The following is a 57671-nucleotide window of genomic DNA, read 5'->3' on the forward strand; positions in this document are numbered from 1 at the left end:
AAGCCCGAAGCCCGAAGCCCGAAGCCCGAAGCTTCGAGCTTTGGTATTAATTGGGACGTTTGAGTGCGAGCTCAATGAGTAGGGGAAAGTGGTCAGAACCGAACTTGGGTAAGCGGCGCATTTCGACCAACATAAAGTGCTCACTATGAAACAAGTGATCGAGTGGCCAGCGAAGAAATGGGAGCTGGGTATGGAAGGTGTTAAAAAAGCCACGACCTTGGCGCGGATCTTGTAAGTTGCTGAGCTTGATGAACTCGCGTGTAGTGGGTGACCAAGCAACATCGTTGAGATCGCCGGCAACGATTACAGGCATGGTTTCCTGGGCGGCACGCTTGGCAATCTGAATGAGCTCGCGGTCGCGAGGTTGTGACGTTTCGTTTTCTGTGGGGCTTGGCGGCGCAGGGTGTACGCAGTGTAAACGCACGGTTTGTCCGTCCGGCATTTCGACATCAGCCTGAATTGAGGGCACACCTTCTTCAATAAGATGCTCAACGGCGACATTTTTTAGTGGCCAAACGGAATAGAGCATCATGCCGTAGAGGTTTTTTTGCGGCACTTTAACGGCATGCGGAAAGTCATCTTCAATATCGGTGAGCTGCTCTTGCCACCATGTATCGGTTTCGACAGCAATGATGATATCGGGCCGCTCGCGATTAATCATGCGCACCAGCTCAATAGCGTTACGGTTGGGTTGCAGCACATTCACCGTTAGCACTCGTAAGTGCTCTTCAATCGCTTGTTCGTCACGTGCTCGCTGATATTTTTGTACGTGGCGTTGTGCCAATGGCGTATAGGGAAAGACCCACCACAATTGCCAGGCGCAGCAGAGTAATTGCGTGGTCACTAATACCCAGCTGAGTGGCTGTGAAAACGCTAACCAATGTGCACTGGCTGCAAGTAAGGCGAGCGCCACGACGGTCAACTGTAAGCGTGGGAAGTCCCATAGACGAATGAGCCAATGGGAATTGCTGGAAAGCGGCAGCAGTGTAACCAGTGCGAGCAGTGCTGTGCAGGTACCGATAAGACTAACGGCGAGTAGCATAAAGGTAAGCGTCCTTGTTATGAACCTATTTGCGTAGCCTAACGTACTTTGAAACCCCTGAAAACTATTGTCAAAACCAGTATACTGGCGGGCATTCTTTTCGCGATGAGGCGAGACCAAGTGAAGTATCAAGATTTACGTGATTTTATTGCACTACTTGAAGAGCGCGGAGCGTTGAAGCGTATTCAAGTTGAAGTCGATCCTTACCTTGAGATTACGGAGATCGCTGATCGTACGCTCAAAGCGGGCGGTCCGGCATTGTTGTTTGAAAATGTAAAAGGGCACAGTGTGCCCGTGTTGGCGAACCTATTTGGTACGCCCGATCGGGTCGCGCTCGGCATGGGACAGGAATCTGTCACGGCCTTGCGTGATGTCGGTAAGCTATTGGCTTTTTTGAAAGAGCCAGAGCCACCGAAAGGTTTTCGTGACGCTTTGAACTTATTGCCAAAGTACAAAAAAGTACTGAGCATGGCACCGAAGAAAATCAAAAAGGCGCCGTGCCAAGAAGTCATTGAAAGCGGTGATGAGGTCGATTTGACCCGTCTCCCTATTCAGCACTGCTGGCCAGGTGACGTTGCACCTTTGATTACCTGGGGGTTGACGGTCACCAAAGGACCACACAAAGAGCGGCAGAATCTTGGCATTTATCGTCAGCAACTGCTTGGTAAGAACAAAATTATCATGCGTTGGTTGTCGCATCGTGGTGGTGCACTTGATTTCCAAGAATGGCAACGCCAGCATCCTGGTGAGCGCTTTCCAGTGGCTGTGGCACTTGGTGCTGATCCGGCGACGATATTAGGGGCGGTAACGCCAGTCCCTGATAGTTTATCGGAGTATGCTTTTGCTGGGCTGCTGCGTGACGCAAAAACTGAAGTCACTCAGTGTGTGAGTAATGACTTACAGGTTCCAGCGCATGCTGAAATTGTTCTTGAGGGCTATATTGAGCCTGGCGAAATGGCGCCTGAGGGGCCCTACGGCGACCATACGGGTTACTATAACGAAGTGGATGATTTCCCAGTGTTCACCGTGACCCATATGACGCGTCGCCGTGAGCCGATTTATCATTCGACCTATACCGGGCGTCCACCGGATGAACCCGCAGTGCTTGGCGTTGCCTTGAATGAGGTCTTCGTGCCGATTTTGCAGAAGCAATTCCCCGAGATTGTTGATTTTTACCTACCGCCAGAAGGCTGCTCATACCGTGTGGCAGTCGTCACCATGAAGAAGCAATATGCTGGGCACGCAAAGCGCGTGATGATGGGCGTTTGGTCGTTTTTACGTCAGTTTATGTACACCAAGTTCGTGATTGTCTGTGATGATGACGTTAACGCTCGTGATTGGAAAGACGTCATTTGGGCTATGACGACGCGCATGGACCCTGCACGTGATACGGTATTGGTTGAGAATACGCCAATTGACTATTTGGATTTTGCCTCGCCGGTTTCGGGGCTGGGTTCAAAAATGGGAATGGATGCCACCAATAAGTGGCCTGGTGAGACAGAACGTGAGTGGGGTGTCCCCATAGAGATGGACGAAGCGGTGAAACAACGTGTGGACGCGCTTTGGGACGAACTCGGAATTTTTGATTAGGATAAGCGAGCTTAATGAAACAATTGTTATGCCAAGTGACGGCATTGGAGTCACTTTCTCCTGCGGTGTTTCGCGTGGTTTTGACGCTGCCTGAAGCGATTGAATTTAATGGTGGACAATATGTGCAGGTTGTCATGGGGGAGCGTGATAAACGTGCTTTCTCTATTGCCTCATGCCCGTCGCAAACCACTGAAATTGAGTTGCACATTGGCGCGACGGCGGACAACCCGTATGCCATGCAGGTGATTGAGAAAGCACGCGCCGAGGGTGAGCTGGAAGTTGAGGTCCCCTTGGGGACGGCTTATTACCGTGCAGACAGCCAACGTCCGTTGGTATTGATTGCTGGTGGAACAGGCTTTTCTTATACCTGGTCGATTCTACAGGCGCATCTCAAAAGTGGCTCAACGCGTCCAGTAACCTTGTATTGGGGAGGACGCCAGGCGCAAGATTTGTATTACCATGACAAGCTGATTGCTTTAAGTGAAACCTATCCACAGGTGCATTATCGCCCAGTCATTGAGCAGGCTGATGCAAGCTGGAACGGTGCCATTGGCTTAGTTCATCATGCGGTGTTGGCGGAGCAATCAGATCTTAGCGAAGCAGATGTTTATGTTGCTGGGCGGTTTGAAATGGTGCGTGTGATCCGTGACGATTTCCATGCGCAGGGGCTACCACTCGAGCAGCTTTACGGGGATGCGCTAGCCTTCATTTAAGTGCGCTGTTATACTGCGCACGCAATTTACCAAGGGGTGTTCCTCTACGCAGCGCGTACGAGGGGCTGAGATGCACGATGCGAACCCTTTGCACCTGATCCGGTTAATACTGGCGTAGGGATGGTAACTAACACTCTTAGTCCATGTGAAATCCTGCCCGACCGGATTATTTCTGAACCTGAAGTTGAGGAAATGATCCATGTACTCTAAATCTCTTATCTGGTTTGCGTTGGCCGCTGCTGGCGTAACATCTACTGCTGCTACTGCACAAGAAACACCTGACGGTGTGGAACGCATCATCATTCAAGGTGAGTTCCGACAAATGGCTGTGCAAGAAGCCCCTACCAGCGTGACGGCTTTACTTGCGGAGCGCTTTGAGGAGCGCGGTGCGTTACATTTGGAAAACGCTTTAAACGCACTCGCCAACGTGAACTTTTCTGGTGGGACCTCGCGCACGCGATTTATTCAAATTCGTGGCGTTGGTGAGCGTAGTCAATTTGTTGATCCTATCCAGCCCTCCGTTGGCTTGTTGGTCGACGGGATTAATTACAGTGGCTTAGCGCAAGCGGCACAGCTGTTCGACATCAGCCAACTCGAAGTGTATCGCGGGCCGCAAAGCGGTCGCTTCGGTGCTGATGGTATGGCGGGAATGTTGGTCCTCGAAAGTACGCTGCCGACCTCAGAGACGAGCGGTGTGTGGGAACTTGGCGCGGCAAACTATGGTGGTTTAAGTGGTGGTTTTGCTGTGGGTGGTGAGCTGGCTGCATTGGGTCGCGCGCGTTTGAGTGTGTACCAGCAGCGTGACGATGGCTTTATTGAGAATAACTATCTACAACGCGATGACACCAATAAGCGCTCCGAGCGTAACTTCCGTTTCAACCTCTTTAGCGATATCGCCGACCATTGGCAGTTACGAACCACGCTACACGCCTTAAGCCAAGACAATGGTTACGATGCCTTCTCACTTGATAATGATCGAACCACCTTATCGGATCAGCCTGGCGAAGATGATTTACGGACGCGTGCGGCACGCTGGGCGCTAACCTATAGCGGTTGGCAGGCCGCGGAACTTGAAATGGCCTATAGCTATTTAAGCGCCGATAGCGTCTATAGTTACGATGAAGACTGGAGCTATGAAGGGATTGCTCCGGGCTGGGAATACAGCTCGTTTGATGCGTATGAAAGGGACCGTCGTGACCATGTTCTCGAAGCCCGTTTGGTGAGCGCGCAACCGGTGACTATTGCCGGTCTCAGCAGTGATTGGGTCGCAGGTATTTACCATCAACAACGTGATGAGCAACTTCGCCGAGACTTCTTTAACTGGGATCTCGACCGCGAGGATGTGTTTACCAGTGATTATGAAAACCGTCATACGGCGTTGTATGGTGAACTGTCACAACAACTGTCACCACAGTGGCGCTTAACTACCGGTGTACGCGTTGAGCGTTACGACAACAGCTACTTGGATAGCAACACTGTCGCGCAACAGCCCGAAGATACCATGTGGGGCGGCCGCATGAGCTTGAGCTATCATCCTGACGTCGACACTATGTGGTATGCCACGCTGGCGCGCGGTTACAAAGCCGGTGGGGTGAATGGCGAAGCTCTGGGTAAGGTGCAAGATGAAAGTTTGGTCGACCTACGCGATTACCTCCTCGCACGTGCAACCTTTGCGCCTGAATTATTAAGCAGTTTGGAATTAGGTCATAAACGTATCAGTGCCGATGAGCGTTTACAGTTACAAATCGCGGTATTCGCCCATCAGCGTGACGATGTGCAGTTGAAAGGCTGGGTGAACCGTGATCAAAGTTTTGTCGGTTACTTGCAAAATGCTGCTGAAGGCAAAGCCTTTGGTGCAGAGCTGGATATCACTTATGAACTCACCGATGCTTTGCAAAGTTTTGTTTCGATCGGTTGGCTTGATACTGAGATCGAAGGCTTCGTGACCGAAGATGGGGTTGATATGAGTGGCCGCGAGCAAGCGCACGCACCGACCTATCAATACAACTTAGGGGTGCGCTACAACCTCGCAGAGGCATGGAAGTTCGCGCTTGAAGTGGATGGAAAAGATGGCTTCTATTACTCTGATTCACATATGAGCCGCGCCGACAGTATGGCGGTGTTGCATGCGAGTCTGCAGTGGCAACAAGGTCCTTGGGCAGTGCGCTTGTGGGCGCGCAACCTAACTGATGAAGACTATGGCGTGCGCGGCTTCTATTTTGGTAATGACCCACGCAAAGAATACGTCACTGAAACGTACGAACAGTTTGGCGAGCCACGTCGTTTTGGTGTGACTTTTAACTATCACTTTTAAACCGAGGTAGCGCGAAGCAGATGATGACATTTCTCGTCGAACTCGGTGAGCAGGTGGCTGCAACTTCATTCCTAGAGTGGGTTGCAGTCGTTCTTGCCGTGATTTACTTGGTTTTGGCTGCACACCAATCCTTATGGTGCTGGTACGCGGCAGCGGTAAGTTGCGCGATCTATACGCACTTAATGTTCGCTGCAAACCTGTATATGGAAACGGTGCTGCAACTCATTTATATCGCCTTGGCGGTGTATGGTTGGTGGCAGTGGCGGTTTGGCCGAGGCAGTACTTTGGCAAGTGAAGTGCGGTCGTTATCGTGGCAGTGGCATCTCGCAATGTCGCTGGTCATGGCTGCGATAGCGGCAGTCATTGCCATGCTCCTGACGGCCTACACCAGTGCAGACGCCGTATGGCTAGATACCTACACCACTGTATTTTCGCTATTTGCAACGTGGTTGTTGTCGCGTAAACAGTTTGCCAACTGGTGGTATTGGTTGGTGATCGATAGTGTTTATGTGTACCTTTACGCGAGCAAAGGTTTTGTGGTCACAGGTGCACTTTATTTCGTATACCTTATACTGGTGTGCTATGCGATGTGGCAATGGCGAATCACTGAACAGGCGGACAAAGGTGCAGCAGCAGTGGCTAGATAGCTTACCGATACATGGTGTGATTAAGGCGGAGCCTTTGCTGCGCGGCGTAGCTAATAGTGTCTATAAAATTACGACCACTTCGGCAACGTACGTGTTAAAGCAGTTTCGTTTTGATCACCCCTATGGTTTGGATCGCGATCAAGAAGTAGACGTGCAACGGCAACTAGCACAACAGCAGTTGGCGCCGGAAGTACTGCACTATGATCAAGCCCAGGGGCTGTTGCTGCAAAGTTTCTTGCCCGGTCAAGACTTAGCGCATACGTCGCTGCCTATGGTTGATAAGTTACGCGAATTGGCTGAGGTATCAGCCCATATTCATCAGGTCAGTATTGTCGCGCCAGTATGGTCGTTGCGTGAGCGCTTGGTGCGCTACTGCGATGAACTGGCGCGTTTTGATGCAGAGCGCGCCAAGCAGTTTGAAAAACGCTTAATGAGTTTTCGGAAGCTATTGGATAGCTTTGCGACCCACCCTGTCTTTTGCCACAACGATCTCGGCTTCCATCATGTTTTTCTCACACCGACGCCACGTGTGATTGACTGGGAGTACTCTGGTCTGGGAGAGCGTTATTTTGACCTCGCCAATACGATTGCCGTGAACCAACTCGACTTACCTCACCGTAATGCTTTTTTAAACGCGTACGAAGCTGAGGCAGGCGTCACGTTGCAACGTGATTTGCTCGAACAATGGTTACAGCTGGTCGATGTTGTCAATCAACTTTGGTACGAACTTCATCATTATCTACAAAGGATTAGCGACTAAGGAGAAGCTATGCAGCAACGCACTTCGCAACGCGAATTAACCGAAAAGCTCTATGGTTACCTAGCGGAAGATGAAGATGCCCGGGTATGTAAAGATATTCCCGACGAAGCCTGCAATGCCCAACCGAAAGCCTTTGTGTTTCATCTTATTGCGCTGAGTATGACTAAGCTCGGTGATGCCCTAGTAAGCGCGCGTTTGGTTTTGCCTTGGATGCTCTCGGCGCTTGGTGCGCCTGCTGCGTTTATCAGTGCGCTGGTACCTTTGCGCGAGTCGCTCGCCTTGCTGCCACAGTTGGTGATTGCCCAACAACTGCGTGAGACGCCCGTACGGAAGTGGTTCTGGGTGGTCGGCAGTCTTGGTCAGGCAGTTGCCTTACTGGGGATGCTGCTGAGTGTCATTGGGTTACGTGGAAGTGCCTTAGGTTGGGCGGTTGTCTTGTTGCTAACGCTATTTAGCGTGGCGCGAGGTGTATGCTCGGTGGCGAGTAAAGATGTGCAAGGCAAGACCGTCTCGAAAACGCGTCGCGGACGCTTGTCGGGGCTGGCCGCAACGATTGCAGGTAGTCTGTCAGTGGTGACTGCGCTAGTGGTGCTCTTTGCCCCTCAGCTGATGTCGACGACCGCGAGTGAAGGTTCCACGTTGTTGTTCGCCGCATTGTTGGGATTGGGGTGTTTATTGTGGCTCGGTGCCGCGTTTGTTTACGCACAGATCCCTGAAGTGCCCGGCGCAACCAGTGGTGGCGGCAATGCCTTGGTGGAAGCACTGAAATCTCTACAACTGCTGTGGCGCGATCGTGCCTTTGGGCAATTCGTGTTAACACGCGCGTTGTTGGTGTCCTCAGCATTTGCTATCCCTTATATCGTCGTAATGATCCAGCGCAGCGGTGACTCTAGCTTAACCAGCTTAGGCGGTTTAATGTTAGCTAGCGGGCTGGCGGGCATGCTCGCCGGACGTTTTTGGGGGCGTTGGTCTGACGTTGCGAGTCATCATGTCATGGCCGCTGCTGCGGCTATTGCGGTTGTTGATATGGGCTTAGTGTTGGCACTCTTTCTTTGGGCGCCAGAGTGGTTGGCAATGCAGTGGGTCGCCGGTGGGGCTATTTTTATCGCCGCGGTTGCGCATCATGGCGCGCGGGTCGGACGCAAGACCTATTTGGTGGACATGGCCACGCAAGAGAACCGTGCGGCCTATACCGCGGTCTCCAATACGGCAATCGGTATCGTTTTGTTGTTAGGTATTGCGCTTGGTGCTGTCGATGCCTACTGGGGCGTTGAAATCGTGCTAGTGGTGTTGATGGCGCTAGGTAGTATCGCTGCGCTACGCGCTTTGGCTCTTGCGAATGTACAGAAACAGTAAAAAGCCAGCGTCGCTGCGCTGGCTTTAGTTTGAAAGGGGGAGAGCTTATTTCCCTCGAATGACACCGTAAAGGCCGACAATCACCGCGATAGCGCCGCCGATCAGGTACCACATTGCATTATCTGTTGGCTCACCAGTCACTGCATTTGAGATTTCAGATGCTGGCGAGTTGTATGCTTCATAGCCGAAATACAACAGGATAATACCAACCACAAGCAAGATAATTCCGATGACTTTATTCATGAAGTCTTCCTTTTCGTAAGTTTGTGTTGAGGTACTGCTGCATCAAGAATAGCAAAAAACCAGTGCATTACAACGCCACTGGTTTTTTGTCTTTCGGACTTAAGCGCCGAGGTAAGAGGTTAACATCCAAGCAGTTTTTTCCTGCTCTTTAATGTAGTCACTCATTAAAGCTGAGGTGCCTTCGTCACCGGCTTCGCCGGCCAGCTCTAACAGCTCACGCTGTAAACGAATGGTCACACGATAGCTGTCGAGGATTTCTCGTACACAGGCTTTACCGTCGTGAACATCTTTGATTTCTTGAATTTCACTACTGGTAATGTAAGTCGAATAGGCGTGCAAAGGACGTTGACCTAGGGTCAAAATACGCTCCGCGATTTCATCGACTTTCAGCAGTAAGTCGTTGTACGTTTCTTCGAATTTGGCATGAAGTTCAAAAAATTCTTGGCCTTTAATATTCCAGTGAAAGCCACGAACGTTCATGTAGAAAATTTGGTAGTTGGCTAGCAACGCATTAAGTTTTCCTGCGAGTTGCTCGGCGTGGTGTTGGTCAAGACCAATAACATTCAATTGTTGCATTGCAGACTCCTTGTTGGGGAACATAAAAACTTGATGTCTTTAATAATAATAGGGTCAGTATAGACCTTTTCAAGCCCCAACGAGAAGTCTGCTTTAGCGATTGGTTAAATCGATTTTTCCTCGACCTTGCCATCACGGATGTGTTGTTCACCGCGTTGCTTGGCCAATTGAATTTGCTTTTCACGCTCAGCAAAGCGTTGCTTTTGCTCTGCAGAGGTTTTGTCGAAGCAATGCGGGCAGCTCACACCTTTTTGATAGTGTTCTGACCGTTTCTCGTCCTCAGTGATCGGCATGCGACAGGCGTAACACTGGTCGTATTCACCTTGTTGCAGGCCGTGACGCACGGTCACGCGCTGGTCGAAGACAAAACAATCGCCTTGCCAAGTGGTGTCCTCTTCCGGAACTTCCTCAAGGTATTTCAGAATACCGCCTTTGAGGTGGTACACATCGTTAAAGCCGATCGACTTTAAGTAAGCCGTCGACTTCTCGCAGCGAATACCGCCGGTACAGAACATCGCTACCTTTTTGTGCTTTTCCGGATCAAGATGATCTTTTACATATTGTGGGAATTCACGGAAGGTATCGGTTTTTGGGTTGATAGCGCCCTCAAAGGTGCCGACCGCGTATTCGTAGTCGTTGCGGGTATCGATCAGTAAGACTTCAGGGTCACGAATAAGATCGTTCCAGTCTTTGGCCTCAACGTAAGTGCCGACCACGTTTTTTGGATCGACCCAGTCGATGCCCATGGTGACGATTTCTTTCTTGAGTTTTACCTTGGTACGGTAAAAAGCTTGCGTATCACTGGGGGATTCTTTGTGCTCAACGTCAGCGAGCTCTTCGCGTTGACGAATGAAGGTTAAGACGTTGTCGATACCCTCACGCGTACCACAAATGGTGCCATTGATACCTTCGCGAGCAAGCAAGAGCGTGCCTTTGACATCGTTCTCCACCATACAGGTGTAAAGTGGCTCACGAAAAGCTTCGTAGTCATTGAACTCAACAAATTTGTAGAGCGCAGCGCAAATATACATAGTGTTTTCCTTTTGGCGATTCGGAACGTAAATCCGAGGTCAAAATTTGCGCGCGCATTCTAGCATAAAATTACTCGCTGAGCAGCTGTTCGACGTGTTTACGTAAACTGCCTAAACCGTACTGCTCGCCAATGGCAAGCGCTTCCTCTTTGCTCGCACCTTGATGCCAAGCAGCGCGCAGCGCCATCATCGCTCCAACACGGTTACTGCTGGCGCAGTGCATAAAGACGTTTTGCTGCGCATTCGCCGCCAACGTTTGATGTAAGCGCGCCACGTTTTCCTCAGAAAGGTCATCGGCACCGGCGATAGGAATGTGGTAGTAAGCCATCTGTTGCGCAGTGGTCCATTGGGCTTCATGAATATCACGCATTTCCGGGTGACTGCGGAAGTTGATGACAGCGCTAACACCCGCTTCGTTGAGGGCCACAAAGTCGCTCATTTTCGGCTGCCCCCCGGCCATAAGATGCGGGCTTGGGTGGGAAAAGTTCAGAATGCTTTGCTGCAGTTCTGCGGTAACCTGTGTGGGTGCTTCGTCAGTTTTTTGCGTATTCGCAGTTGACTGGGCACAACCGACAAGCGCTGTGAACGAGAGCGCAATAAGTGACACTGTGAAGGGTTTCATATCAAGTTCCTATCGCTGAAGAATCGGGTGCGACCTACAATGCCGCACCAAGTCGCTAGCCTACCGCGGTCGCTTTGGGTAGGATGAGCGTTATGCATGGAGAGGATAGCAAATGAGTGAAAAAAACGCAGGACTAATCGTCGCACACAGCCACAGGTTAGAGGATTTAACCGCGCTCGTAGTGGAGTTGACGAAAGTCGCGCCTTTGCCACCGTTGGCGTCGGAATGTGTGTTAGTGCAGTCCAACGGTATTGCGCAGTGGTTGCAGCGTCACCTTGCTGAAGCTATAGGGATTGCCGCGATGTTGGACGTGACCTTGCCCGCACGTTTTCAGTGGCAAGCGTATCGGGCTGTGCTTGGCAATGATTTACCGCGCTATTCCCCATTTGATAAAGAACGCCTAACCTGGCGCTTGTTGCGACTCCTCCCTGAACACCTCCACGAACCTGAATTCGCAGCGCTGGCTCGGTATGTTGAAGATGACACTGAGCAACGTAAGTTATATCAACTCAGCGAACGGCTGGCCGACTTGTATGATCAATACCAAATGTATCGCGCCGATTGGTTGGCGGATTGGGCCGCTGGCGGAGCCATCATGGCTGCTGGTGAAAACGCTTGGCAGCCAAAACTGTGGCGCATTGTCTTAGCCGATGTGGGCGACCAAGGGTTAAGTGACCGAGCGGCGTTACACCGTCGCTTTGTTCAGGCGGCGCAACAACTCACGCCTTCACAACGGCCATCAGGACTCCCTCCTCGAGTGGTGGTGTTTGGTATTTCCAGTTTACCGCAGCAAATGATCGAAGTACTGGATGCGTTGTCGCATTGTTGCCAAGTGATTCTTTGTGTACACAACCCGTGCAAGCACTTTTGGATGGATAGTATTGATGGGCGTGATGTGTTGCGTGAAATCACGCGCAAACGGCAGCAACGCAAACCTGGCCAAGCAGAGCTTGTGCTGGCCAACTTACACACGGAAACCCATCCCTTATTGGCATCTTGGGGCAAGCAAGGCGGCGACTATATTCGCATGTTGGATGCGTTCGATGCCACCGAGCAGCGCGCCCGTGATTTCCCGTCGCTGCGTTTTGATCTTTTTGATGATGCTGAGGAGGCAACGACCTCGCAACTGCGTCAATTGCAAAGTGATGTCTTGCATTTACGCAGCGTGCAAGAGGCACAGCCTTACTGGGAGCAGCTTGCCGAAGATCAGTCGTTGCGCTTTATGAGTTGTCATAGTCCGCAACGCGAGGTGGAAGTGTTGCACGACCAACTGTTGGCGTTGTTTGCCCAAGACCGTGGACTCAAGCCCAGCGATATCATTGTCATGGTGCCAGATATCGACGGTTACGCACCGCACATTCATGCCGTGTTTGGCCGGTATCCACGCGAGGATAAGCGGCGTATTCCCTATACCATTGCCGACCAAGGGATGCGTCATCGCCATCCTTTATTGATGACCTTGGAATATGTGCTGCAGTTGAACGTGCAACGGCTCAAAGCCAGTGAAATGCTTGATATTTTGCAAGTCGAAGCCGTGCAGCAACGCTTTGGTCTTAGTAGTGAAGATGTGGAGCAGTTACAGCAGTGGTTGCGTGATGCTGGGGTGCGCTGGGCGCTGCATGAGCAACACCGCGAGCAGCTCGGCTTGCCGGGCGCGCAAGGGCGCAATACCTGGTGGTTTGGCTTAAGACGCATGCTGCTAGGTTATGCGGTTGGTTTTGTTGACGGGTTCGAGAGCGAATGGCAAGGTTTTGAAGCCTACCCCGAGGTAGGGGGGCTAGAAGCAAACGCTGTCGGAGCCTTGCAGCAGTTGGTGCGGGTACTTGATGATGTGTTACAGCACAGTACTGTCGCGCAAACGCCGCAGCAGTGGACACAGTATTTGCTCGATGTCATGCAGCGGTTGTTTGCCAGCGACGATGACCATGAAGCTCTGCTTTTAAGTCGCTTACGGAGTCAGCTCGAAGCTTGGTTGGATGCTGTCGATGCGGCGGAGTACGACGCACCACTACCGTTGTCCGTAGTGGTAGAAAGTTGGCTGTCAAAAGTCGATGAGCACCAATTAAATCAACGCTTTTTGGCCGGTAGTGTGAACTTTGCTACCCTCATGCCGATGCGAGCGATTCCGTTTAAAGGGGTCTTTTTATTGGGCATGAATGATGGCGAGTACCCGCGTCAGCGCAAGCCGTTTGATTTCGACTTGATGATGCATGACCACCGCCCTGGTGATCGGTCGCGACGTGAAGACGACCGTTATTTGTTTTTAGAGGCACTGTTGTCTGCGCGGCAATGGTTTTACCTCAGTTGGTGTGGCCGGAGCATCAAGGACAATACCGAAAAGCCGCCCTCGGTATTGGTTGGCCAATTGCTTGAACACTTGCAACAACTGGGACAAAAAGCTGCGATCGAACAGCACTTCTTGCAACCGTTTCATCCGCGTTATTTTAGTGACGCAGCGGATGCGCAACATTATTTTAGCTATGCCCATGAATGGCAAGCGATTCACACGACGACCTTAGCTCCGAGCAATAGCGCGACCAGCTTACCTGCGTGGTTGCCAGAAAGCCCAGTGACGATACGGCAGTTGTACCATTGCTTTATGGAGCCTGCCAAGTGGTTGATGCAGCAGCGCTTTCAGTGTTTTCTTCCGGAAGCTCGCGTGGATAGTGACGATGATGAACTTTTCCGTTTCAATGGCTTACAACGTTGGCAATTTACCCAAGCGCTCAGCGAACCTTTGTTGGAGGCCTTGCAGCGTGGTGTCGAAAGTGAGGCGTGGCAGCAACAACTCGATGCGCTCATTTTACGTTGGCAACGGCAGGGCGCGTTAAGTGTCGGGGCTGCGGGCATGGAGCAGCAGCAACAGTTACGAGAGGCCGGTCAGGCCTTTTGGGCGCAGGCACAACCTTGGGCAGCGCGTTATCCAGAATGGTTGGCACCGCAAGATGTCCTGTTTGGCAGTAATGGTCAATTACAGGTGCGAGAAACCTTTCGAGGAGTACAACGTAGCGCCACGGATAAGCTGATACGGATAAAGCTTTCGGCCTCGCGTTTAGCCGATAGTAATGGCAGTTTGCGCTTAGCTAAACTTGCGGAAACATGGTTGGAGCACCTGCTGCTCAATAGCCAGCAGCCGTGCCAAACGGTCGTACTGAGTGTGGAGAAGGAGATCGTTCTGCCAGCCCTAACACAAACAAATGCGCAAGCTGCTATGGAGCGACTAAGTCATTGGGCGAGTGTTGCCTTAACGCAGCCGTTGCCAGTGCATTTTGAACTGGTGCTGGCGGGCTGGCAGAGCCTATTAAAGAAAGGCTTAGCGGAAGTGGTCGAGGCAAGTGAGCGTCCGTATCTTAATGCGGTTGCCGAGACGCTGTACAGCCAAGGCGATCGCCATTTAAATGTTGCGCCATTAGCGGTCTCTGCGGCTTATTTGGGACGCTTTTATCCGCATTGGGAGACGCTGGTCGCTGCGGGTGAGCAGAACGATTTTATTACTGAGGTATACCTGCCAATGTTGAGCGCTTTGGCTGAAGGAGAAGCGCAATGAGTCAGCCACAGCAGTTACAGCCGTTACACTTTCCACTACGCAACAGTCATCTTATTGAGGCCAGTGCGGGTACCGGAAAAACCTATACCATTGCCGCTTTGTACCTGCGTTTAGTGCTGGGGCACGACCCTGAAGATGCACAACAGCAAGACGCCGGCGCACGTATGAAAACGCCTCGTGAGATTCTCGTGGTGACGTTCACCGACGCTGCGACCCAAGAGCTGCGAGAGCGTATTCGTGCGCGTTTGACCGAGGCTGCGGCAGTGTTTCGTCAAGAACGGGAAGTGAAGGACCCTTTTCTGTTGCAGTTGCGTGCCGCTTACGCCGAAGCACAGTGGGCGGAACAAGCTCGAGTCTTAGATCTCGCTGCACAACAAATGGACGAGGCGGCCGTATCGACCATTCACGGTTGGTGTAATCGCATGTTAAGTGAGCATGCGTTTGCCAGTGGCAGCTTGTTCTCGCAAACCTTAAATACCGACACACAAGAACTCTGGTTGCTGGCCGCGCAAGACTATTGGCGCACTTACATTGCCAAGTTGGCGACGGAGCAATACACGCACTACCAAGTATTCACTGAGATGTTTGCCTCACCAGAGGCATTGATCCAACGCTGCCGAGGCCTGCCAGCAAGTCCCCCAAATGATGACGACTTGGTGGTGGTTGAGCGCTACGTGCAAGCGCTCCAAAGCTTACGTACAACGTGGTTGGATAGTGCGCGCTGGCAACCGGCCTATACAGACTTCATGGATTGCTTCGTACACGCCTTGCCTGATCTAAAGGTCGATGGTCGCAAATTACGGCGGAATAATTTAGAGAATTGGATGCAACAGCTGCAGGAGTGGTTACAGGCTGTCGCGACATCGCCAGTGACCGCGCCTTTGACGCCACCTTTTAAGGAGGCCGCCCAGCGGCGCTTGACGCCAGATGGCTTGGCTGAAGCGTGTAAGTTTGAATTGTCCGAAGCGCAACTTGCCTTGCCGCGTCTGTTGGAGCAGCTATACGCTGCGGTGGCAGCGTTACCTGATCCGCAACGCGCCTTGCTGCAACATGCCGGAGGGTGGTTGCAGCAACGTTTTCGTTCCTTGCAGCAACAGCGTGCCGAGATCGGTTTTGATGACATGCTAACGCGGTTGCGTGATGCGTTGCGCCAGGATGTTGAAGGACGTCTTGCCAGCCAATTGCGGCGACAGTTCCCGATCGCGATGATTGATGAGTTTCAAGACACCGACCCCGTTCAGTACGAAATCTTTGATCGCATTTACCAGGTTGCCACCACCCCAGATGATGTTGGGGTGTTTCTCATCGGCGATCCTAAACAGGCGATCTATTCGTTTCGCAACGCAGATATTTACACCTATTTGAAAGCGCGTGCCGCGACCCATGGCCGGCACCATACCTTAGCCACCAATTTCCGCTCAACACAAACTGCTGTTGCGAGCGTGAATGCTTTGTTTACACAGGCTGAGGAAAGTACGCGTGGGGCGTTTCGTTTTAAAGCCGATAACGGCGACAATGCGATGCCCTTTATCCCTGTGCAAGCCAATGGTCTGTCGTCTGCGTTTACCGTCGATGGTATCGCTCAGGAAGGCCTTGGCATGCTGGTGGTTGAGCAAGAGAAGGCGACCAAAGCTCAGTTAGACCGCCTGCTAGCAGAGCAGTTTGCGGAAGCGATTGCGCAGCTTTTAAATAATCCGCAGGCGCTGTTAAGTGATAGCGATGCGAGCAAAACGCGCAAAGTGGCTCCCAAAGATATCGCTATTTTGGTCGAAAGTGGTGCGCAAGCACAGTTGATGCGACAGGCGTTACGGGCACGCCAGCTGCGTAGCGTTTACCTTTCTGAGCGCGACTCGGTGTTTGCCGGACGCATGGCGCAAGAGCTGTATACGGTCTTGCTGGCATGCGCTAGCCCCCGTGATCCTCGGCGCTTGCGAGCCGTTTTGGGCTGTGACCTGTTGGGCTATACGCTGACAGATATTGAGCACATTCACGTCGATGAGCTGGCTTGGGATGATTTTGCCGTGCGCTTTGCGGGCTATCATGAGTTGTGGCACCACCACGGTGTGTTGGCCATGGTGCAGCAGTTGCTACATGATTTTCAGGTGCCGGCGCGTCTGTTGCAGCAGCAAAGCGGTGAACGTGAACTAACCGACCTGCTGCATTTAGCGGAGCTGCTGCAGCGTCAAGCGCAGCATGTTGAGGGGCAGCATGGTTTGCTGCGTTTTATGGCGGAACACATGGTGCAGGCGCAAGAAGAGAACCAACGTGCCAACTCCGCAGAGCTGCAAGTGCGCCTTGAAAGTGATGCTGATTTGATCCAAGTGGTCACCATTCATAAGTCGAAAGGTTTGCAGTATCCACTCGTATTTTTGCCATTTATCAGCAGTGGACGTGAACCTAAAGTGCATTTGCCACAGCGTTATCATGACGCCAACGGTGATAGCGCGGTGGCCTTTGATGCAAACGATAGTGATGCCATAGCACGTATTAAGGAAGAACAGTTCGCTGAAGAGATCCGCAAACTCTATGTTGCGGTCACGCGGGCTCAGTATGCTACTTATGTTGGAGTTGGGAACTACCGTAACTTGAGCAAATCGGCATGGTATTACCTGTTTAGTGCGCGCGACAATGCCAAGCTCGCGGCGACCGATTTGGTGGTGCCGGAATTTAGTTTCCAGCTTGCCAGTGCTCAGTTGCAAGGCACTACACTTTATCAGGCGCCGCACACCGCACCTCCGCAGTTTGCCGCACGGCAGATGCCCGCAATGCATCACTTCGAGCCCTGGTGGATGGCCAGCTATAGCGCTTTGCGCTATGGCGAGTGGGTTGCAGAAGATAGTGTCCAGGTCGGACAGGTATTAGAAGCGCGGCATGAGCAAGCTGAGGTTGAACAAGCACCAACGCAGATGACGCTGCATAGCTTTCCCCGCGGCGCTGAGCCCGGTACCTTTTTACACAACTTGCTAGAGGCTGCGGCTGAAATGCCGTTCCGTGCCTTGGCGAACGATGCCGAGTTGTATCACGATTGGCTCAACGAGCAATTAAAGCATGTTGAGGATGAAGCACAGCGCCAGATCTTGCAGGACTGGTTATGGCGTTATTTGCAGCAGCCTTTTGCTTTGGACGAACATACCCCCGCCGTTACTTTAGCTGAGTTGAGTACCTACCAAGCTGAACCTGAGTTTTGGTTCCCAGCGCATCATGTGTCGGCGCAGCAATTGGATCAATGGGTGTGTCGTTATGTGTTGCCTGAAGCGCCTCGGCCGCGGGTCTTGGAACAGCAATTGAATGGTATGCTCAAAGGCTTTATCGACCTAGTGTTCGAATGGCAAGGCAAGTATTACGTGGCCGACTATAAGTCGAACTATTTGGGTGCCGATGATAGTGCCTATACCCAAGCAGCAATGACCGACAAAATGCTGGCAAGTCGTTATGATCTGCAGTTGGTTTTATATACCTTAGCCCTGCATAAATTGCTCAAAGCTCGCCTTGGTGATGTCTATGACTACGACACTCACGTCGGAGGAGGGTTATATCTCTTTTTGCGGGGCTACAATGCGGCTACCGCTGGGGCTTTTTATCATCGTCCGGAGCGAGCGTTGATTGAACAGTTAGAACGGTGTTTTGCCGGTGAGGAAGCGCCATGCAATTAATTTCTATATTACAGCAATGGCAGCAACAGCAATGGATTCGCGCGATCGACCTGAGTCTTGCGGAATTTATTGTGGAAAGCCTCGGTAGCGATCATGAAGCGGTGGCGTTTTTGGCGGCACTCACCAGTTATCAACTGGGTCGTGGTCACCCCTGCTTGGAGCTGCAAAGCTTACGGCGTGATGCCTCTGCATATCTGCAGTTACCGCCTGAACATGCGTCGTTTGAGAGTCGGCAGCAATGCAGTATGCCCACGCACGCACTGGCGTTGTTACCGGATGATTGGCAGACCTTGCTGCAGCAATCGGCTGCCTGTGAGGGAGCTGCCTCTCCGCTGGTGCTGAGTGCCGGCCAACGCTTGTACTTACGCCGCTATTGGCAGTACGAACAAGACATCAAAGCTGACTTGGCCGCACGTTGTCAGGCGCAGAGCGCGTGGACAGGTGAGCAATTGAAACCCACCCTAGATAAGTTATTTGGTGTTAGCGCTACGATCAGTTGGCAACGCGTCGCCTGTGCGATGGCAGTGCGTAGTGGGTTTACGATTATCACTGGCGGGCCGGGCACAGGGAAAACTTATACCGTGGTACGTTTGCTCGCGACCTTACAAGAGCTGCGCGAGCAAGAGGGGCCGCTCAGAATTCATTTGGCGGCGCCGACGGGGAAGGCGGCTGCACGGATGACCGCTTCAATTGGCCGTGAAGTCGGACAGTTGCCGACGCAATATGCAGCCTTGCTTGGTGAGGCGCAGGCGGTCACGCTGCATCGTTTATTAGGTACCCAGTCGCATACCCGCACCTTTCGTCATCATCGCCAACGGCCATTGTTGACCGACGTGGTGATTGTTGATGAGGCATCGATGGTAGACATTGAAATGATGGCCGCACTTACTGCGGCGTTGCCTGCTCATGCCAAACTGATCTTGTTGGGCGATAAAGACCAACTCGCCTCGGTAGAAGCTGGCGCTGTGTTAGGGCAATTGTGTGAACAAGCTGAACATGGGCATTATACGCCTGAATTGGCGCAGTGGCTGGCAGCCAGTCATGGTGTTGCGTTACCGTCCTCGATGATTGATGCTAAAGGCGCCGAGCGGTGGCCGTATCTACAGCATACGGTGATGTTGCATGAGAGTCGTCGCTTTGATGCGGAACGTGGGATTGGCAAATTGGCAGCTGAGGTGAATCACCAACAAACCCAATGGTTGCGTGAGTGGCTACCTCACTCCGCGGCATTTGCAGAAGCAGACGCCGCGATGGCGAATATTGCGGCGTTGCCAGTAACCCATAACAGTGCTCCAGCATTTCGTCAGTTAGTTGAAGAGGGCTATGCGCCGTTACGGGATCTTTTGCAGCAGGACGTTGCTGAGCTAGAGCGCGAACCATGGGGCGAAGCGGTGTTGCAGCAGTTGGAGCGATTTCAATTGCTCGCGGCGATGCGTAAAGGTGACTGGGGGGTTGAACGCTTAAACCAACTGGTAACGCTGTGGTTGTTTGGCGATGATGTTGCTGCAGACAAATGGTTTGCTGGTCGCGTCGTTATGGTCACCAAGAACGACTACAGTGTTGATTTACGTAATGGTGATATCGGCTTAGCGGTACAAACCAATGCCAATGCGCCATTGCGGGTCCTGTTTCGGGGGCCGACAGGTAAACTACGTTGGCTCTTGCCCTCGCGTCTTGCGCATGTGGAAACCGCCTTTGCCATGACCATTCATAAATCACAGGGATCGGAATTTACCCATACGGTGGTAGTGATGCCTGACCACGATGCTCCGATTCTTAGCAAAGAATTGCTTTATACTGGCATCACGCGCGCCAGTGAGCGGTTAACCCTCGTCTATGCTGATAGTCAAGGTGTGTTGCAAGCTGTGCAGCGACGGATCGAACGCGGAGGAGGTTTGCGCGATGACACCAATTAAGATTTCACAACGCGTAAGTATCAGCGAGCAAGAGGTTGAATGGCAATTTGTCCGCTCCAGTGGCGCGGGTGGGCAAAACGTCAATAAGGTGGCCACTGCGGCGCAGCTTATTTTTGATATTCAGGCTTCATCATTGCCAGATTTCTATAAGCAACGCTTGTTGGCCAAGCGCGATCACCGTATTACGCCGAGCGGAAAAATCATTATCAAGTCGCAAAGCACACGCAGCCAATTGCAGAATCGCGAACTGGCGCTGGAACAGTTGATTGAGCTTATTTTAAGTGTCAGCAAAGTTGAGAAGAAGCGCATTCCCACCAAGCCAAGCAAAGCCAGCCAAAAGCGTCGTGTTGAGAAAAAGAAACAGCGTAGCGGCGTAAAATCCATGCGACAAAAACCATTGGTCTAAATCGACTTGCTGGTTGGTTGTTGACGCGCCATACTGCCTAGTGAAAGCTACATAAAAACAACAAACAACTAGGAAGCGATAATGGCAAAACAACATTTTAAACGGAGCCTACTAGCAACGTTAGTGACCTCGAGTACGCTGGTGTTGGTTGGCTGTGGTGACGGGTATGATCCCGCTCCTGTGGATGACGTCGTCATCACCAATCCTGCGCCAACCGGTCTGATTAGTTTCGCCCCCAATGGACAATTAGCAGCGGACATCACTTGGACCGATTATGGTGTGCCGTACGTGAACGCCGAAAACCTTGAAAGCCTCGGCTACGGTGTTGGGTACGCGTTTGCTCGCGACAACATCTGTATTTTGGCCGATCAAGTAATTAAGTTTAATTCGCAACGTTCGATGTACCTTGGACCTGACCGTGTCCCAGGCAGTGGTGACTCTGACAATATTGTGAATGACTTTGGCTTTTTAGCATTAGGCATTCGTGACAACGCAGAGCAAGGCTTTGATCAGCTTAGTGAGCACTCACAAGCCCTGATTACTGGCTATGCAGCTGGCTATAACCGTTATTTGGCAGATACAGGTGTTGACCATATTGACCCACAGTGCGCGGGTCAGCCGTGGGTACAGCCAATCACTCCAATTGATCTTGTGACCTATGCGCAAGGGGTAGCTTTGTTGCCTGGTGCTGCCAACTTTACCGGTCCACTCTTTCTTGCCGTGCCCCCGAGTGAAACCAGTGGCGCGACCAATAAAGCAACAGGTGAAGGGCTTGCTTTGTCACCCATTGCCGCGCAACACGCAACGATCCCAGATACTAACCCAACTGAGTCAGGCTCGAATGGCTGGGCTATTGGTAAAGATTTAAGTGCCACAGGGCAAGGGATGCTTATCGCCAACCCTCATTTTCCGCATACCGGGAACCAACGCTTTTGGCAATTTGGCGTGGAAATTCCTGGCGAGTTGAAAGTTGTCGGAGGCTCGCTATCTGGTATGCCGGGCATCGTCAACATTGGTTTTAATGAAAATGTCGCCTGGACCCATACCTTTTCAACCGCATCACGCTTTACCTTGCATCGCTTGACGCTCGACCCAGATGTACCGCAAGGCACGTCTTATGTGCTCGACGGTGAATCGGTACCGATGACGAAAAAGTACCACGAAATTCAGGTCGCGACCGGCCCAGACAGCTTCATGACGCTACAACGCTCAAGTTATCACAGCGAGTTTGGCCCGATTATTGTGGTACCCAACACCCTAACCTGGGGCAACGACCCATTCACGGGCGGCCAAGTGGCATATGCCTTACATGATGCAAACTTGCCTAATTTTGAGTTGTTTGACCATTGGCTTGGAATGAACCGCGCCGACAGTATCGACAGCTATAAGCAAACCTTTGTCGATTACACCGGGACGGTGTTTAACAACGCCATGGCGGTCGATAAAGACGGCAATGCGTTCTTTACCGACGGATCATCGGTGCCAAATATTGTGCCTGAGGCACTGGCGGCATGGTCGCAAAATCCGTTGTACCAAGGGCTAACGCAACAAGCTGGGTTATTTATTTTCCCAGGGGATGAGCGCTTGTATCTGCCACAAGGGACGGTACCTTTTGCCCAAGCACCGCAATTAGAGCGTACCGACTTTGTGCAAAACTCGAATGATAGCTTTTGGCTCACGAACCCAGCTGCACCTATCAGTGGTGTGTCACCCTTATGGGGACCTGTTGGCAATGAACAAAGCTTCCGTTCGCGGATGGGGCAAAAGATGCTGGCACAAGGCGGTTCGGTGGATGGCAAGTTCACCCGCGAAGATTTGATGGACCGTTTGATCAACAACCGAGCGTGGCTCTCAGAGGCCGTTTTAGCTGATTTGGTTGAGCATTGCCAAGCCCGCGGTACGACACCGGTCATGAGTGCTACCGGCACCAGTGTTGATATTTCCACAGGTTGTCAGGCGTTAGCGCAGTTTGATGGACGTATGAACCTCGATAGCGTTGGTGCCATGATGTTCCGTGAGTTCGCTACCGAGTTCCGTCGTCAACCGCAATGGCAAGTGGCGTATGATCCGGCGCAACCTGTGACCACACCGCATACGCTCGCGCAAAACGCGATTGTGTTGCAGCAATTGGCAACGGCGCAAGAACGTATTGAGAACGCTGGTTTGGCGGTGGATGCACCCTTAGGTGCGGTGCAGTTTGTTGAGCGCAGTCTACCGAATGGTCAACCTTCAGGGCAGAAGCTTCCTTGGGGTGGCGCTAATAATGTTGAGGGCGGCTTTAACGTCTTCCGTAGCAACATGAGTAACGATGGTACGGCATTGCCACGGCATACCTACCCATTGTTGCCTGGTTCGGATTTGAGCGCTGCTGCTGGGGGCTATCACATTACTTATGGTTCAAGCTGGATGTTTGCGATGGAGTTTACCGATGAGGGGCCTGTAGCCAATGGGTTGCTGTCGTATTCTCAAGCATCCGACAGTCGTTCGTACCATTACCTTGATCAAACCTTGTTGTATTCAGCCGAGCCACAACTACGGACGTTGCACTTCCAGCAGGAAGATATTGCTGCCGCTGCGGTGGAACAGTTGAGCTTAACTGGGGAGAGTGTGCGCTAGCACACTACTCCGCGGTGAGGGTGTAATTACCTTCAAGGCGTTGGAGCTGATCATCAGCGCCAAAAATCTGGTAGCGGCCGTCCGTGGTTGAGCTCGGCTGCTGCCATAAGCTAATGCTTGCCGGTAGTGGTACCGGACGCTTAAACGTTACGTCAATAGCCTGCACTGGGCGTTGATGCTGGCGCTCGATTTCGGCTTGCGCACGACCCGCCATATACATCCCGTGAATGATCGGCTGTTCAAAGCCAAACCAGCGTGAGAGCAATGGGTGGATATGAATTGGGTTAAAGTCACCGGAAAGGCGTGCGTAAGAACGCCCGGCTGTGGTGTCGAGCGACCATTCACCGATAGGCTGCCAATCTTCGCCAGGGAGCTGACCTTTTTTCTTCTCGCGTGGCTTGTTGGTTTTGCCGGTAGTTTTAGGCATCACCTGATACTCACTTACACAGGTCACCACTTTGGTATCGGCTTGCCAAAACTCAACGGTAAAGAGCGGGCGCAAGCGGCGAGGTGACACTTTTGGACCACGTGCTGGAAGTTTGATATGGGCATGAATGGTAAAAGATGCGTCCAACGCGATTGCTGCATGCTGCTCTAAACGATTGCTTACGTGGACCAAGCCAGGCGCAGGCCATGGGAAGTCTTCGCCGAGCATTTGTGCGAGGTGAACCCGTTGTGCAAGGCAGTACATCAGCGTCAAAGGCACCTCACTGACGAAACCGTCAAATGCTTCTCTGTAAGCCTTCACATGCTCGGCATTTAAGGCCGCTGCCGTAAAGTTGGCTTTGAGCTCTGTCGCTGGCGCTTCATCCTGATCGTTCCGTGCCACCGTAAATAGTGAACGGAAAAACATACCCGGTAATTTCGGGAGGGGTTGTGAGCGTGCCAAGCTGGCGTGTACGTCCTGCATATCTCTTCCTCAGTTAACTGCTCGCCAGTATAACATAAATCTTACGCCCGCAAGCAGGGCAATCTGGCATCGTACTGCAACATGGAACAGCATGGAATAGTTTAGCCCAAGGAGGAGCTCGCGATAACGCAACACTTACACCCATTGTCGCTATTTCATCCGCGCTTGACGGATCTTCGTTTATCTATCATATTTTAGATAAATCTAAATTAAAGGAGCTCGAGATGACGAATATCGTGGTAGTGGGGGCTGGTCTAGGTGGTGTTTCGGTAGCGTTTGAATTACGCGAGTCGCTAGCGAAAGACGTAACAATCACTGTTGTCGGTGAAAGTGAAACGTTTAACTTTGTGCCGTCAAATCCGTGGGTAGCGTTAGGTTCGCGTACGCGTGAGCAAGTTGTGTTAGCGATGCCGCAGATTTTTGCGAAACACAACATTTGTTTCAATGCGTCGGGAGTTGGGCAAATTGATGCGAGTCAACAACAGCTTAAGTTAGGTGATGGCAGTACACTAGACTATGACTATTTGGTGCTTTGTACCGGACCTAAACTGGCTTTTGAAGCGGTGCCTGGCGCCGGTCCAGAGCAGGGCTTTACGCAATCGATTTGTACTGTTGATCATGCTGAAAAAGCGCATGACGCGTTTCAGCGTTTGCTTGAAAACCCAGGCCCGGTATTGATTGGCGCGTTACCGGGTGCAAGTTGTTTTGGGCCTGCGTATGAATACGCGCTGTCACTCGAATATGAGCTACGCAAGCGTAAACTACGGGATCGCGTTCCTATTACTTTTGTGACCCCTGAGCCCTATTTGGGACACATGGGTTTAGGTGGCGTTGGCGACTCGAAAGGACTTATGGAGCACAAATTCCGTGAGCATGGTATCAAATGGATTTGTAACGCAAAGGTGACCGAATTTACCGAGCAAGCCGCGCACTTTGTTGTGGTTGATGAAGATGGTAATGACAAAGCGCAAGAAACGCTGGCCTTTAACTTAGCGATGTTCTTACCAGCATTCAAAGGCAGTCCCGCGGTTGCGGCTGTGCCAGAGCTCTGTAATGCGAAGGGATTTGTGCAGACGGATCGCTATCAACGCTCGCCACATTATCCGCGCATTTACGCTGCTGGTGTCTGTGTCGCGCTAGCGCCGATCGAAGCGACACCTGTGCCGGTGGGAGCGCCAAAAACAGGCCTGATGATTGAATCAATGACGACGGCGATCGTGCAAAACATCAAGGCCAACCTCACTGGTCATGAGGCGCAGGTTGAACCGACGCTAAGTGCGCTTTGTCTGGCAGATATGGGCAATACCGGGGCGGCTTTTCTTGCGGTGCCACAAAATCCGCCACGTAATCGAAACTGGACAGGATCAGGGCGCTGGGTGCACTGGGCCAAAGTAGCTTTTGAAAAATACTTTTTGTTTAAAGTGCGTCACGGTACCAGTGAGCCTGTGTATGAGCGCGTGGGCATGCGCATGATGGGCCTCAAGCGTTTGAAGTAACTCGCAAACGCTTGAGGCAAAGAGCTTAGATACCGAAATCATCTAAGCGAATGCGTGCGCGCGAAATGTTTGCCGCGGCAAGCATGTCTAACGTCGCTTTTAGCATCGGTGGCGGACCACAAACGTAGACATCAAGTTGTTCAACATCTTGGTTTGCAAGCCATGCAGCAACCGTTTCGTGCACATAGCCAGTGGCACCATCCCAGTCTTCATCGGAGAGTACAGGGGTATAATCCACGTGAGCATGATCGCTAAACTCGTCGCGATAGCAGAGTTCGTTTTCATGGCGTGCACCGTAGAAAAAGACACATTTTCGCGGTTGCGCTTGCTGTAGCTCGTCTTGCAGCAGGGCTCGCAACGGAGCTATGCCTGCGCCACCACCAATGAACAGCTGCGTACGCTGGTTGTTGTCGGTGCGCAAGAAGTCGCCAAACGGACCCACTGCTTCAACACTTTGACCCGGTTCGAGCTCGGTTAGGTAACTTGAGCCAATCCCAGCAGGAAGCTCAGGCGACGGGGCTGGCATCTTACGTACCGTAAAGACTAAGTGCTCGGTATCTGCAGCTGTAGCCATGGAGTAATGGCGAGTAATTACTGCATCACTGTGTGGCACTTTGAACTGCAAAAACTGGCCTGCACGGTAGTGGAACGGCGCCGTCGAGGCAAAGCGTAACTCGACAATCGATGGCGACAACTGACGCTTGTTCACCAAGGTTAAACGATGTGTCGTGGCATCGGCATCGGCGAGTTCAATTTGGTCATGATGATTGACCCGATGCTGACAGGCCAAGCGCATACCAGCAGCCAGATCAGCATCGCTTAGCATCGCTTGCTCCGCAGCCGTAGGCTTAGGCTTCACCGCCGAGGTGTAGGTGACTTTACAAAGACCACAGGTGCCGCCACCACCACAACTACTCGCCACCGGCTGAGCTTCATTTTGCAGTTGCTCTAGCCAGGTTGGACGACGACGCGGATTGAAGTCACCTTGTGCAATATTGCGAAACAGCAAGATCAGACCCGATAACGCGAACCATAAACTGAGTAAGCCGGCAGTCCAGATGACGAGGTGGTTAAAGCTGCGGCCACCGGTGTAGTCCATAAAGTGCAAGCGAAATGCCCAATCGGCGATCACCCACGGCGTGTTCCGGTGATCAACGACGTCACCAGATGCCGCGTCAACGTAGATACGGGTGTTGAGGTCATCATCCATCGCAATACGAAACCCTGGTTGCTGCCAGTCCACGAGCTCGTCAGAGCCATCAACGGCAGTTACCATCTCGACTTGCCCAGGACCTTCATAGCTGGCGAGTGCGATCCGCTCAGCTGCGGTAATTGAGGTTTCCCAGATGTTGCCAGTTTGGGCATTGAGATAGATGGTTTGGCCATTGTTCTCAATACGATACTGCGGTACCTCAAGGACGCTAGTGAGACGCACTTGCGTCGCGTCTGGATAGGCCTGATGCACGGCTTCAATCGGCCACTTAGGGGCTAATTCACTCAGCATTTCTGGATGCGTGTGGGCTTTGTATTGGTGACCTGACATGCCATGGTGGCCCATCAAGGTGAAGACCACGGCGCTGATCAACCACAACAGCACTTGAATCACGAGAATAAGGCTTACCCAACGGTGGAGCCATTGCATAAATCGCATCATGCGCTCTCTCCTTGTTTAGGTTTGCGCTTAAAGCTAATGGTAAAGAACAGCAAGACCACTCCGGTGATCATCAATAAGAAGGTCCCGATAATGAAGCCTTGTAGCCACCAGGTTTCAATATCAACGCGGTCTTCATAATCCATAATGTGGATCATCCAGAAAATGTCGAAACCACGCCAAAAGGTGTGACGTTTGACCAGCAGTTCACCGCTCGTTTCGGACAGATAGAAACTGGTGCTGCCAAAATCATCAAAATTGACCTGCCAAATCGGCAGTAATTTCGGATTGAGCTCGCTCGGTGCTTCGTCGGTTAGATAAACAATAGAAGCAACTGCTGGATCCTCGAGGGCGTAATAGCGCACCGCCAAGGCCTCAATGTCTTGTTTGGAAAAGACAATTGGCTCGAGGGATTGCGCATCGAGTACGCGCTCACCTTGATGGCCCGTAACATGGTAGACCGGCACATTTTGGTTATTGAGCCAGCGCGTTTCGAGCTCGATGCTCTGGCTATGGGGGTACTTCGCTAACACGGCGTCGATGCTAGCGAGCTCGGTCGTAGGTGCGACAGGGCTGGCAATGTCTTTGATTAAGTGGTCACCATGGATGTAATCAATATCGAAAAACACCATATAGGCGCCGCTGATACTCCAGAGCACCATTTGTACGCCAAACACCAAAGAAAGCCAGCGGTGCCATACGCGCCAGCGACTGGAATGTTTAACCTGCGTCATGTATTACCTCAGTTCGATAAAGTGAACGTTGCCGCAGCAAGAGCTACGGCAACGAGCAGGTGTTTAGAAGCTATAACGCACTTTGAAGTACACTTGGCGACCTAAGAGATCATAGGTCATGGTATCCGTGTTCGCGTCGGTCCAGCTTTGAATGAAAGGCGCATCCTTATCAAACAGATTGTTCACGCCCGCAGAAAGGGTGAGGTTACTGTTCATGAAGTACGAACCTTGCAGGTTGTGATAGAACACACTTGGAGCTTGCGCGCCAATATCACCTTCTGAAGCATTGATGTCATCGGCGCCGCCGATGTACTGCACTGAGTAGTGCACACGCCAGTCATCTTTTGCGAAGGTCGCATTAGCATTTGAGCGCCAGTGCGTGTAGCTGCCACGACCACCGGTAATGTAACCTGCGTACTCGATTTCGTCAGCGCCTGCAAAAGGTGCGAAGGTGTATTCATCGAGGTAGCTTACATTCCAGCTAAAGTCACTGTTCCAGCCAGCCAAGTTGGTTTGGTAGAATAAGGCCATATCAATACCCGACACATTTTCTGTGGCGGCATTGGTTGGTTGTGCCGACAAGAAGTTGATTTCACCCGTTAAATCATCACGCGTGAAATGCTCTGGGTTACAGAATGGGTGTGACATATTCTGCGAGTTATAACAGACCGAAAGCTTGGTTGAGCCAGGGATTGTTTGGATCGCGTTTTTCACATCGATGTTGTAGTAATCGACGGTCAACTGTAGGTTTTCAACAAAGCTGACATCCCAGACAAAGCCCGCTGTGAAGGTCTCTGCGTCTTCAGGTTTAAGGTTAGGGTTACCACCTACTGTGGTCAGTACGGTCGAACCGAACTGAGTATAGCCGGCCGGAAGACCGTCCGCTTGACAGTTCGCCGCCACAGTTGGGTTTGCCCCAGCTTGATCCCAACCATCGCACGGATCTGTGGTGGTCAAGTTCCCTTCAGCGACACCGCCAAATAACTCTGGAATGTTCGGAATGCGGAAGGCAGTTGATTGGGTTGCACGTACTTTTAAGCTGTCGGAAACCTGCCATTGCAGCCCCACTTTGTAGTTGCCGTCACTACCAAAGGTGTCGTAGTCGCTGTAACGATAGGCCATTTCGAGGTCGAGCGACTGTGCCAATGGCGCATCACGCAAAATCGGTAGCGCGGTTTCAACATAGACTTCATTGACGGTATAGCTACCTTCAATCGGTTCGGCTTGGTTGGTATTCATGATCCCTGCCGCAATTGAAGAGTCGGGATGGCGCCAGCCTTTTTCTTTGCGCTGTTCGACACCGAAGGCGACCGGCACCCATCCCGCAGGGAGCTCAAAGAGTTCACCGGTGATATTTGCCGTGAGTGAACGTTGTTCGTTACCACCGTTATCGGTGGTGCGGAATAAAATATGTTCGAGCGCTTCCTGAGACACATCACCATAACCAAGTAAGTCGATGCACGGAATACCGTTGCTGCCACAGGTATCGGCATCAAGACCTTGTGCGAGACGTTCCAAGTTAACGATGTTGGTCATACCGTCAATGGCGGTGTTACGACCGTAGTTATAGGCAACTTCCCATTCCCAAGTGCCTTGTAAATAGCCGCTTAAGCCAACCACGGTACGGAAGGTATTTACATCTTGGAAGAAGGTACGTGGACCGCCTTCAAGTAGACGACGACGGTCAAGACGAATGTCTTCGCCCGTTGGGTTGGTTGGGTGATCGGCGGTAAAAACGATATCGCGCAAGGTGCCAGGCGTTGCTAACTGATCTGATTTGCGGTTGTTGTAGATTACTTCTGCAAAAGCCATGGTATCTGGCGTTAACTGGTAATCACCAATAACAGAGAAGTTCCAGTTAGTGATTGGGTTAACGGCGTTGAGGTATTGGAACGAATCAGAGTTATGTTTGGCGCCATCATAAGGTTCGAAAAAGTCGCCGTCGCCATTTGGGTCTTGATTGAAGTTAATGCGGTCACCTGCGTTAGGGCCGCTCAAGATTGTTGCACGTCCGCCGTTAGTGCTTGAACTACCGACGCATGAAAGTTTTCCAGGGGTCACTTCCGCGAGGGCGCAACCGGCTTGGTCAGCCATATTGATCTCTTCTGCGGTACGATACCCAACGCTCGCGATCACACGACCTTTGTCATTGCTTGCACCGAAAGTCACGTTGACGCTGCGGTCTTGACCATCACCTTCATCAGTGGCGCCGACACGACCTTCAATGGCGAAACCATCGTAGCTCTTCTTGGTGATAATGTTGACGACGCCGGCAACTGCATCGGCACCGTAAATGGCAGAAGCACCGTCTTTGAGCACTTCAATGCGGGCAATCATTTCCATCGGGATCATGTTTAAGTCGACCGAGCTATTGGCACCGGTACCGCCATTAACGACGCGTCGGCCGTTCAATAGCACTAGGGTTCGGTTGATTCCTAGACCTCGCAGGTTAACTTGCGTGGTACCGTAGCCGTTGCCGGTCCAGTAGGCGTTGCTTTGATTACCGGCAAAACCTGCTGAGGCAGACATTTTTTGTAAAATAGCGTCGACCGATGTTACCCCAGAGACCTCAATGTCTTCTGCTGTGAAAACTTGCACCGGCGCAGCGCTATCTGCTTCTTTACGCTGTAGGCGTGAGCCAGTTACTTTAATACGTTCATCAGCATCCGTTGCTTGTGTTTGGTTGTCTTGCGCTACTACCGCTGAAGTTGGCACTAAGGCCAAACTAATGGCAAGAGAAAGCGTCGAAAGAGGTCTTCTTTGCATGATGTCACCCTGAATAAATTATCATTTTTATAGTTGAGCTTTATTGCACCAAATTATTCCGGCGCAACTTGTTTATACAACTTAACAATAGTCTGTTTTGTATTGGTGTAAAGTCAGACATATTGAAAAGTTGTATAATTAAACGCCATATTTACGGGGTTTTGTGGTCTTGTATAGTCAACTTGAGAAAGTTCTAAAATGCCACTAGGCCGACGGGGTAAGGCTTCCATTGGAAACCTTACCCATGGTGAAAAAGTTGTTCAAGAGGTTTTGGAATAATTTATTATTGAATAAATATGTTAAAAATGTAGTTAATTATCAGGGCAAATGTAACGGGATGTGTCCTAGTTAGATTTGAAGACGAGTTTTTTCTGAAAGCGGTAGCTTAAAAGAAAAATGATCACTTCTGCCGCGGGCTTGCCGATAAAGGGTGATACGCCTGCCCATAGTAAGCCTTTGGTCAGGCCATAGTTGACGCTAACGAGAAGCACAGCAAGCAAAGTGTAATTCGAGGCATCGCGAGTCAGTGAGCCGCCTTTGCCAAAGACCCATTTGCGATTGATACTGAAATTGAAAATACCTGAACAGAGCCGAGCGCAGGCAATGGCGACGAGAATCTCACCAGTGAAGCCGTAAATTAGCGCAAAAAGGCCATAATCAATGGCGGCCGAAGCAATGCCGACGCCCGAGAATTTTAAGAACTTTTTATAGATCAGTGCAGAGTCTTGCAGTGGCTTAAAGTGACTGCTCTTGTTGCCATTCTCATAGACGGTGGTAATGGGCTCGCTGAGGAACTCAAGTTGCGCGCGCTTGGCGATCACGAGCATATCAAGTTCAAAATCGTAGCGGTTGCTTTCAACTTTGACGAGCTCGGGGAGTAATTGCCGAGGCACGCCACGCAGTCCGGTTTGGGTATCGGGTATATTGATTCGTAGTCCAAGACGGAAGGTCGCACGGGCAAAAGTATTGCCAAGCCATGAGCGAAACGGAATACCTTTCTCACGGAAGTTGCGACTGCCGAGCCACAGGGCCTGTGGCTGTTCGGCGAAAACTTGCGCAATACGTAAAATATCTTTCGGTAAGTGCTGGCCGTCAGCGTCTGCAGTGATGACTCCAGAACAACTTGGACAGTGCTCTAATACCCAATGAAAGGCGGTCTTTAGTGCAGCACCTTTACCTTGATTCTGCTCATGATGGAGTACGGTAATGGCGTCAAATTGAGCCAGCGCATTGAAGATGGAGGCATCGTCGCTACCATCATTGATGACAATAATTGGACGCGTGGTTGCTTCTTGCGCACGCAAGTTACGAACTAAATCTATTAAACGGTTATCTGGGTTGTACGCAGGAATAATAATTGCGGGTTGATGTGTCGGCAAAATCTGCTCTCTATGCGGTTAAAAGTCCAATCAAAATCATGACAATGAAGGCAATGCTTAGTAGAACCGTGTAGGCTACACCACACCAAAGGAATTTGAAAAGTGTCATTGGCCAACTTTGGCCATAAAATAGCTTTTGGGTGAACAGCATGTAGCTAACCATCCAAAATAACAAAATATTCTCCACCCAATTCACGATGTCTTCGAATAAAGGGCTACCTGATGCTGTCGTCGCCCAGGCTGAGCCTTTGCTTACGAGCGTTAGCACTGTTAAACACAGCAATAAAAAAGCGTGGGTATGCAGCGCTGCGGTCAGGTGTTCAAGATAATAGCGCTTCGAGAACATGTAGGTGATTTTTAAAAATAGCGCCCAGAAGGGGAGCATCAGAAGCATCATCTGCGGTGCTAACGACACCAAACGCTTGATGAGAATATTAGGATCTTCCGCCAAGACGTCTAAGCGTTCTTTGATCGCTAAATTTTGCGCGTCACTTACAAAGGGAATATTAACCTTAAGATCTTCGGGTACGGTGGAGGCTTCTGGCGGTACCTTTTCTTGAGCTGCTTGTAAGCCACGTTCAATCTCTTGTTGCGTTTGTTGGAGAACACTTTCCACTGCCGCGGGCTGCGTCTCTTCTGCGCCATTCACGTCGATTGGGGTCGCGGAAAAATCGATCAGTGACGTCAAAACAAAAAATGAAATCAACGAGATGAAGAAGTACAGTCGCAGTGGTGGTACATAAGAAGCGTGCCGACCACGGACAAACTCTTGGGTGAGAAACGCTGGGCGGGCAAATAAACTTACCAAGGTACGGTAAAAGCGTGAATCCCAGTGACTGATTTCACCAAATAAGTCACCGACGACAGCAAAAATACTGCGAATGTACTGCCGATCTTGCTGACCGCAAACATGACAAAAATCTCCCAACAGTTCGCTGTCACAGTTTTTGCAGCGATGTAGCTCTGAGAGTGTTGCATTGGCCGCAGAAGCATCTTTAGCACTTTCTGAAGCACTTATCGCGGTGGGGTGAGTTTCTGTCATGGTTTGATCATGGGTTCATGTTGTTTTTTTGACAGTTTAGCGTAACTCGCTTGTCATACACAAAAAAACCAACCTCAGTTGAGGTTGGTTTCTGTGAAAACAACAACGTTTGCGGGATTAATTGTCGCCGTTATCTTTTTTCTTTTTGTCTTTTTTGTCGTCTGATGAAGCTTCTTGCAGAGCTTTACGCTGCGCTTCACGCTCAGCTTTCATTGCTTCGTGCTCAGCTTTCATTTTTTCACGTAGTGCCGCTTTGCGGTCCTCTACTTTTTGTTCCGCCTTTTGGTCTTGTGTATCGTTTTTTGCTTGGGCGTATGCGCCCATTGGCAAGCTTAAACTAATACCGACAACAAGTAAGGTTAACAAACGATTCATAATCAGCACCTCCAAGTAGCTAATGTTCTCTAGTTTACCTCAGAACATTATGAAATGCGCAAAAATTCACCTTGAGCCCCCTTGGTTTTCATGAGTTTTACATAGCAAATATGGTGCGTTACTGATTGCAAACGCCTGCTAGATTGCGTGTTTGAAGAGGATTGCGTAAGTTAACAGAATATCGAAAAAAGCCTTAGTGCCAGCACAACGAGAGAGCAGTTCATGACACAACAACCGAAACGTACGTGGTTTGGTCCCGCGACACTAGTTGCGGCCGCGTTTATTGGCCCCGGCACCGTGGTGACCGCAAGCCTTGCGGGAGCTAACTTTGGCTATGCACTGTTATGGGCGCTGGTTTTTTCGGTACTAGCGACCATGATTTTGCAGGAAATGGCGGCACGGTTGGGTGTGGTTACCCAACAGGGTTTAGGTGAAGCTATTCATCAACATATTGCCTCGCCGATGCTGCGCTGGGGAGCGATTGCGCTTATTTTGTTTGCGGTAGTGATTGGTAACAGTGTTTACCAGGGGGGCAACTTGATGGGAGCGACGCTAGGCATCGCCGGTGTGACCGGCACCCCACAGCCGTGGATGCCGATAGTGATTGGAGGTATTGCGATCGTGCTCTTGTGGTCGGGGAATTATCACAAGCTCGAGCGCGTGCTCATTGCTTTAGTAATGCTGATGAGCGGGGCATTTATTGCGACCTTGATCTTGAGCCAGCCGGACTGGGGCGCCTTTTTTAGCGGGTTGCTGGTCCCGTCATTGCCAGCGGGTTCTGTGCTCACCGTGGTGGCGCTTATCGGTACGACCGTAGTGCCATACAATTTATTTTTGCACGCTGCCAGCGCTGCGAAGAAGTGGTCTGGGGATGCGGCACTTGCCGATGCACGTCGTGATCTCGTGGTATCGATTCCGCTCGGTGGGCTTATTTCTATAGCCATAGTGTCTACCGCAGCGTCGGCGTTTTTTGGTCACGCAGTGCAATTGGAAGGCGCACGCGACTTAAGTGAAGCGCTGCGGCCACTGGCGGGCGATAGTGCCACTTGGCTAATGGCGATTGGCTTGTTTGCTGCGGGGCTTTCTTCATCGCTAACGGCACCCTTAGCGGCCGCGTACGCACTCAGTGGTTTGTTAGGTTATGGTGCTAATTTAAGAAGCTTACCGTTTCGTTTGACTTGGATTGGCGTGATTAGCGTGGGGATGCTCATCGCTTCACTCAAGTTAAAACCGGTTGAAGTGATTTGGCTTGCCCAAGTCGCGAATGGTCTGCTCTTGCCGGTGATGGCGCTGTTTCTGCTCTGGGCCTGCAACCATGCCATGCTTGGCGCCAAGCGAAATACCGGGTGGCAGAACCTCATGGCCGGGGTGGTGGTGTTGATTGCCACCGGTTTAGGAGTGCGCAGTATCGGCGCTGCGCTAGCGTTTTGGTAACGCGTCGGTACTAGTGGCCGAATTGAAGCTCGAGTTCTATACCCACCAGCCAGCGAGGTTTGCGCTGTTCATGCAGCACTTCACGCGGCCAGTGCAGCCCTACCCAGCTCTCTAAATAAAACCATTCGCGCAGCACCCGCGCGCGGTGCAGTAGCTTGGCGCCATAGTCTTGTAGCGGAACTTCTGCTTCGGTCTCACCGTACCACCATAGCTCACCGCCGATGGCGCGTTCTGGGTGATAAATGTAATAGACTCGGTCTGAGGCATGCCAACGTACCCCTTCTGTGCGCTCGGCAAAGGTGCCGCGAATCCAGAATTTATTGAACCATTGGTCACTGATCGCGAAATCGTGCTCGATGGTTTGGCCAATGCCAAAGCCATCGGTATCACGCCAGAACCCAACCGTTTGAAAATGTAGCTCGCTGCGCTCATTAACGATGGTTTCATAGCGATAGCGGGCGCGCACATACGGTTCGAAGGCGAGACCTCCACGGAAGCCGGCCCCGAATGACAAATCGTGCTCAGCTTCAACGAAGGGATCAAACCCAAGCCCGACCATCCACTCTTCGTCGGCATTGTCGCGTCGGATCACCGTGGGCCGTGTGGTTTGCTGATTGTTAATAAAATCATCAAAATCGCCGCGGCCGATGATGGCAGAAAAGCGTCGCTTGGCTTGCGGTAAGATAATTTTGGCGCGCAAGCTTGAATCGACCTCAAAACCATCATACTCATCCCACTGCGGGGCAATGGTCAAACTGCCGTACACGTCCTCATAAGCATCGGCTTCAAACTCCGTCGGGCCAAAAAATGAGTCGAGCCATGCGGCCGTCGCACTGACGGACGTGTGCAGCCCTTCACGAACGTTGTCCAATACTTCTTCGGTGTCTTCTTCGAGCGTTTCACTACTCTCGGTTTGCTGGGCGTAGCTCAGCGACAGGCTTGCCGCAAAAGTGCAGCATAGCAAGGTCTTAAGAAAAAGAGTGAAGATGGTTTTGAAAGCTGGAGTCATCGCGCTGTTATCCTTGTCTCATGTTGTTGAACATACAAGGAAACAGCGCGTTGCGCCAGTTAAGAAAGCTTAAATACTTACGCGTTTGTAGCTACGGTAGGCCGGTTGCCAGAAATGTGTGTCGATACGTTGTTGCAGTACGTCGTCACTGATTTCCAGCGCATGACCTTGCTGCTGCGCGACTTTACCCACGGCAAAAGCGATACGCTTGCTTAAACTACCGATTTCGGTCAGTGGTGGTAACAGGTTCTCGCCATCACCCTGTGCACGCGGTGACGCTTCAGCCAAGGTGTTACTCGCCGCCATCAGCATTTCATCAGTAATAATGCGCGCTTTCACGGCTAACACACCTAAGCCTATACCAGGGAAAATATAGCTGTTATTGCACTGTGCAATCGGATAACTCTTACCGTTAAACTTAATGGCGTCGTACGGGCTGCCGGTCGCAACAATCGCCGCACCTTCAGTCCACTCAATCACGTGCGCAGGGTGCGCTTCAATTTGGCGTGATGGGTTCGACAACGGGAAAATAATCGGCTGTTCGGTGTATTGATGCATCGCACGAATGACTTGCTCGGTAAATAGCCCTGGTTGACCAGATACGCCAATTAAGATGGTTGGCTTGGCGCAATGCATGACGTCTAACAAGGACGCATAGTCGCCGCTATGTTGCCAGTCCGCGAGATTGTCGGGGGATTGCACCAAGGCTTGCTGGAAGTCACGCAAATCAGGCATGCCATCGGTCAGTAGGCCAAAGCGATCTACCATATAAATACGTTGGCGCGCTTCGGCATCACTGAGGCCTTCAGCAACCATTTGTGCAATGATTTGCTCAGCGATACCACAGCCGGCAGAACCAGCGCCGACAAAGGCTACACGCTGCTCTTTTAGGGCGACACCTTTGACTTTACAGGCGGCTAAGAGGGTACCTACGGTAACGGCAGCGGTGCCTTGAATGTCATCGTTGAAGCAGCAAAAATCATCACGGTAGCGGCGTAATAACGGCATGGCGTTTGGCTGCGCAAAATCTTCAAATTGGATCATGGCTTCAGGCCAACGGCGACGTACCGCGTGCATGAACTTCTCGAGGAAGTCATCGTAACTCGCTTGGTCGATACGCTTGTGGCGCGCGCCCATGTACATCGGATCGTTTAACAGCTTTTCGTTGTTGGTGCCGACATCAAGGCAGACTGGCAAGGTATAGGCCGGACTGATACCACCGCAGGCGGTGTAGAGGCTCAGCTTACCAATCGGGATACCCATACCACCGATACCTTGGTCACCTAAACCAAGAATACGCTCGCCGTCAGTGACCACGATGACTTTTACTTTGCGCTTGGTGGCATTGCGTAAGATATCTTCAATTTGATCGCGTTCTTCGTATGAAATGAACAACCCACGCGAACTGCGGTAAATGTCGGAAAACTGCTCACAGGCATCACCAACGGTCGGCGTGTAAATGATCGGCATCATCTCTTCAAGATGCTCTTGGACCAAACGATAGAACAAGGTTTCGTTGTTATCTTGAATCGCACGCAAGTAGATGTGTTTATTAAGCGCAGTATCGAAGGTTGAAAACTGCATGTAGCAGCGCTGCACTTGTTCCTCGATGGTTTCATAGCGCGGCGGCAACAAGCCTGTTAAATTAAACATAGCGCGCTCTTCGCGAGTAAATGCGCTACCTTTGTTGAGTAATGGGGTCTCTAACAGATTTGGGCCTGCATAGGGAATATACAGCGGATTCTTCATGGAATCATTCTCCTGGCGCGTACATGTCAACAGTTAAGAACCCGATATTATGGCAAATTTTAATGAGGATCACATGGAAAATCCGACCTTTGAAGTGAAACTTGAGTTAATTGACACGTATAAGTTTACTGTCGATTTCGGTGATTTTGGTGCTATTACCACTGATGAGCCAGCTCCACTGGGAGGTGGCGAGGGCCCCAACCCTAGTCGTTTACTGGCGGCCTCAGTTGCCAATTGCCTTGCGGCCAGCTTAATGTTTGCAGTACGTAAGTTTAAAGGCGATCCCGGTCAGGTGGCTGCAACGGTCAAGGGTGGTTTGGAGCGGGTTGATGGGCGCTGGCGCATCACGCAAATGGCGGTTGAGCTCCACCTTGGCAACGCGAGTGCGAGTATCGCGAACCTCGACCGTGTGCTCAGCCAGTTCGAAGACTTCTGCGTGGTGACGCAAAGTGTGCGGGCAGGTATTGAGGTCGACGTACGGGTGTTTGACAGCGAGGGTGCAGAGCTCTCAACCACCGAATAGTTGTTGACCTGAATTCATCAGTACCCAGCTGGTTAAAATGTACTTGTCGTTCGACTCAGGTACGCAACCGCGGTGGGTGTGGGTGAAGTAGCCAGGAGCGATCACCATCCGCCCTTGGCGCGGGGCGATGCTGCGTTGTTGATAGTAAAAGTCAGTAGTGCCCCCTTCGCTGACATCATTGAGGTAGAACATGAAGAGCAGACTGCGATGCAGCGCTTCGACGCCCTGTTTTTCTGGGAATACTTCACAGTGCCAGTAGTTGTAATTGCCTTGGCCCTGGAGATATTTTTGCGCTTGAATGGGTCCCAAGCGATACAAAAACTGCATGTATGCCGCCTCATTTCCAGCCGCAACCTCGTCAAAATTCTCGTGGGTAAGCGCCACCGCCTCACCTGTTACTGGATGGCGTACTTGTAAGGCGACGGGAGCGATCAACGCAAAGCGGTATTTTTTAAAGTAGTCCAATAAGCAACGTTCTGTTGCTTGCAAAATGGTGCGCAAGTGGTGCTGATACTCGGCATGCCGGTTGAGGTAAAGATCGGTGCTGTGCTTTTTACTGCGATCAACGCCGCCGCCGGTGCGGCCATCGACCAAGTGCGGGCTGGCGTCAAAGGTTTTGATAAAGCTTTGACAGAATTCAGGGCTCAGCGCGTCATCATAAACTTCAATAAAATCATGCGTCATATTGGGTGTTCTTGTTCTACTAAGTCGCAACAAAAGAAGACGTTAGCATACCTATTCTCCATGCAAACTGCGAATTCTGCCGCAACGAAATTAGCATTTGTAATGGAGGCTAAAGGTTGTCATATTGTCATTCGCTTGTAACAAAAAATCATTAAATTGTTATCATTCTTGCGCTATAGTTACGCGCCCAAATCCCTTGTGGACTCAAAAAACGAAGAGAATAGAGCATGAAACGTCATAATCTAGCCCTCGCATTGTCAGCACTTTTTGCCAGTAGCGCTGCCCATGCGGACATCATCATTTCAGAATACATCGAAGGTAGCAGCAACAATAAAGCGGTTGAATTTTTCAATGCTGGAAGCACTGAAATTAACCTCAGCACCTACGTGCTAGAAGTGTATTCTAACGGTGATACTGAAGCAGGTAACACCGTTGCCTTAGAAGGTACCTTGCCACCGAATGGCATTTTTGTCGTTGCGCACCCGCAAGCAAGTGGTGAAATCAAAGCGCTGGCAAATAAGACCGGTAACCTTTTCTACAACGGTAACGATGCGCTGGTGCTAAAAAATGGTGACACTGTCGTGGATTCGATGGGTCAGGTTGGCGTTGCAGAGTATTGGGCGAGCGAAGGCGTGGAAATGGCTGAGCAGTCATTACGTCGTAAAGCCTCGATCACCAGCGGTGATACTAATCCTGATGATGTCTATCAGCCGCATGTTGAGTTTGATGCCTTCCCACGCGATAACATTGACGATTTAGGTAGCCACTTGGGCCACGGTGGTGTTGAAGCGCCAGAACCAGAGCCAGCTCCTGACTTTGGTGCCTGTGGTGACCCAGCAACACTTATTTCAGCAGTCCAAGGCGCAGGTCTTTCTAGCCCAATTATTGACTCGGAAATTGTGATTGAAGCCATCGTTACGGCTGATCACCAGACGGGTTTGGAAGTACTAAAAGGCTTCTTTTTACAAGAAGAAGACGCTGATCATGATGGCGATGCCAGTACTTCAGAAGGTATTTTTGTCTACCACACCGACACTGACGTGCAAGTCGGTGACAAGGTCCGTATTGCCGGTTTGGTCGCGGAATACTATGACTTAACACAGCTGAAAAATATTACCAATATTACGGTGTGTGGTACGGGGCAAACAGTAACGCCTGCAACCTTTAGCTTGCCAGTTTCATCAATGAACGACTTTGAAGCGGTGGAAGGCATGTTGGTGCAGTTTGACCATGCGGTTGAAGTGAATGACACGGAAAAATTGGCGCAGTATGGCGAGTTCGGCATTGTCAAAGAGCGTTTATATACGCCAACGCAAGTTGCCGCACCGGGTGAGCTGGAAGAAGCCGACGTGAAGCTGCATACCCTTTGGGTTGACGATGCGCGTAGCATTACTAATGCTGAAGATGTGCCTTTCCCAGCAGGTGGTTTGTCAGCGCTAAACAGCTTACGTTTAGGTACAGAAATCACCAACCCAGTTGGGGTGGTGCACTATTCGTTTGATAAATACCGTCTCTTGCCAACAGCGGATCTTCAGTACGTTGATACCAACCCGCGTATGGATACGCCTGATTTTGTTGACCAAGGTGACTTGCGTGTTGCGTCATTTAACGTTGAGAACTTGTTTAACGGTGACGGCCAAGGTGGCGGCTTCCCAACGGAGCGTGGAGCAAATACGCCGGAAGAGTACGAGCGTCAGTTAAGCAAAATTGTGGCAGCACTTGATGCCATGAACGCCGACATTATCGGTTTGAACGAAGTTGAAAACGATGGTTTTGATGAGCACAGCACCATCGCGCAGCTGGTTGAAGCATTAAATGCAGTCAGCGACAGCGAGTGGGCGTTTGTCAGCTTCGGTGATGCGAGCTATATCGGTACCGATGCCATCACCAACGCGATGATTTATCGTACGGACCGTGTGGCTGAGACCGGTACTGCAGTATTTACTACCGACGTGCCATTTGATTACGGTAGCCGTCCACCGATTGCACAAACCTTCCACGATTTGGCGAACGAAGACGAAGTGACTGTGGTTGTGAACCACTTCCGTTCAAAAGGCGGTTGTAAGAATGATGCCGCTGAAGGTGACAAAGACAGTGGCGACGGTCAAGGCTGTTGGAATGCCACCCGTGTAAGCGCTGCTGAGAAATTGCTGGAATGGTTAGGTGGTGACTTGACCGGTCGCGCCGTCGATGACGTGCTGATTATCGGTGACTTTAATGCCTATGGCATGGAAGATCCGTTACAAGTATTCGTTGATGCGGGCATGACTGACCTACAAATGGCGATGTTAGGTGCCGATAACCTTACCTACATGTATCGCGGTTTGGCAGGGTCTTTGGACCACGCGTTTGCTTCACCAAGCTTAAGCGAGAAAGTGGTTGATGTGGTGAACTGGGCAATCAATGCTGACGAACCCGCAGCACTTGATTACAACATGGAGTACAAGAGCGATTTCTTGATTGCGAATTACTTCAATGCTGACCCGTTCCGTAGTTCAGACCATGACCCAGTAGTTGTTGCGATTGCAACTGTTGAAGGTGATACCGGTGATAATGATGGCGGTGATCCTGACGTTGACGATGGTGGTAGCACGCCTCCAGGTGGCAACGAAACGCCGAACCTTGATCACGCAACCACCAGTGGCTCGTTCCCAATTTGGTTAGGCCTAGGTGCTTTGGTATTAGGTCTAGTGCGTCGTCGCGCTTAAGCTGACAAAAGTTGTAATAGAGTATGTCAACGCCGGTCCCTTGGGATCGGCGTTTTGCTATAGAGGACGCTGGTCGCAGCCTGATGTTGGTGAGCGTGTTAAGCGCGATCAAAGATTGACAAGTGCTTAACATCCGTCAATGATGAAGAACGTAAATTTCGTTAACCCTCCTTGAATAAAAAGAAAGAGAAACGTCATGAAAAAATCACTCATCGCGCTGGCCTTGATCAGCACGTCGGCGCTCGCTGATGAAGGCATGTGGATGCCGCAGCAGTTGCCTGAAATCGCTGATCAATTAAAAGCCGCTGGTCTGGAACTTGACCCAAGCGCATTGACCAAGTTGACTGAGTTCCCAATGGGCGCCGTGGTTAGCCTTGGTGGCTGTTCAGCATCCTTTGTCTCACCGCAAGGTTTGGTCGTGACCAACCATCACTGTGTCTACAACAGCATTGCGTATAACTCAACGCCTGAGAATGATTTGTTGGCCAATGGCTTCCTCGCCGCTGAGTTGAGCGATGAAGTGTCTGCCGCGCCAGGTTCACGTATTTTTGTGACCAAAGCGGTCGAGAATGTTACCGACCAAGTGATTGATGCCGCAACCGCGAAATTAACCGGTAAAGCACGTGTTGACGCGATTGAAAATAACTACAAAGCGATCGTGGCGGCCTGTGAAGAAGATGCGGGGCACCGTTGTAGCGTGTCGTCATTTTATGGTGGTCTTGAGTATTACTTGATCAAGCAGCTTGAAATCAAAGACGTGCGCTTAGTGCATGCGCCGGCTGAAGGTGTAGGTAAATTTGGTGGCGATACGGATAACTGGATGTGGCCACGTCATACTGGCGATTACTCGTTCTATCGTGCTTATGTTAGCCCGGAAGGTGAATCAGCGGAGTATTCTGAAGATAACGTGCCTTATCAGCCGGATCACTTCTTAAAGATCAGCCAAGAAGCCTTGAATGAAGGCGACTTTGTGATGGCATTGGGATATCCAGGTCGCACCAACCGTCACCGCTTACCAAGTGAAGTACAAGATACCTTCGAGTGGAGCTATCCGAACACGGTGCAGCGCTTCCGCGATAACTTAGACATCATTGCTGAGCAAACCGCAGAAGACAAAGACGCAGAGCTGAAATATGCAAGCCGTGTTGCTGGTTTGAACAACTACATGAAGAACCGTCAAGGTATGTTGGACAGCTTCGCTGATTCAGATTTACTTGAGCGCAAACAAGCTGAACACAAGGCGTTGACCGCATGGGTCAACAGTAGCGCAGAAAACCGTGCTGCTTATGCTGATGACTTGAAAGCAATTGAAACTTTGTTGGCTGAACGTCACGACGAAGCGCGTGAAAACTACTATCGTTCGTTGGCAACGCCACGTTTATTGGGTGTGGCACAAGCGCTGTATAAATTAAGCCAAGAGCAGACGAAACCGGATGCTGAACGTGAAGTAGGTTATCAAGAGCGTGATTTACCGCGTTACAAAGCCTATATGGCGGGTCTTGATCGTAGCTTTGATGTGACCGTTGAACAGGCAATGGACTTCTACAACTTGAAGAACTATCTTGCAGTGCCTGCTGAGCAGCGTGATGCGACTTTTGATAAAGCATTAGGCTTGAAAAATGACATGTCTGACGCTGAGCTGCGTGCATTGATTGCGAAATGGTACGACAACACAAGCTTAACCGAACTTGCGACCCGCAATGAGCTGTTAGCAGCGAAGCCGAGCCAGTTTAGCGACAGCAATGATGTGTTTGTTAGTGCTGCGGTTGCCTTGTTCCCGCAACAACAAGCCGAGCAAGATGAAGATGAAGAGCTGTCAGGCAAAATCCAACAAGCTTATGCAAACTACATGAAAGCGAAAATTGCTTACATGCATGAGCAAGGCCAAGCGGTTTACCCAGATGCTAACAGCACCTTACGTGTGACCTATGGTACCGTCACAGGCCGCGACCACGGCACTTACGACGGTACAGCTTGGACTGCCTTTACGACCTTGCGTGGTATTGAAGAAAAAGCGACCGGTGAAGGTGAATTTAATGCGCCACAAGCGCAACTTGATGCGATTGCAGCGAAGGACTACGGCGACTACTACGTTGATGACCTCAATTCAGTACCAGTGAACTTCCTGGCAACCTTAGATATCACCGGTGGTAACTCAGGTTCGGCAGTACTCAACGGGAAAGCGGAATTGATTGGTTTAGCGTTCGACGGAACCTTGGACTCGATTATTTCGGATTGGGATTTCAACATCGACAACACCCGCTCAATTCAAGTCGACAGCCGTTTTATGCTGTGGCAAATGGAGAAAGTGGACGGTGCTGATAATTTATTAAAAGAGCTAGGATTACAGTAATTTAATTAGCTTTTTAAGCCGTTAATTAAACACCGCTCATCTGGGCGGTGTTTTTATTTGTGTTATCTTTACCTTCTAAAGGGTCACACTCGCGGTTATTTTCGCGTCTAATGACTAATGGCGGTCGACCACCGTCGCTAGAACGGAGGCTCACAAATGAACCCAATAAATAAAGGTCAATTTCCGTTGCTGAAGCTAACGGCATTATCGCTAGCCTTAGCAGCTTCCGTAGGCTGCACGGCGGTACCTGCTGCGACCTCAGAAGTACAAAGTCAGGCGGTGTATCCCGTCAATGGTGTCTACCAACGGGCGGATTTAGACCGTCTACTTGCGCCAGTCGCACTCTACCCTGACAGTCTGTTGTCGCATGTTCTGATTGCTGCGACTTATCCTCTTGAAGTGGTGCAGGCGGAGCGCTGGGCGCGTCGCAACGACCACTTACGCCCCGAACAAGCCTTGGAACAAGCGGATGCGTTTGACTGGGACCCTAGTGTGAAAGCACTCGTGGCGACGCCAGATATTTTGACGCGCATGAGCGAGGATCTGGAATGGACTCAGGCTGTTGGTGAGGCTTTTTTAGCCCAACAAGAAGATGTGTTGGCGAGCATTCAATTGCTGCGTGACCGAGCTTATGCGGCAGGTAATTTGCGCAGTGACGATCATGTGGCTGTTGCGCGTGAGCGCGACACCATTCGCATTGAAACGGTCCGTCGCGAAATTGTTTATGTGCCGATGTATGATACACGTCGCGTGTATGGTGCTTGGTGGCACCGCTCACCGCCGGTCTATTGGGACGGCTTCGGGGTTTCGGTGAGTTTCGGTCATGGTATTCGTTGGAACCTCTCGTATAACGTACCGAGCTGGTATTACTTCAGTGATTTTTACTGGCGTGATCGCTATGTAGTGATTCATCATCACCATTATCATGATCGTAAACGTCACCCGCGCCGTAACTATGACCGTCCGCGTCCTAATGATGGCGAGCGCTGGCGCCATAACCCTCATCATCGTCGTAATGTTGATTACCGCCATCGCGATTTAGCGCCACAACCGCCGGGCTTGGCTAAGAAAAATCCTGAGCATCGTGTCGTAGGTGCACCAGTGCGACAAGAACGTCGGTTGAATGACGTCGAAGTACGGCGTCGGATGGTTGAACTTGAAACCCAACCACGCGTGATCCGTCGTTCGACGCCAGAGCCGGTAGTGCGGCAACAACCGCGTTTCGAGCGCAAAGAAGCTGTGCCAGTGGTACGGCAGCAACCGCGGGTGGAACGCAAAGCACCTGAGCCGGTGGTTCGTCAGCAGCCGCGCTTCGAGCGCAGAGTGGCGGAGCCAGTGGTGCGGCAACAGCCGCGAGTTGAACGCAACACTCCGGCGCCTGTGGTACGTCAGCAGCCGCGCATGGAGCGTAAAACGTCAGCGCCAGTGGTACGCCAACAGCCGGTGCGAGGACCGAAAAACGAGGGGCGGGGTAAACCAGAGCGCAATAGCGCTGTGAAACATGAGATCGAGTAACGCAGAGGTGGTTATGGCACATAAAAAAGCACACCTTCCAGAAAAGCTCTGTGCGGTGTGCCAACGCCCGTTTACTTGGCGAAAAAAATGGGAGCGCGACTGGGAGCAGGTGAAATATTGCTCCCAACGCTGCTCCCGCAGTAGGTCGAAATCGTAACTTACTGTTTCTTCATTTGTTGATGGAAGCTTTGTAAGTCGTTCACTTTGGTTTGCTGAGGTAAATCTGCAAACGGCTTATCAGCAAACTTTGTACCACGCATTTGTACGTTGATGCGTGCAGCGTCATCACTGAGCAGGGTGGCTTGGTAGAACGACTGCAGATCTGCCAAGGTCACTTGCTCCATTGCCGCAATCAGCTGCTGCTTGCTATCAAAGCTATATTTCTCGCGATACCAGTCGTTTAACAACGGCGCGACTTCTTCACGTAAGTTCTTCGCAGGCTCTTTCAGCGACACTAGCGTACTTGCTTTGAGCTGTTCAAACTCAGCTTCGCTCATTTCGGCAAGCACTTGCTGGTATTCCGCATGGAAGTCTTCGAACCGCTGTTGCATGGCAGCCACATCTTTTTCTGGGGTTTGAATAAACATCCCAAAGCCAGTGTACTCATCGATACCAGGCGAGAACCCCCCGACGGCATACGCCAGCTGTTCTTCTGTGCGCAGTTTGTCGAACACAATATTGCTAAAGTGAGCGGCAAGTAAGCGCCCCTGAGCTTTGGTGGCAGCACCTGGGATTGGGTGCACTTTGACATCGACCAGCGCAACATCAGCGGCTTCAATGTCCTGCTGCCAGACTAAGGTTGTACCTGCTGCTGGTTGCCAGAAGCGCGCGGTTTGATAGTCGGTGACCTGACGGCTGCTTGGGAACACAGCACGCAGTTCGCCAGCAACATTCGTTAAGGCCGCTTGGTCGTAGTTACCAAAGGCAAATACACGTAAGGTATTGGCCGCCATGAGCTCATTCATGAACACCTGTAGGTCCACCTCTGACAGTGACTCGGCAGTGGCAATGAGCTTTTCGGTATTAAACGATCCTTCACGTAGCAATTTGCTATAGGCACCAAAGGCTTGTGAGTACGCAAACCCTTTGCTCTGGTTTTTCAGCGCGCGGACATAGCGGTCAATTGCTTGGGCGAAGTTCTGCGCATTGACGTCAACTTTTAGACTCGCAAGCGCTTGCTCGAGGAGCGCTGGTTGCTTATCGGTAAAGCCACCTAGTGACAATGTAAGACCGGTGCCCGTCGATAGGCTTACGCCCATACCCGCAATACCTGCTTCAGTCATCAACGCACTTTGCTGAAGAGAATACAGATCACGCCAAATGGATAACAACACGTCGGCCTTCGCTGAGGTTAGCGCAGCGGTGTTATTGATATGAATTTCCAAAACACCACGTGGCTGGTCCGTAAACAGCTGGCTTGGGTAATGCCAGATTTCAAGGCCTGGTTCTTCAATCACAACCTCAGGTGTTGTGCGCGAAGTGTCCGCCACAATGTCGAAATTCTCTGGCAACAAGCGGTTGACCGCAGGTAAATGCAAGGCCAAGTCACTTGGTTGCTGCCAACGTGCTTGCTCTTCATCACTGATGGTAACAACCTTGTATTTGCCATTGTAGTAGTGCAGCTCACTGTCATGCGGCTCTTGTTTACTGACGTACCAAATACGCAGGCGCTCTGGCGTGAGCTGATCGAGTACTGCGCGAATGGCATCGGCGTCAAAAGCGTCGTAATGGAACGGCGCAGCAATAGCCATTTCTGCTGGACGGTTCTGCATAGCTTCAGCTAGGTTGGAGACATAGCCAAACTCGTCTGATTTTTCTAAGAAACGGAACTGGTTGGCGAGGCTGGTACGAATTTCTTGGAAGTATTTTTCGTCCACGCCTTCCGTTTTGATCAACTCGATGTACTGCATCAACAGCGCAGTAATGGCTTCACGATGCTGCATGCCTTGATCGGTCAAGTTCAAGTTAACCGTAAACGCCCCGTAGTTGCCGTAACGGGTAGGGTCTGCGCTGGCATTCAGTGATGAAATAAGGCCTTGCTCTTTCAAGACAAATGCTGGTGTGCCAGGCATTTCTGAGCCCAGTAAATAGGACACAAAGGCATTGGGTTTCACGGCAAACTGGTCGCTGTTATCGTCAATGATGAACTCGAGATTCAGCTGTTTGATATCTTGGTTGGGCACGTAGTGAATACGTTTACCGCCAACTTCAGCGAAGTCGATGGTCGCGGTGACATCAGGTTCCGCAATTTCTTTGTTCTTAATTGAACTGAAATGCTTCACTGCGAGCTGTTCAAGTTCAGCTAACGATTGATTGCCCAGCAGCGCTACCTTCATGATATTGGCAGAATAATACTGATTATAAAACGCTACGGTTTCTTCATGCAGATTGCTACCTTCTTTGTCGCCAAGCGACTCAAGGTTACCGATTAAGAAGCGGTTGGCTGGGTGGTCACCTAATAAGTTTCGTGCCAATTTGAACTGACCAAAGAAGTCCATTTCGCGGCGCATCGACCACTCTGCATTGACGGCACTTTTCTCTTTTTCGGTGTATTCAGGGTAGAGCATTGGTGCTTTGAAGAAGTCCGAAAAACGCGCTAATGCTTCGTCCACAGCATCGTTATTGACACTAAACATGTAGTTGGTGATATCTAACCAGGTGTACGCGTTTTGCGCACCACCATTGGCGGTCATGAACTCTGAGTAGCCTTTGGTATCTGGATAGTTTTCGGTGCCTAAGAACAGCATATGCTCAAGGTAGTGCGCCATGCCTTGCTGGGTCATAGGGTCGTGCAGTAAGCCAACACCAACACTCAAAGATGCGGCCGACTTCTCTGTCGTCGGGTCAGAGATCAGCATGACTTCAAGCTGGTTGGGAAGGGTGATCACCTTATAGCTGCGATTATCATTCGGTGATTTCACCACGCTGGCTTGCATGGCTTGCTGGGCCGTTGCCGGTGCGTCAGATGTTACCATCTGGCTACCGCAGCCACTGAGTAAGGCGAGACTTACCGCACTACTTAAGACTAAACGTTTCATAATGTCCTGCTTGTTAATGCTCAAAAGAGATAGGGCTCTCATAACATGAAAGCGATTCGAATCATGTGATTATTTCTGATCTAAAAAGAAATGGAAGTGAAGCTTTGTAACAAAAACTAATCGTCACTAATAAAGCGTACGCAATTGCGCCCCGCTTGTTTGGCTTGATACAGCGCGCGATCGGCAGCGATCAAAGCGTGCTCGGTGGATTGCGTGGCATTGAGGGGGGCCACCCCGATACTAATGGTAAGCTTTTCGCCACTTGGGCTGGTGCCTCGTTCAATATAGCGCCGTACCTGTTCACAGAAGGTCACCGCGTCTTCGACGCTATAACTGGGCAACAGTACCAAGAATTCTTCACCGCCCCAGCGACCGAGAACCCCGTGCTTGGTGACGCAATGCTTAAGTTCTCTGGCGACATGTTGCAGTACTTCATCACCGACAATATGACCCACACGATCGTTGACGTCTTTAAAGTGGTCGATATCGAGTATAGCGATAGCGGCGCGTTGGTATTTACCGCTTTGCAGATGGTGGTGGACTTCGGCGAGTACATGGTCGAGCTTACTACGATTGTAGAGTCGCGTGAGCTTGTCAGTGATCGATTGATGCTCGATTTCACGGTAGGCTGACTCGCGCGAGGACTCGTAAAAGCGGAAAATGAACCACAGCGCGAGGCACACTTCGGTGATGTTTAGTAGCGCCCCCATTCCGAGCGTATCTTGACGCGGTGGTTGTAATTGGAAATACATGTAGCCGATGACATAAACAAAAATCAGGCCAACCACCCAGGCGCCTAGTTTGCGGCCGAGGAGGAAAAATACGATGGGGGGCAATACCATGACCCACAGCAACGCGTAATTTTCACCCTTGGTGAGGTGAATAAACACGGCGACATTGAAAATGACAAATAGACAGGTGAGCCAGGAGGCAACTTTTAGGTTTTTGGTACGTAAGAAATAGCCATAAACCAGTGTGGCGAGCGCCACACTGAGGAAATTGAACGAGGCCACTTGGTAGGAGGCAAAGACGACCACGTTCAAGCTGCCAATCAGCAACGAAAAAACCGCAATAACTTTCAGTACCCCTTTCAGCAGGGTCGCCTGATGTGAATACGACTGCTCGTTGATTTGATGCATATCGGCTAACTCTTATTCGTCCTGTTTTAAGCGTTGTCCCCAGCGTTGCTTGGCGTAGCGACGGAGGCTTGGGATGGTGTCCGTTTCGTCCATAATCGGTTGGCCTAAAATGGTTTCGATAATATCTTCCATGGTAATCAGTCCCAACCAAGTACCGTGCTCATCGTAAATCACCGCCATGTGTTGACGGGTTTCAAGTAAGTGCGTCAATGCACTTTCCAAATCTACTGAGGGGGCAAACACCTCGACATCACGTACAAGCTCACGTAATGGCTGATCGCCATGGGCGGCAAGCGCCTCATTACGTAAAATCAATCCATGTGGAATTTCATCAGCATCAATCACTGGAAAACGAGAGTAGGGCAGTGCCTTCACTTGTTCCAGAAATTCATTAACAGTGTAGTCTGGCCGCGCTGATGTGCAAACTGTACGCGGCGTCATGGCTTTACTTACTTTAATCGCATGTAGGTCGAGAATGTTACTGATCACTCGCTTCTCGTCGTTATCAATCACGTTTTGTTCATTGCCAACAATGGCCAGTGCTTTAATTTCTGAACGCACATCAATGTCATGAGACTCGCCACCGATGCGCTTGGTGATTTGATCCGAGAGCCAAATAAACGGCTTGAGACAAAGGATCAAGAAATTGAGGGTGGTCGGTAAAAACGGTGCTAAGCCTCGCCAAAACTTGGCGCCAATAGTTTTTGGAATAATTTCAGAAAGCACCAAAATTAATACGGTCATGACCGCGGAGGCGAGCGCTAAATAGCCATCACCGAAGACCACCCCAACTTGAGCACCAACACCTGCGGCACCTGCGGTGTGGGCAATGGTGTTCAAGGTAAGAATCGCTGCCAGGGGGCGATCAATGGTTTGTTTAAGCTGCTGTAACTGCGCATGCAACTTAGGATTTGAGGCTTTTTGTTGAGCGATGTAACTCGGAGTAATTGAGAGTAGTGCGGCCTCAAGAATGGAACATAAAAACGAGATGCCTATCGCGACGAACGCAAAAACAATCAGTAAAATCATTCGTAGTCTTCAAGTTAAGGAGTTAAGCTGAAATTACCACAGCCGATAGGCTCCTTACTAGCGTTTCTCATGTGAACCACGGACGTGCTATGAAATTTGAGTACTTTTACGAGCGCGCATTGGCGCGCAAAGGGCAGGCGGAAATGACTGCGCGGCTGCCTGCTGTACGTACCCCTGAACAACTCGCCGCGCAGGAAGATGCCTACTACCTTGGCGAGATGACCCGCTGCATTTTTCGCGCGGGTTTTGTCTGGCGCATCATTGATCACAAATGGCCAGGCTTTGAACAAGCCTTCAGTGGTTTCTTTCCGCTGTATTGGCAGCAGGTGCCGCCAGAAAGGCTCGAACAACTGGCTAACGATACCCGCATTATTCGGAATTGGCAGAAGATTGAAACAGTGCCTGTGAACGCGCGCATGATTGTAGAATTGGCCGAGGAATATGGCTCATTTGGACAGTTTCTCGCGCAGTGGCCACATCAGCAGCAAGCAGAGTTGCTGATTTACTTGAAAAAACATGGCTCGCGTTTAGCCGGCGCTACCGCCCAGCACTTTTTACGACGTGTGGGGTGGGATGGCTATGTGTTATCGCCGGATGTGTTAACCGCACTGCGCAATCATCAGTTGCTGGATAGTTCACCGACCAGTCAACGCGGTTTAAAACAGATCCAAACCGTCTTCAACCAATGGCATGACGAAACGGGACTACCGTTCAGCCACCTCTCGCGCATTCTATCCATGACCGTCGATGCCCTACCCGAAGAGCGCGCACCGAAACGTGCGCGCTAGACTGAAGGCCGCTTAACGTAGGGTTACAAATTCTTCGGCGCTGGTGGGGTGAAGGGCGACGGTGGCGTCGAAGTCGGCCTTGGTGGCGCCCATTTTCATGGCGACGGCAAAGCCTTGCAGTACTTCGTCCATGCCTTCGCCAATGCCGTGAATACCGACCACTTTTTCATCGTCACCGGTGCAGACCAGTTTAAAGGTGCTAAGCGCACGATGCGGGGTGATGGCGTTGTACATGGCGGCAAATTGTGAGCGATAGACTTTCACGTTGGTTGCGCCGTACTGAGCTTTGGCTTCTTCTTCGCTTAACCCGACAGTGCCGATCGGCGGATGGCTGAACACGATGGTTGGGATTTGGCTGTAATCCATGTGCGCATCAGGTAGTTCTGGGTTGAACAAACGCTCTGCCAGTAACCGACCGGCCTTGATTGCCACTGGTGTCAATTGTGCTTCACCGGTAATGTCGCCCACCGCGTAAATACCTTTCACGTTGGTGTTCTGGTATTTATCCGTGCGAATGAAACCATTGGCATCGGCAGTTACGCCTGCTGCTGCAAGGTTGATGCTGTCCGTTGCTGGTTCGCGGCCAATCGCCCAGATCAAGCAATCAACACCGTCAATCACTTCGCCGCTTTCAGTATGCACAGTCAGCAAGCCTTGCGCGTCTTTTTCAACTTTGGCTACGACGGTGTGCGTATGCAGCTCAGGACCATCTTGCTTGAGGCGTTCGAGCAAGGCATCAGTGATGTCTTGATCAAAGTAACGCAATGGCCGATCGCCGCGTACCAACAGATGGCTGTCACTACCTAACGCATGCAACACACCGGCGATTTCTACCGCGATGTAACCGGCCCCCACGACCACAGCTTTGTTTGGGCGTTGTTCAAGAGCAAAGAAGCCGTCAGAATCGATGCCGTATTCGGCGCCTTCACAGGTTGGGATCAGCGGGCGTCCACCGACCGCGATAGTGATATGGTCGGCAGTGATATGCTCGCCGTTCACTTCGACGGTATTGCTATCGACAAAGCGAGCAAAACCTTCAATGTATTCAACGCCATTGCTGGCAAAGCCACGTTGGTAACCGCCGTGAATACGTTCAATGTAGGCTTCACGATTGCGCACCAGCGTGCTCCAATCGAAGCCCTTTTGCTGCACGTCGAAACCGTAAGCTTCACTGTATTTCAACGCCTCAGCGATATGGGCGCCGTACCACATGACTTTTTTAGGAACGCAGCCGACATTCACGCAGGTGCCGCCTACCGCTTTAGCTTCAATCACTGCAGCTTTTGCACCACGGATCGCAGCTCGGTTTGCTGAGGCAATACCGCCGCTACCAGCACCAATGGCCAGATAATCGTAATGTCGGGTCATGCGTTGTACTCCTGTTACATGCTAATCTGTCAAAAGAAAGGGCTCATGATCGCCCAAATTAACTTAGTGTGCAACGTGTCTGCCCCTGACAATGAGACGAAAAAAGCGATGAGCGCAATCTATCCTATCCAACGTAGCAAACGCCGCCGAACCGTGGCGATTAAAATCAGTCAGGGTGAAGTGATTGTGCAAGCGCCGCTGCACCTGTCAGAAACTCGCATTCGCAGCTTTGTGCAACGCAAACAAGCATGGATAGACAAGCATTTGCAGCAACAACAGCAGCATCTTGCCAAGCTCTCGCCGCGCTATTGGCAAGCTGGTGAGCGGTTGCGTTGGTTAGGGGAGCCTCTGACCTTGGAGGTGCAGCAAGCATCGCGCAAAAGCTGCAAGCGTGAGGGGCAGCAGCTACTGGCCACGCGAACACCACGCGCGAACCCTGAACGCGAGCCGCGCGGTGTGATTATTGCGTGGTATAAACAGCAAGCGCAGGCTTGGCTTGATGCCTTTTTTGCGCAGTGGTGTCGGCGTGAAACGTTACAGCCACAAGGGTGGCAGGTAAAGAGCTTCTCTAGTAAATGGGGGCATTGCACTCGCAAAGGTGAGTTAAGCTTTTCTTGGAAACTATGGTTAGCACCAGAGTGGGTGGTGCGCAATGTGGTGATCCACGAGTTATGTCATTTACAGGAATTCAATCATAGCGCGGCGTTTTGGGCGCTCGTGGCGCAGCATTCGAGCGATTATCAAGCTGCTGAGAAGTGGCTTCGTCAGCACGGTATGACCGTGCTGAACGAAACCTATCTTGATTATCACGAGGACGACCTAACGGCCACCTGCCGGTAGATTTTCCTGTAGGAACTCCACCATCATGGTACGTAAGTGCTCCGTCGTGCCTTCACCTTCGCGAATACCGTGGGTACGGTTTGGGTACGCGAAGAACTCAAACTGCTTACCATGCTTGATAAGCTCGTTGACCAAGCGCTCAGAGCCTTGGAAGTGGACGTTGTCGTCAGCAGTACCATGCACTAACAGCAATTCGCCTTGGAGGTTTTTCGCATGGGTGATCGCTGATGTTTCACGGTAACTTTCCGCTGCTTCAGGGAGCAAACCTGAGTAACGTTCCTGATAAATCGTGTCGTACAGGGTGAGATCTGGCACAGGTGCCAGAGCCATACCAACGTGATAACTGTCTGGGTAGCGGAACATTGCGTTCAGCGTTTGCGAACCACCGCCACTGTGGCCCCAAATCGCCACACGGTCTTGATCGATGAAGGACCAGCGTTTGAGCATCGCTTGCAACGCGTCATGCTGATCGCGCACGGTGATCACACCCAAGTTCTTATAAATCGAGCGCCGCCAATCGTAGCCACGTGGTGAGCGCGTTCCGCGGTTATCTACTGATGCCACGATATAACCTTGTTGGGTCAGGTAGGTGTGCCACAAAAAGCGTTCGCCACCCCAGCTATTGCTCACGGTTTGGCCCCAAGGTTCACCGTAAACATAGTAAACGATTGGATACTGCTTGGCTGGGTCAAAGTCGACTGGCTTCATTAAGAAACCGTCGAGCATGAGGCCGTCTTGGGCTTCCACTTGGAAGAACTCGAAGCTACCGCGAGCTAACGCATTGAAGGCGTTCTGTGCGGTGGCATTGTCTTTGATCATGCGGATCTGTTGATGCTGCGGCAGGCTAACCATGTCCACTTGCGGCACTTGGGTGACACTGGAGTAGGTATGCACGGCATAGGCAGCATCGGCTGACAGCTGGTAGCTGTGGGTGCCTGCTTGCGCGGGTGTTAAGCGCTCAAGTTTACCCGAACCATCTAGGCTCGCACGGAACAAATAGCGTTCTAATGGCGTCTCAGGCGAGGCGATAAAATAGACCCAGCCTTGCGCTTCATTGATTTGCAGTACTTCCACCACATCCCAGTTGCCCTTGGTGATGGCTTGCAGGTGACCAGTAGTGCGATTGGCGCGATAAATATGGCGGTAGCCATCACGCTCGCTTAACCAGGTAAAGTGTTTGCCGTCTGCCAGGAACTGAACGTCATCCACATACTCCGCCCAGCTTTCAGTAGTTTCGCGCAGTACTTCACGTACCTCACCAGAGTTGGCGTCAGTAATAAATGCACGGTTGATAGCTTGCGAGCGGGTCAGTTGTTGAATCAATAACTGCTCTGAGTTACCGGCCCACTGCATGCGCACCAAGTAGTGCTGGCGTGGATCGCCTGGCACCTTCATCCAGGTGGTGTCACCACCTGTGGCTGGCATCACCCCAATGCGCATGGCTGCGTTGGTTTCACCTACCTTCGGATAAGGGAAGGTTTTCAAGGTTGGATAGAGGCTATCGGTATTGTTGATCATGGTGAAGTCAGGCGTGCCCGATGTGTCCAATTGCCAGTAGGCAATGGACTCACCGTCGGGGCTCCAACGAAAACCGTCACGTAAGAAGAACTCTTCTTCATTGACCCAATCGAAAGTGCCGTTGACGATGCTGGTGCTGCCGTCGTCGGTTAATTGGGTAATTTTGCCGTCCCGCAAACGTTCTACATAGATATTATTCTGCATCACGTAAGCCACACGCTCGGCTTGCGGGTCAAATTTCGCAAATTGTAACGTTGAAGGTTCGGCAAAGGTGCCAAGCTGGGTAAGGCTGCGTTGTTGCAGGTCAAACACCCAGTAATCACCGAGGGTATGCGTACGCCATGAACGTTTGGTGTTGGTAAAAATGAGTAGCTTTTGACCGTCGTTTGACCACTGGTAATCGGCAAGTTGCAAAGGCTCATCGTGGCCCTTTGGCGTAAGTTCTGCGGCAGTAATCAATATGGCACGCGCTTGCGTTTCAGGATGGTAGCGTACCAAGTCATTGCCGTCGCCTTGCGCAGCGGCTTCTAGCGTGGTGTAGCCACTGCCATCGGCCAGCCAACGGGTTGGCGGTACGCCACCGGCGTGATAGGTCGGTGCTTGATAAAGTTCCGCAAGCCGCAGTTGCTCACCATCGGTGGCAATGCTGGCGACACTGTCCGTGCTCGAGCTGGTCGGTAAACTACTACACCCAGCGAGGGTTGTTAGAGTAAGTCCAGCCACGAGACTAAGACGTAGCTTGGAGCGAAGCAAAGCGACAAGTTCCATAGTATTTTCCTGTGATTCGCGCATAGAGGCCTTGAAAAAGCGCGTGATGGCCTAACATCTTTAACATAGTTACACAGCGCATTATTCAAGAGGAAGCCGTATGAGTCAAAACCCTTTGTTAGGTGATTACCAGTTGCCGCCTTTTGCTGACATTCAGCCGGCACATATTGTGCCGGCGATTGAGCAGCGCATCGCCACCTGTAAAGCCACGATTGAACAGGTCCTCGAACAAGGGCGTTATACTTGGGATGACTTGGTTGCTCCGTTGGAAGAAGTCGATGACTTGCTAGAACGTAGCTGGTCACCCGTGTCCCATTTGAACGCGGTCGTCAGCTCGCCGGAACTGCGTGAAGCGCATGATGCCTGCTTACCGTTATTAAGCGAATACGGTACTTTTGTCGGGCAACACGAAGGTCTCTTCAAAGCGTTTAAAGCCTTGCATGACGCTGACGACTTTACCGAGCTAAGCGAAGCGCAGCGTAAAGTGGTGACTGACACTTTGCGCGATTTTGAGCTCTCTGGCGTTGCCCTGCCGGCTGAAGAAAAGCAGCGTTTTGCCGCGATTCAAGCGAAGTTAGCCGAGCTTTCCTCACAGTTTAGTAATAACTTGCTCGATGCCACCGATGGTTGGCATTACTTGGTGACCGATGAAGCACGCCTCGCGGGGCTGCCGGAAAGTGCGGTTGAAGCAGCAGCTGCAGCAGCAGCTGAACATGATCAGCAGGGCTGGCGCTTTGGGTTATCGATCCCGAGCTACTTACCGGTGATGATGTATGCCGATGACGCAGAGTTGCGCAAAGAACTCTATCAAGCGTTTACCACTCGGGCTTCGGAGCAAGGACCACAAGCAGGTCAATTCGATAACACGGCGGTGATGGCTGAAATTATGGCACTACGCCATGAAATGGCGCAGCTACTGGGCTTTAATAATTACGCCGAACTGAGTGTGGCGACCAAGATGGCAGATTCACCGGCGCAAATTGAGCAGTTTTTACAAGACTTAGCAACACGCTCATTACCGCAAGCGCGTGCAGATTACGCCGAGGTGGTGGCCTTTGCGCGTGAGCATTATCAAGCAGACAGCCTCGAAGCTTGGGATCTGGCTTATTACAGTGAGAAGTTAAAGCAAAACACCTATGCCATCTCTGACGAAGCACTACGCCCTTATTTCCCTGAACATCAGGTTGTGAAAGGCTTGTTCAGCATCGTTAAACAACTGTTCGGCATTCAAGTCGAAGAGCAAGCGGTGCCTTCTAGCTACCATGATAACGTCCGTTACTTTGTCATCCGTGACAGTAACGATGAAGTTCGCGGCAGCTTTTTCTTAGATCTCTATGCCCGCAGTGGTAAGCGCGGCGGCGCGTGGATGGCCGAGTGCGCTGTAAGGCGCGTTACGCAACAGAATACATTGCAACGCCCAGTCGCGTATTTGACCTGTAACTTTAATAAACCGGTTGGTGATAAGCCGGCATTGTTTACCCATGACGAAGTGTTGACGTTATTCCATGAATTTGGGCATGGTTTACATCACATGTTGACTAAAGTTGATGTTGCCGGTGTCTCTGGTATTAATGGTGTGGCGTGGGATGCGGTTGAGTTGCCGTCGCAGTTTCTGGAGAACTGGTGTTGGGAGCCTGAAGCGTTAGCGATGATTTCCGGTCACTATGAAACAGGACAGCCATTGCCAGCTGAGTTGCTTGAGAAAATGCTGGCAGCACGTAACTTTCAATCGGCGATGCAGATGGTGCGACAACTTGAGTTTAGCTTGTTTGATCTGCGCATTCATCGCGATTACGCGCCTGAGCAGGGCGATCAAATTCAAG

Annotated in this window: 41 protein-coding genes and 1 riboswitch (1 of these 42 only partly in view); of the genes, 21 read left to right on the forward strand and 20 right to left on the reverse strand. The window is 51.2% G+C overall.

Annotation, left to right across the window (positions count from 1 at the left end):
* Positions 1–46: 46 nt before the first annotated feature.
* Positions 47–1042: an endonuclease/exonuclease/phosphatase family protein gene (locus tag G535_RS12750; RefSeq protein WP_034727394.1), complete on the reverse strand. Its 996-nt coding sequence runs from the start codon at positions 1040–1042 to the stop codon at positions 47–49.
* 120 nt (positions 1043–1162) lie between these two features.
* Between G535_RS12750 and ubiD the strand changes: the two genes are divergently transcribed.
* From ubiD to G535_RS0102825, 6 genes are all read left to right on the forward strand, one after another.
* Positions 1163–2632 (forward strand): 4-hydroxy-3-polyprenylbenzoate decarboxylase, encoded by a 1470-nt coding sequence (gene ubiD, locus G535_RS0102800; protein WP_026860673.1) that lies wholly within the window; start codon positions 1163–1165, stop codon positions 2630–2632.
* A gap of 14 nt (positions 2633–2646) precedes the next feature.
* Complete coding sequence (gene fre, locus G535_RS0102805) at positions 2647–3345, forward strand: NAD(P)H-flavin reductase (RefSeq protein ID WP_026860674.1); 699 nt, start codon at positions 2647–2649, stop codon at positions 3343–3345.
* Positions 3346–3367: 22 nt separating this feature from the next.
* Positions 3368–3483: riboswitch (TPP riboswitch) on the forward strand.
* A 61-nt stretch (positions 3484–3544) separates the two neighbouring features.
* Positions 3545–5659, forward strand: coding sequence for a TonB-dependent receptor (locus G535_RS0102810; RefSeq protein WP_026860675.1), 2115 nt, complete (start codon positions 3545–3547; stop codon positions 5657–5659).
* A 20-nt stretch (positions 5660–5679) separates the two neighbouring features.
* Complete coding sequence (gene pnuC, locus G535_RS12755) at positions 5680–6306, forward strand: nicotinamide riboside transporter PnuC (RefSeq protein WP_051206919.1); 627 nt, start codon at positions 5680–5682, stop codon at positions 6304–6306.
* Positions 6284–7066 (forward strand): phosphotransferase, encoded by a 783-nt coding sequence (locus tag G535_RS0102820; RefSeq protein ID WP_026860676.1) that lies wholly within the window; start codon positions 6284–6286, stop codon positions 7064–7066. Before pnuC ends, G535_RS0102820 begins: the two co-directional genes overlap by 23 nt.
* Positions 7067–7075: 9 nt before the next feature.
* Positions 7076–8422 carry an MFS transporter gene (locus G535_RS0102825; RefSeq protein ID WP_026860677.1) on the forward strand — a complete coding sequence of 449 codons (1347 nt, stop codon included), beginning with the start codon at positions 7076–7078 and terminating at the stop codon, positions 8420–8422.
* A gap of 45 nt (positions 8423–8467) precedes the next feature.
* Here G535_RS0102825 and G535_RS0102830 read toward each other — a convergent pair whose 3' ends face one another.
* The 4 genes from G535_RS0102830 to G535_RS13795 form a co-directional block, all read right to left on the reverse strand.
* Complete coding sequence (locus G535_RS0102830; protein ID WP_026860678.1) at positions 8468–8665, reverse strand: DUF3185 family protein; 198 nt, start codon at positions 8663–8665, stop codon at positions 8468–8470.
* 99 nt (positions 8666–8764) lie between these two features.
* Positions 8765–9241: a Dps family protein gene (locus G535_RS0102835; RefSeq protein ID WP_026860679.1), complete on the reverse strand. Its 477-nt coding sequence runs from the start codon at positions 9239–9241 to the stop codon at positions 8765–8767.
* 104 nt (positions 9242–9345) lie between these two features.
* Complete coding sequence (trhO, locus tag G535_RS0102840; protein WP_026860680.1) at positions 9346–10272, reverse strand: oxygen-dependent tRNA uridine(34) hydroxylase TrhO; 927 nt, start codon at positions 10270–10272, stop codon at positions 9346–9348.
* Positions 10273–10342: 70 nt separating this feature from the next.
* Positions 10343–10894, reverse strand: a complete 552-nt coding sequence (locus G535_RS13795; RefSeq protein WP_051206920.1) for a protein tyrosine phosphatase family protein — start codon at positions 10892–10894, stop codon at positions 10343–10345.
* Between the two features lie 112 nt (positions 10895–11006).
* Here G535_RS13795 and recC point away from each other — a divergent pair, with 112 nt between their 5' ends.
* From recC to G535_RS0102870, 5 genes are all read left to right on the forward strand, one after another.
* A complete protein-coding gene (gene recC / locus G535_RS0102850; RefSeq protein WP_034727398.1) occupies positions 11007–14441 on the forward strand; it encodes an exodeoxyribonuclease V subunit gamma in 3435 nt (1144 codons plus the stop codon).
* Positions 14438–18094, forward strand: a complete 3657-nt coding sequence (recB, locus tag G535_RS0102855) for an exodeoxyribonuclease V subunit beta (RefSeq protein WP_026860682.1) — start codon at positions 14438–14440, stop codon at positions 18092–18094. The genes recC and recB overlap by 4 nt, the downstream gene beginning before the upstream one ends.
* Positions 18085–20010 (forward strand): exodeoxyribonuclease V subunit alpha, encoded by a 1926-nt coding sequence (gene recD / locus G535_RS0102860; protein ID WP_026860683.1) that lies wholly within the window; start codon positions 18085–18087, stop codon positions 20008–20010. The genes recB and recD overlap by 10 nt, the downstream gene beginning before the upstream one ends.
* Positions 19997–20416 (forward strand): alternative ribosome rescue aminoacyl-tRNA hydrolase ArfB, encoded by a 420-nt coding sequence (arfB, locus tag G535_RS0102865; protein WP_026860684.1) that lies wholly within the window; start codon positions 19997–19999, stop codon positions 20414–20416. The genes recD and arfB overlap by 14 nt, the downstream gene beginning before the upstream one ends.
* An 81-nt stretch (positions 20417–20497) precedes the next feature.
* The gene (locus G535_RS0102870) at positions 20498–23032 is read left to right on the forward strand and encodes an acylase (RefSeq protein ID WP_084616766.1); all 2535 of its coding nucleotides are present in this window, start codon (positions 20498–20500) and stop codon (positions 23030–23032) included.
* A gap of 4 nt (positions 23033–23036) precedes the next feature.
* Here the strand turns inward: G535_RS0102870 and G535_RS0102875 are convergent, their stop codons facing one another.
* The gene (locus tag G535_RS0102875) at positions 23037–23942 is read right to left on the reverse strand and encodes a MaoC/PaaZ C-terminal domain-containing protein (protein WP_026860686.1); all 906 of its coding nucleotides are present in this window, start codon (positions 23940–23942) and stop codon (positions 23037–23039) included.
* 224 nt (positions 23943–24166) lie between these two features.
* On the opposite strand from G535_RS0102875, the gene G535_RS0102880 reads away from it, so the two are divergent.
* Complete coding sequence (locus tag G535_RS0102880) at positions 24167–25438, forward strand: NAD(P)/FAD-dependent oxidoreductase (RefSeq protein ID WP_026860687.1); 1272 nt, start codon at positions 24167–24169, stop codon at positions 25436–25438.
* 25 nt (positions 25439–25463) lie between these two features.
* Here G535_RS0102880 and G535_RS0102885 read toward each other — a convergent pair whose 3' ends face one another.
* The 6 genes from G535_RS0102885 to G535_RS0102910 all read right to left on the reverse strand — a co-directional run bounded on the left by G535_RS0102885 (position 25464) and on the right by G535_RS0102910 (position 33385).
* A complete protein-coding gene (locus G535_RS0102885; RefSeq protein WP_026860688.1) occupies positions 25464–27092 on the reverse strand; it encodes an FAD-binding oxidoreductase in 1629 nt (542 codons plus the stop codon).
* Positions 27089–27823: a membrane protein gene (locus tag G535_RS0102890; RefSeq protein WP_026860689.1), complete on the reverse strand. Its 735-nt coding sequence runs from the start codon at positions 27821–27823 to the stop codon at positions 27089–27091. The genes G535_RS0102885 and G535_RS0102890 overlap by 4 nt, the downstream gene beginning before the upstream one ends.
* A gap of 63 nt (positions 27824–27886) precedes the next feature.
* A complete protein-coding gene (locus G535_RS0102895; protein ID WP_026860690.1) occupies positions 27887–30589 on the reverse strand; it encodes a TonB-dependent receptor in 2703 nt (900 codons plus the stop codon).
* A gap of 344 nt (positions 30590–30933) precedes the next feature.
* Entirely contained in the window at positions 30934–31968 is a 1035-nt protein-coding gene (locus G535_RS0102900; RefSeq protein WP_034727401.1) for a bifunctional glycosyltransferase family 2/GtrA family protein, read from the reverse strand.
* Positions 31969–31978: 10 nt separating this feature from the next.
* The gene (locus G535_RS0102905) at positions 31979–33010 is read right to left on the reverse strand and encodes a DUF3667 domain-containing protein (protein WP_051206921.1); all 1032 of its coding nucleotides are present in this window, start codon (positions 33008–33010) and stop codon (positions 31979–31981) included.
* A gap of 117 nt (positions 33011–33127) precedes the next feature.
* Positions 33128–33385: a hypothetical protein gene (locus G535_RS0102910; protein ID WP_026860693.1), complete on the reverse strand. Its 258-nt coding sequence runs from the start codon at positions 33383–33385 to the stop codon at positions 33128–33130.
* A gap of 222 nt (positions 33386–33607) precedes the next feature.
* Here G535_RS0102910 and G535_RS0102915 point away from each other — a divergent pair, with 222 nt between their 5' ends.
* Positions 33608–34819: an Nramp family divalent metal transporter gene (locus G535_RS0102915; protein WP_026860694.1), complete on the forward strand. Its 1212-nt coding sequence runs from the start codon at positions 33608–33610 to the stop codon at positions 34817–34819.
* A gap of 10 nt (positions 34820–34829) precedes the next feature.
* On the opposite strand, the gene G535_RS0102920 is transcribed toward G535_RS0102915, so the two are convergent.
* The gene (locus tag G535_RS0102920; RefSeq protein ID WP_026860695.1) at positions 34830–35828 is read right to left on the reverse strand and encodes a hypothetical protein; all 999 of its coding nucleotides are present in this window, start codon (positions 35826–35828) and stop codon (positions 34830–34832) included.
* 69 nt (positions 35829–35897) lie between these two features.
* A complete protein-coding gene (locus tag G535_RS0102925; protein ID WP_026860696.1) occupies positions 35898–37577 on the reverse strand; it encodes an NAD-dependent malic enzyme in 1680 nt (559 codons plus the stop codon).
* Positions 37578–37650: 73 nt separating this feature from the next.
* On the opposite strand from G535_RS0102925, the gene G535_RS0102930 reads away from it, so the two are divergent.
* Positions 37651–38100, forward strand: coding sequence for an OsmC family protein (locus G535_RS0102930; protein WP_026860697.1), 450 nt, complete (start codon positions 37651–37653; stop codon positions 38098–38100).
* On the opposite strand, the gene G535_RS0102935 is transcribed toward G535_RS0102930, so the two are convergent.
* On the reverse strand, positions 38086–38784 hold the full coding sequence (locus tag G535_RS0102935) for a 2OG-Fe(II) oxygenase (RefSeq protein WP_026860698.1): 699 nt from the start codon (positions 38782–38784) through the stop codon (positions 38086–38088). The genes G535_RS0102930 and G535_RS0102935 overlap by 15 nt on opposite strands.
* Positions 38785–39011: 227 nt before the next feature.
* Here G535_RS0102935 and G535_RS0102940 point away from each other — a divergent pair, with 227 nt between their 5' ends.
* The 4 genes from G535_RS0102940 to G535_RS14020 all read left to right on the forward strand — a co-directional run bounded on the left by G535_RS0102940 (position 39012) and on the right by G535_RS14020 (position 45517).
* A complete protein-coding gene (locus G535_RS0102940) occupies positions 39012–41492 on the forward strand; it encodes an ExeM/NucH family extracellular endonuclease (RefSeq protein ID WP_051206922.1) in 2481 nt (826 codons plus the stop codon).
* A 196-nt stretch (positions 41493–41688) separates the two neighbouring features.
* Positions 41689–43845 (forward strand): S46 family peptidase, encoded by a 2157-nt coding sequence (locus tag G535_RS0102945; RefSeq protein ID WP_026860700.1) that lies wholly within the window; start codon positions 41689–41691, stop codon positions 43843–43845.
* Between the two features lie 156 nt (positions 43846–44001).
* Positions 44002–45360, forward strand: coding sequence for a DUF3300 domain-containing protein (locus tag G535_RS13800; RefSeq protein ID WP_051206923.1), 1359 nt, complete (start codon positions 44002–44004; stop codon positions 45358–45360).
* A 13-nt stretch (positions 45361–45373) separates the two neighbouring features.
* A complete protein-coding gene (locus G535_RS14020; protein WP_084616767.1) occupies positions 45374–45517 on the forward strand; it encodes a DUF2256 domain-containing protein in 144 nt (47 codons plus the stop codon).
* Between the two features lies 1 nt (position 45518).
* On the opposite strand, the gene G535_RS0102960 is transcribed toward G535_RS14020, so the two are convergent.
* From G535_RS0102960 to G535_RS0102970, 3 genes are all read right to left on the reverse strand, one after another.
* Complete coding sequence (locus G535_RS0102960; protein WP_026860701.1) at positions 45519–48398, reverse strand: insulinase family protein; 2880 nt, start codon at positions 48396–48398, stop codon at positions 45519–45521.
* A 116-nt stretch (positions 48399–48514) separates the two neighbouring features.
* Entirely contained in the window at positions 48515–49537 is a 1023-nt protein-coding gene (locus tag G535_RS13805) for a GGDEF domain-containing protein (protein WP_051206924.1), read from the reverse strand.
* A 12-nt stretch (positions 49538–49549) separates the two neighbouring features.
* Entirely contained in the window at positions 49550–50566 is a 1017-nt protein-coding gene (locus tag G535_RS0102970) for a CNNM domain-containing protein (RefSeq protein WP_026860702.1), read from the reverse strand.
* 89 nt (positions 50567–50655) lie between these two features.
* Here G535_RS0102970 and G535_RS12775 point away from each other — a divergent pair, with 89 nt between their 5' ends.
* Positions 50656–51354, forward strand: coding sequence for a DNA-3-methyladenine glycosylase I (locus G535_RS12775; RefSeq protein ID WP_034727404.1), 699 nt, complete (start codon positions 50656–50658; stop codon positions 51352–51354).
* Positions 51355–51366: 12 nt separating this feature from the next.
* Here G535_RS12775 and gorA read toward each other — a convergent pair whose 3' ends face one another.
* Entirely contained in the window at positions 51367–52722 is a 1356-nt protein-coding gene (gene gorA, locus G535_RS0102980; RefSeq protein WP_026860703.1) for a glutathione-disulfide reductase, read from the reverse strand.
* 45 nt (positions 52723–52767) lie between these two features.
* Here gorA and G535_RS13810 point away from each other — a divergent pair, with 45 nt between their 5' ends.
* Entirely contained in the window at positions 52768–53562 is a 795-nt protein-coding gene (locus G535_RS13810; protein ID WP_051206925.1) for a M48 family metallopeptidase, read from the forward strand.
* Here G535_RS13810 and G535_RS0102990 read toward each other — a convergent pair.
* Entirely contained in the window at positions 53542–55848 is a 2307-nt protein-coding gene (locus tag G535_RS0102990) for a S9 family peptidase (protein ID WP_026860704.1), read from the reverse strand. The two genes, G535_RS13810 and G535_RS0102990, sit on opposite strands and share 21 nt — an antisense overlap.
* 100 nt (positions 55849–55948) lie before the next feature.
* Between G535_RS0102990 and prlC the strand changes: the two genes are divergently transcribed.
* Positions 55949–57671 carry the 5' portion of an oligopeptidase A gene (gene prlC, locus G535_RS0102995; protein WP_026860705.1) on the forward strand. The gene runs 344 nt beyond the window's last position, so only the first 1723 of its 2067 coding nucleotides appear in the window; the start codon lies at positions 55949–55951; the stop codon falls past the right edge of the window.

Source organism: Pseudidiomarina sediminum DSM 21906, from assembly GCF_000423165.1.
GTDB classification, from domain to species: domain Bacteria; phylum Pseudomonadota; class Gammaproteobacteria; order Enterobacterales; family Alteromonadaceae; genus Pseudidiomarina; species Pseudidiomarina sediminum.

Bases quoted from the DNA above. Each gene is read 5' to 3' on its own strand.
- G535_RS12750 (WP_034727394.1), bottom strand. From the start codon at position 1,042: ATGCTACTCGCCGTTAGTCTTATCGGTACCTGCACAGCACTGCTCGCA.
- fre (WP_026860674.1), top strand. From the start codon at position 2,647: ATGAAACAATTGTTATGCCAAGTGACGGCATTGGAGTCACTTTCTCCT.
- G535_RS0102810 (WP_026860675.1), top strand. From the start codon at position 3,545: ATGTACTCTAAATCTCTTATCTGGTTTGCGTTGGCCGCTGCTGGCGTA.
- pnuC (WP_051206919.1), top strand. From the start codon at position 5,680: ATGATGACATTTCTCGTCGAACTCGGTGAGCAGGTGGCTGCAACTTCA.
- G535_RS0102825 (WP_026860677.1), top strand. From the start codon at position 7,076: ATGCAGCAACGCACTTCGCAACGCGAATTAACCGAAAAGCTCTATGGT.
- G535_RS0102830 (WP_026860678.1), bottom strand. From the start codon at position 8,665: ATGAATAAAGTCATCGGAATTATCTTGCTTGTGGTTGGTATTATCCTG.
- G535_RS0102835 (WP_026860679.1), bottom strand. From the start codon at position 9,241: ATGCAACAATTGAATGTTATTGGTCTTGACCAACACCACGCCGAGCAA.
- trhO (WP_026860680.1), bottom strand. From the start codon at position 10,272: ATGTATATTTGCGCTGCGCTCTACAAATTTGTTGAGTTCAATGACTAC.
- G535_RS13795 (WP_051206920.1), bottom strand. From the start codon at position 10,894: ATGAAACCCTTCACAGTGTCACTTATTGCGCTCTCGTTCACAGCGCTT.
- recC (WP_034727398.1), top strand. From the start codon at position 11,007: ATGAGTGAAAAAAACGCAGGACTAATCGTCGCACACAGCCACAGGTTA.
- recB (WP_026860682.1), top strand. From the start codon at position 14,438: ATGAGTCAGCCACAGCAGTTACAGCCGTTACACTTTCCACTACGCAAC.
- recD (WP_026860683.1), top strand. From the start codon at position 18,085: ATGCAATTAATTTCTATATTACAGCAATGGCAGCAACAGCAATGGATT.
- arfB (WP_026860684.1), top strand. From the start codon at position 19,997: ATGACACCAATTAAGATTTCACAACGCGTAAGTATCAGCGAGCAAGAG.
- G535_RS0102870 (WP_084616766.1), top strand. From the start codon at position 20,498: ATGGCAAAACAACATTTTAAACGGAGCCTACTAGCAACGTTAGTGACC.
- G535_RS0102875 (WP_026860686.1), bottom strand. From the start codon at position 23,942: ATGCAGGACGTACACGCCAGCTTGGCACGCTCACAACCCCTCCCGAAA.
- G535_RS0102880 (WP_026860687.1), top strand. From the start codon at position 24,167: ATGACGAATATCGTGGTAGTGGGGGCTGGTCTAGGTGGTGTTTCGGTA.
- G535_RS0102885 (WP_026860688.1), bottom strand. From the start codon at position 27,092: ATGATGCGATTTATGCAATGGCTCCACCGTTGGGTAAGCCTTATTCTC.
- G535_RS0102890 (WP_026860689.1), bottom strand. From the start codon at position 27,823: ATGACGCAGGTTAAACATTCCAGTCGCTGGCGCGTATGGCACCGCTGG.
- G535_RS0102895 (WP_026860690.1), bottom strand. From the start codon at position 30,589: ATGCAAAGAAGACCTCTTTCGACGCTTTCTCTTGCCATTAGTTTGGCC.
- G535_RS0102905 (WP_051206921.1), bottom strand. From the start codon at position 33,010: ATGACAGAAACTCACCCCACCGCGATAAGTGCTTCAGAAAGTGCTAAA.
- G535_RS0102910 (WP_026860693.1), bottom strand. From the start codon at position 33,385: ATGAATCGTTTGTTAACCTTACTTGTTGTCGGTATTAGTTTAAGCTTG.
- G535_RS0102915 (WP_026860694.1), top strand. From the start codon at position 33,608: ATGACACAACAACCGAAACGTACGTGGTTTGGTCCCGCGACACTAGTT.
- G535_RS0102920 (WP_026860695.1), bottom strand. From the start codon at position 35,828: ATGACTCCAGCTTTCAAAACCATCTTCACTCTTTTTCTTAAGACCTTG.
- G535_RS0102925 (WP_026860696.1), bottom strand. From the start codon at position 37,577: ATGAAGAATCCGCTGTATATTCCCTATGCAGGCCCAAATCTGTTAGAG.
- G535_RS0102930 (WP_026860697.1), top strand. From the start codon at position 37,651: ATGGAAAATCCGACCTTTGAAGTGAAACTTGAGTTAATTGACACGTAT.
- G535_RS0102935 (WP_026860698.1), bottom strand. From the start codon at position 38,784: ATGACGCATGATTTTATTGAAGTTTATGATGACGCGCTGAGCCCTGAA.
- G535_RS0102940 (WP_051206922.1), top strand. From the start codon at position 39,012: ATGAAACGTCATAATCTAGCCCTCGCATTGTCAGCACTTTTTGCCAGT.
- G535_RS0102945 (WP_026860700.1), top strand. From the start codon at position 41,689: ATGAAAAAATCACTCATCGCGCTGGCCTTGATCAGCACGTCGGCGCTC.
- G535_RS13800 (WP_051206923.1), top strand. From the start codon at position 44,002: ATGAACCCAATAAATAAAGGTCAATTTCCGTTGCTGAAGCTAACGGCA.
- G535_RS14020 (WP_084616767.1), top strand. From the start codon at position 45,374: ATGGCACATAAAAAAGCACACCTTCCAGAAAAGCTCTGTGCGGTGTGC.
- G535_RS0102960 (WP_026860701.1), bottom strand. From the start codon at position 48,398: ATGAAACGTTTAGTCTTAAGTAGTGCGGTAAGTCTCGCCTTACTCAGT.
- G535_RS13805 (WP_051206924.1), bottom strand. From the start codon at position 49,537: ATGCATCAAATCAACGAGCAGTCGTATTCACATCAGGCGACCCTGCTG.
- G535_RS0102970 (WP_026860702.1), bottom strand. From the start codon at position 50,566: ATGATTTTACTGATTGTTTTTGCGTTCGTCGCGATAGGCATCTCGTTT.
- G535_RS12775 (WP_034727404.1), top strand. From the start codon at position 50,656: ATGAAATTTGAGTACTTTTACGAGCGCGCATTGGCGCGCAAAGGGCAG.
- gorA (WP_026860703.1), bottom strand. From the start codon at position 52,722: ATGACCCGACATTACGATTATCTGGCCATTGGTGCTGGTAGCGGCGGT.
- G535_RS13810 (WP_051206925.1), top strand. From the start codon at position 52,768: ATGATCGCCCAAATTAACTTAGTGTGCAACGTGTCTGCCCCTGACAAT.
- G535_RS0102990 (WP_026860704.1), bottom strand. From the start codon at position 55,848: ATGGAACTTGTCGCTTTGCTTCGCTCCAAGCTACGTCTTAGTCTCGTG.